45 protein-coding genes and 1 riboswitch (2 of these 46 only partly in view) are annotated in these 57,671 nt (G+C 33.4%); of the genes, 27 read left to right on the top strand and 18 right to left on the bottom strand.

The features are described 5' to 3' along the window. On the top strand, positions 1–787 hold the 3' portion of the coding sequence (gene meaB, locus QYS48_RS01960; protein ID WP_308357310.1) for a methylmalonyl Co-A mutase-associated GTPase MeaB. 203 nt of this gene lie to the left of the window's left edge; only the last 787 of its 990 coding nucleotides appear in the window; the start codon falls outside the window, past its left edge; the stop codon is at positions 785–787. A 6-nt stretch (positions 788–793) separates the two neighbouring features. Then, positions 794–2,767, top strand: a complete 1,974-nt coding sequence (locus QYS48_RS01955; protein WP_308357309.1) for a choice-of-anchor B family protein — start codon at positions 794–796, stop codon at positions 2,765–2,767. An 8-nt stretch (positions 2,768–2,775) separates the two neighbouring features. Here the strand turns inward: QYS48_RS01955 and QYS48_RS01950 are convergent, their stop codons facing one another. The 7 genes from QYS48_RS01950 to QYS48_RS01920 form a co-directional block, all read right to left on the bottom strand. Continuing rightward, complete coding sequence (locus QYS48_RS01950) at positions 2,776–3,786, bottom strand: DUF3667 domain-containing protein (RefSeq protein WP_308357308.1); 1,011 nt, start codon at positions 3,784–3,786, stop codon at positions 2,776–2,778. A 54-nt stretch (positions 3,787–3,840) separates the two neighbouring features. Next, positions 3,841–3,999, bottom strand: coding sequence for a DUF5522 domain-containing protein (locus QYS48_RS01945; protein ID WP_302127196.1), 159 nt, complete (start codon positions 3,997–3,999; stop codon positions 3,841–3,843). After that, positions 3,996–4,361, bottom strand: coding sequence for an acyl-CoA thioesterase (locus QYS48_RS01940; RefSeq protein ID WP_308357307.1), 366 nt, complete (start codon positions 4,359–4,361; stop codon positions 3,996–3,998). Before QYS48_RS01940 ends, QYS48_RS01945 begins: the two co-directional genes overlap by 4 nt. 23 nt (positions 4,362–4,384) lie before the next feature. After that, positions 4,385–5,431, bottom strand: a complete 1,047-nt coding sequence (locus tag QYS48_RS01935; RefSeq protein ID WP_308357306.1) for a hypothetical protein — start codon at positions 5,429–5,431, stop codon at positions 4,385–4,387. Position 5,432: 1 nt separating this feature from the next. Further along, a complete protein-coding gene (locus QYS48_RS01930) occupies positions 5,433–7,316 on the bottom strand; it encodes a TonB-dependent receptor (RefSeq protein ID WP_308357305.1) in 1,884 nt (627 codons plus the stop codon). Between the two features lie 91 nt (positions 7,317–7,407). Then, positions 7,408–7,630: riboswitch (cobalamin riboswitch) on the bottom strand. 49 nt (positions 7,631–7,679) lie between these two features. After that, entirely contained in the window at positions 7,680–8,903 is a 1,224-nt protein-coding gene (locus QYS48_RS01925) for an MFS transporter (protein ID WP_308357304.1), read from the bottom strand. Positions 8,904–9,133: 230 nt separating this feature from the next. Next, entirely contained in the window at positions 9,134–9,454 is a 321-nt protein-coding gene (locus QYS48_RS01920; protein ID WP_302127192.1) for a tetratricopeptide repeat protein, read from the bottom strand. Positions 9,455–9,585: 131 nt separating this feature from the next. Between QYS48_RS01920 and QYS48_RS01915 the strand changes: the two genes are divergently transcribed. The 7 genes from QYS48_RS01915 to QYS48_RS01885 all read left to right on the top strand — a co-directional run bounded on the left by QYS48_RS01915 (position 9,586) and on the right by QYS48_RS01885 (position 15,808). Further along, on the top strand, positions 9,586–10,323 hold the full coding sequence (locus QYS48_RS01915; RefSeq protein WP_308357303.1) for an electron transfer flavoprotein subunit beta/FixA family protein: 738 nt from the start codon (positions 9,586–9,588) through the stop codon (positions 10,321–10,323). A 52-nt stretch (positions 10,324–10,375) separates the two neighbouring features. Further along, positions 10,376–11,332: an electron transfer flavoprotein subunit alpha/FixB family protein gene (locus QYS48_RS01910; protein ID WP_302103998.1), complete on the top strand. Its 957-nt coding sequence runs from the start codon at positions 10,376–10,378 to the stop codon at positions 11,330–11,332. A gap of 9 nt (positions 11,333–11,341) precedes the next feature. Next, positions 11,342–11,962, top strand: coding sequence for a bifunctional nuclease domain-containing protein (locus QYS48_RS01905; protein ID WP_308357302.1), 621 nt, complete (start codon positions 11,342–11,344; stop codon positions 11,960–11,962). A 234-nt stretch (positions 11,963–12,196) separates the two neighbouring features. After that, a complete protein-coding gene (locus QYS48_RS01900; protein WP_308357301.1) occupies positions 12,197–13,612 on the top strand; it encodes an HD domain-containing protein in 1,416 nt (471 codons plus the stop codon). Positions 13,613–13,667: 55 nt separating this feature from the next. After that, positions 13,668–14,363, top strand: coding sequence for a hypothetical protein (locus tag QYS48_RS01895; protein ID WP_308357300.1), 696 nt, complete (start codon positions 13,668–13,670; stop codon positions 14,361–14,363). Positions 14,364–14,415: 52 nt separating this feature from the next. Next, entirely contained in the window at positions 14,416–15,279 is an 864-nt protein-coding gene (locus QYS48_RS01890) for an ABC transporter substrate-binding protein (RefSeq protein WP_302104001.1), read from the top strand. Positions 15,280–15,298: 19 nt separating this feature from the next. Continuing rightward, positions 15,299–15,808, top strand: coding sequence for a hypothetical protein (locus QYS48_RS01885; protein WP_302127188.1), 510 nt, complete (start codon positions 15,299–15,301; stop codon positions 15,806–15,808). Between the two features lie 35 nt (positions 15,809–15,843). On the opposite strand, the gene QYS48_RS01880 is transcribed toward QYS48_RS01885, so the two are convergent. Further along, a complete protein-coding gene (locus QYS48_RS01880) occupies positions 15,844–16,248 on the bottom strand; it encodes an OsmC family protein (RefSeq protein WP_302104003.1) in 405 nt (134 codons plus the stop codon). A 193-nt stretch (positions 16,249–16,441) separates the two neighbouring features. On the opposite strand from QYS48_RS01880, the gene QYS48_RS01875 reads away from it, so the two are divergent. Next, positions 16,442–18,430, top strand: a complete 1,989-nt coding sequence (locus QYS48_RS01875) for an alpha-amylase family glycosyl hydrolase (protein ID WP_308357299.1) — start codon at positions 16,442–16,444, stop codon at positions 18,428–18,430. A gap of 74 nt (positions 18,431–18,504) precedes the next feature. Beyond that, positions 18,505–19,134 carry a FecR family protein gene (locus QYS48_RS01870; protein WP_308357298.1) on the top strand — a complete coding sequence of 210 codons (630 nt, stop codon included), beginning with the start codon at positions 18,505–18,507 and terminating at the stop codon, positions 19,132–19,134. 43 nt (positions 19,135–19,177) lie between these two features. Here QYS48_RS01870 and QYS48_RS01865 read toward each other — a convergent pair whose 3' ends face one another. Beyond that, positions 19,178–20,224, bottom strand: coding sequence for a proline iminopeptidase-family hydrolase (locus QYS48_RS01865; protein ID WP_308357297.1), 1,047 nt, complete (start codon positions 20,222–20,224; stop codon positions 19,178–19,180). A 23-nt stretch (positions 20,225–20,247) separates the two neighbouring features. Beyond that, positions 20,248–22,146: an alpha/beta fold hydrolase gene (locus tag QYS48_RS01860; RefSeq protein WP_308357296.1), complete on the bottom strand. Its 1,899-nt coding sequence runs from the start codon at positions 22,144–22,146 to the stop codon at positions 20,248–20,250. A gap of 361 nt (positions 22,147–22,507) precedes the next feature. Here QYS48_RS01860 and QYS48_RS01855 point away from each other — a divergent pair, with 361 nt between their 5' ends. From QYS48_RS01855 to QYS48_RS01825, 7 genes are all read left to right on the top strand, one after another. Further along, entirely contained in the window at positions 22,508–24,970 is a 2,463-nt protein-coding gene (locus tag QYS48_RS01855) for a DUF5916 domain-containing protein (protein ID WP_308357295.1), read from the top strand. 75 nt (positions 24,971–25,045) lie between these two features. Beyond that, positions 25,046–27,442 carry a TonB-dependent receptor plug domain-containing protein gene (locus tag QYS48_RS01850; RefSeq protein WP_308357294.1) on the top strand — a complete coding sequence of 799 codons (2,397 nt, stop codon included), beginning with the start codon at positions 25,046–25,048 and terminating at the stop codon, positions 27,440–27,442. A gap of 842 nt (positions 27,443–28,284) precedes the next feature. Then, a complete protein-coding gene (locus QYS48_RS01845) occupies positions 28,285–28,719 on the top strand; it encodes a MarR family transcriptional regulator (protein ID WP_308357293.1) in 435 nt (144 codons plus the stop codon). A 97-nt stretch (positions 28,720–28,816) separates the two neighbouring features. Then, a complete protein-coding gene (locus QYS48_RS01840; protein WP_308357292.1) occupies positions 28,817–29,614 on the top strand; it encodes a hypothetical protein in 798 nt (265 codons plus the stop codon). 197 nt (positions 29,615–29,811) lie between these two features. Beyond that, on the top strand, positions 29,812–32,175 hold the full coding sequence (locus tag QYS48_RS01835) for an Ig-like domain-containing protein (RefSeq protein ID WP_308357291.1): 2,364 nt from the start codon (positions 29,812–29,814) through the stop codon (positions 32,173–32,175). Positions 32,176–32,356: 181 nt separating this feature from the next. Further along, positions 32,357–36,310: an ATP-binding protein gene (locus QYS48_RS01830; RefSeq protein WP_308357290.1), complete on the top strand. Its 3,954-nt coding sequence runs from the start codon at positions 32,357–32,359 to the stop codon at positions 36,308–36,310. 187 nt (positions 36,311–36,497) lie between these two features. After that, complete coding sequence (locus QYS48_RS01825; RefSeq protein WP_308357289.1) at positions 36,498–36,794, top strand: hypothetical protein; 297 nt, start codon at positions 36,498–36,500, stop codon at positions 36,792–36,794. Between the two features lie 114 nt (positions 36,795–36,908). Here the strand turns inward: QYS48_RS01825 and QYS48_RS01820 are convergent, their stop codons facing one another. Further along, positions 36,909–37,352, bottom strand: a complete 444-nt coding sequence (locus QYS48_RS01820; protein WP_308357288.1) for a hypothetical protein — start codon at positions 37,350–37,352, stop codon at positions 36,909–36,911. Positions 37,353–37,551: 199 nt separating this feature from the next. Between QYS48_RS01820 and QYS48_RS01815 the strand changes: the two genes are divergently transcribed. From QYS48_RS01815 to QYS48_RS01805, 3 genes are all read left to right on the top strand, one after another. Beyond that, positions 37,552–38,610 carry an NAD-dependent epimerase/dehydratase family protein gene (locus tag QYS48_RS01815; RefSeq protein ID WP_308357287.1) on the top strand — a complete coding sequence of 353 codons (1,059 nt, stop codon included), beginning with the start codon at positions 37,552–37,554 and terminating at the stop codon, positions 38,608–38,610. Positions 38,611–38,698: 88 nt separating this feature from the next. After that, complete coding sequence (locus QYS48_RS01810) at positions 38,699–39,700, top strand: NAD(P)/FAD-dependent oxidoreductase (RefSeq protein ID WP_308357286.1); 1,002 nt, start codon at positions 38,699–38,701, stop codon at positions 39,698–39,700. A 65-nt stretch (positions 39,701–39,765) separates the two neighbouring features. Continuing rightward, on the top strand, positions 39,766–40,098 hold the full coding sequence (locus QYS48_RS01805; protein WP_308357285.1) for a 2Fe-2S iron-sulfur cluster-binding protein: 333 nt from the start codon (positions 39,766–39,768) through the stop codon (positions 40,096–40,098). A 331-nt stretch (positions 40,099–40,429) separates the two neighbouring features. Here QYS48_RS01805 and QYS48_RS01800 read toward each other — a convergent pair whose 3' ends face one another. After that, positions 40,430–42,517 carry a thiamine pyrophosphate-dependent enzyme gene (locus QYS48_RS01800; RefSeq protein WP_308357284.1) on the bottom strand — a complete coding sequence of 696 codons (2,088 nt, stop codon included), beginning with the start codon at positions 42,515–42,517 and terminating at the stop codon, positions 40,430–40,432. 311 nt (positions 42,518–42,828) lie between these two features. On the opposite strand from QYS48_RS01800, the gene QYS48_RS01795 reads away from it, so the two are divergent. Continuing rightward, positions 42,829–44,166: a PhoH family protein gene (locus QYS48_RS01795; protein ID WP_308357283.1), complete on the top strand. Its 1,338-nt coding sequence runs from the start codon at positions 42,829–42,831 to the stop codon at positions 44,164–44,166. Positions 44,167–44,393: 227 nt separating this feature from the next. Here QYS48_RS01795 and QYS48_RS01790 read toward each other — a convergent pair whose 3' ends face one another. The 6 genes from QYS48_RS01790 to QYS48_RS01765 form a co-directional block, all read right to left on the bottom strand. Then, positions 44,394–45,281 (bottom strand): transglutaminase-like domain-containing protein, encoded by an 888-nt coding sequence (locus QYS48_RS01790; protein WP_308357282.1) that lies wholly within the window; start codon positions 45,279–45,281, stop codon positions 44,394–44,396. A 67-nt stretch (positions 45,282–45,348) separates the two neighbouring features. Further along, positions 45,349–46,155, bottom strand: coding sequence for a metallophosphoesterase family protein (locus tag QYS48_RS01785; RefSeq protein ID WP_308357281.1), 807 nt, complete (start codon positions 46,153–46,155; stop codon positions 45,349–45,351). Beyond that, positions 46,152–47,537, bottom strand: a complete 1,386-nt coding sequence (locus tag QYS48_RS01780) for a sodium:solute symporter (RefSeq protein ID WP_308357280.1) — start codon at positions 47,535–47,537, stop codon at positions 46,152–46,154. Before QYS48_RS01780 ends, QYS48_RS01785 begins: the two co-directional genes overlap by 4 nt. Before the next feature lie 44 nt (positions 47,538–47,581). Further along, entirely contained in the window at positions 47,582–49,021 is a 1,440-nt protein-coding gene (locus tag QYS48_RS01775) for a SusD/RagB family nutrient-binding outer membrane lipoprotein (RefSeq protein WP_308357279.1), read from the bottom strand. Positions 49,022–49,032: 11 nt separating this feature from the next. Beyond that, positions 49,033–52,239, bottom strand: coding sequence for a SusC/RagA family TonB-linked outer membrane protein (locus QYS48_RS01770; RefSeq protein WP_308357278.1), 3,207 nt, complete (start codon positions 52,237–52,239; stop codon positions 49,033–49,035). A 65-nt stretch (positions 52,240–52,304) separates the two neighbouring features. Then, a complete protein-coding gene (locus tag QYS48_RS01765; protein ID WP_308357277.1) occupies positions 52,305–52,997 on the bottom strand; it encodes a DUF2064 domain-containing protein in 693 nt (230 codons plus the stop codon). A 297-nt stretch (positions 52,998–53,294) separates the two neighbouring features. On the opposite strand from QYS48_RS01765, the gene QYS48_RS01760 reads away from it, so the two are divergent. From QYS48_RS01760 to QYS48_RS01740, 5 genes are all read left to right on the top strand, one after another. Continuing rightward, positions 53,295–53,633, top strand: a complete 339-nt coding sequence (locus QYS48_RS01760) for an arsenosugar biosynthesis-associated peroxidase-like protein (protein WP_308357276.1) — start codon at positions 53,295–53,297, stop codon at positions 53,631–53,633. A 4-nt stretch (positions 53,634–53,637) separates the two neighbouring features. Then, a complete protein-coding gene (gene arsS / locus QYS48_RS01755) occupies positions 53,638–54,693 on the top strand; it encodes an arsenosugar biosynthesis radical SAM (seleno)protein ArsS (protein WP_308357275.1) in 1,056 nt (351 codons plus the stop codon). Positions 54,694–54,975: 282 nt separating this feature from the next. Then, entirely contained in the window at positions 54,976–56,052 is a 1,077-nt protein-coding gene (locus tag QYS48_RS01750; RefSeq protein WP_308357274.1) for an acyl-CoA desaturase, read from the top strand. Between the two features lie 78 nt (positions 56,053–56,130). Next, positions 56,131–57,051 (top strand): hypothetical protein, encoded by a 921-nt coding sequence (locus QYS48_RS01745; protein ID WP_308357273.1) that lies wholly within the window; start codon positions 56,131–56,133, stop codon positions 57,049–57,051. Then, positions 57,044–57,671: the 5' portion of an ABC transporter ATP-binding protein gene (locus QYS48_RS01740; RefSeq protein WP_308357272.1), read on the top strand. The gene runs 47 nt beyond the window's last position; 628 of the gene's 675 nt are visible here — the first part of the coding sequence; its start codon is at positions 57,044–57,046; its stop codon lies beyond the right edge, outside the window. The genes QYS48_RS01745 and QYS48_RS01740 overlap by 8 nt, the downstream gene beginning before the upstream one ends.

Genomic DNA, 57,671 nt, shown 5'->3' with positions numbered 1-57,671 from the left:
GAAAAGCACCTTTATTGAATCTTTTGGAAAACATGTAATTGATTCAGGAAAGAAATTAGCAGTGTTAACTATTGATCCTTCCAGCCAGAAAACAGGAGGAAGTATCTTAGGTGATAAAACGAGAATGGAAACCTTAAGCAGGTCATCAAATGCTTTTATCCGACCTTCGCCATCTGGTGATGCACTCGGGGGAGTAGCTCATAAAACTCGAGAAACAATGTTGCTTTGTGAAGCAGCAGGTTATGATTTTATTATTATTGAGACGGTAGGAGTGGGGCAATCAGAAACTGCAGTGAAAAACATGGTAGATTTCTTCCTACTTTTGATGCTTGCTGGTGCTGGCGATGAATTACAGGGTATTAAAAAAGGAATAATGGAAATGGCCGATGCTATTGCTATTAATAAAGCTGATGGCGAAAATGTAGAACCTGCTAAAAAAGCAAAAAAAGAATATCAGAATGCACTTCATTTATTTCCCGCTAACGAAAATGGATGGAATCCTAAGGTAAAGACTTGTTCTGCCATAAAAGATGACGGCTTAAGTGAGATTTTAGAGCTGCTTGAGCAGTTTCATAAAGAACAAAATGAGACTGGCTTTTTTGATGAAAACAGAAAAGATCAGGCCATACATTGGATGCATCAGACGATTCATCATTTTCTGAAAAGAAACTTCTACAAAAGTCCCGAAATACTGGAAAAATTAAGCAAATTTGAAGCTGAAGTTAGAAATGGAACCAAACATTCCGTTCAAGCTGCAAGAACCTTATTGAACCAATATTATAATTGAACTATCATGATTAAATGTTTATTATCCGCAATAGCATTTTTAATTATTACAATTAATTCATTCGGTCAAACCCCATGTGAAAATGGGAGTGCTGGTGGTTATGCATGTAATCAGATTGACTTATTAGCTAATATTTCAAATGAAGAATTATCGGCTTCATCAGGTATTGAAAGTAATGATATCTGGGGATGGACTGATCCTGAAACGGCTAAAGAATATGTTTTAATGGGGCAAGTGAATGGGGTAGTATTCGTTGATATTTCTGATCCTATTGAACCCATAATTGTAGGAAGGTTGGCAAGTCATACGGGTAATTCAAGTTCATGGAGAGATATTAAAGTATATAAAGATCATGCCTTTGTAGTAGCAGATAATAATGCAGGGCACGGCATGCAAGTTTTTGATTTAACTAGATTAAGAGATACTAAAAATTTACCAAAGGTCTTTGACGAAGATGCACATTATGATGGAGTTTCCAGTGCCCATAATGTTGTAATCAATGAGTTAACGGGTTTTGCTTATATAGTAGGAGCAAGAAATGCCTCAAATAATTGCGGACAGGGTGGTTTGCATATTGTAGACATACGTGATCCTAAAGATCCAAAGTTCGCAGGTTGTTTTGATGCTGATGGCTATACTCACGATGCTCAGTGCGTAATTTATCAAGGCCCTGACGTTGATTACCAAGGTAAAGAGATTTGTTTCAATGCTAATGAGAACACTATCACTATTGCTGATGTGGATGACAAAACTAATACCTCATTAATCGCTAAGCAGGGCTATCCACAATCTGCTTATTCGCATCAAGGTTGGCTTACTGAAGATCATAAGTACTTCATCTCTAATGATGAATTGGATGAAAATAATAGCGGTATAAATACTCGAACATTAATTTGGGATGTTACAGATTTAGATAATCCTGTTCTTATTAAACAATATTATTCCGAACGAAGTGCAATAGACCATAATTTGTATTTGAAAGATGATATGATTTTTCAATCAAATTATACCAATGGATTAGTGATTTTAGATGCCTCTAAGGTAGCTGCAGCCAATTTGAGAGAGCTAGCTTTCTTCGATACTTTTCCGCAAAGCGAAAATACAAGTTTTAATGGGAGTTGGAGTAATTATCCTTTTTTCGAGAGTGGTGTAATTGCTGTTAGCGACATTAATAATGGTTTGTTTTTGCTAAAAGCTGATATTAAGAGTATAGTTGAAGAGCATCCGCAATTTACTGGATGTGGAGAGGGTGAACAAATTATTAATACACTTGTAAACCCTTTATATGAAGTAGAAAGCTATCAATGGCAGGCTGTTGAGAATGGTGCGCCACAAGATTTGAGTAATAATGCTCTTTATTCTGGAGTAAATAGTGCTGAATTAACCATTAGTGAGCTATCTGAGGATGTGTTAAATTTAAAATTCCGATGTAAAATTAGTTTAAATACAGGTGAAGTGGCTTATACTTTTTTTTCAAATACTCCTTCAGGTGTACCCTTTGTATCGTTCTCCTTTGAGGCGGGAAGGGAGAGAGAAATTCGCTTTATTAATCAATCGGATAATGCAGATAGTGTAGTTTGGGATTTTGGGGATGGATCTGCTGTTTCCACAGAAGAAAATCCAACCCATACTTATGCAGAGAAGGGGAATTATACTGTAACTTTAACAGCTTTCAATGACTGTGGAACTAAATCTACCACTATGATAATTGATGCTTCCATATTGAGTAATCAGAATGAATTGAATGAAAAACTTAATATTTTTCCTAATCCGGTAATTGATGTTTTGAATGTCGAATTCAATTCTAAAAGTACTATTCAAGAGTATCGAATAATCTCTTCAACAGGGAAAACGATGTATAAAAAAAACCAATTAGAAACTTCATCTATTCCTGTTTCTAATTGGCCAACTGGAATTTACTTTTTTGTCATCACTACAAAATCAGGCGAGTACTCAGTTAAAAAGATTGTGAAGCAATGATTCAATCATTATAGGCTAATAAGAGATATATAGAGTTCTAGTAAAAAACCAAAGACTAATAATGAGCCATAGAATACTCCTAGAATGATAAACTTTAAAAAGGACTTAAACCATCCGTTATTATAGAGTTTTTTAATGGAAAATAATGCGTATGTACTAACCCATATAAAGCTTACAAAAATAACCGTGCCATCGATTGTGGGGTAAAGACTAATGATTAATATTCCCAATCCGTATATGAAATAGGCGAAAGCATGCAAATGTAAACCGTGAATTAGGTGCTCGATATAATAATACCGCTTTTTGAAAAAAAGTAACTTTAATATGAGTGCGAAAATCGGTAAAAAGATAAACATCATCAAAGGAAGGTTCCGAACTGCTTGATAAGTAAAAATTGAGGAATTATTGATGAATGATCTGATTATTTTAGTTTCAAACAGATCTTGATCAAACCCAATAGAGTCTAAATTTGCTTCAAATTCTTGATCATTTAAAGTGTTGTCATCTGCCCAATATTTTAATGTTGCCCATCGGTCAGTTGAATCTTTAACTTTTTTACTGGCTTTTTCTATTTCTTTAACTAGGCTATCTGGAGTTTTAGTTTTCTGAATAATAGCTTGAATTCCAGCACTGTCTAAATTACCGATTCTGGCGGAGTCTAGTATTTCTTTTTGATTTAAACCTGATCGAATATTAGAATCAATAAAGTCCTTAGGTACCGTTAAACTGATCATGAAAAAGTAAAAAAGGGAAAAGATTAGGTACAATCTTATAGGATTAATATATCTTCTTCTTTTCCCTTCATTAAAAGCTCTTGTTAGCTTGCCCGGTCTAAATAAGAAGGGATTTATCGTTTTAAATAAAATAGTATCAAAACTTAAGGTATTCGAGAAAAAGTCTTTTAAAAACTCACCTATAGGTAATTTTTTATCTGAATTTTCCTGCCCACAATTTGGGCAAAAGTTTTGCGATGAATCTAGTTCTTCACCACAGTTTAAACACTTATGGTTCTCTTTCAATTTTACTTTCAATTAGGTTAATACGAAAGTAAAAAAATAATTATAAAGTGTTCTTTATTTTTTTGATTTCACATTCTTGTGATCGTAAGGACAATGCCTACACTTATTACCACAACAATATCCACGTTTTAGATGATATTTTTCGGTAAAAACGAAAAATCCATTTTCCATGTAGAAATCACCATCTTCTAATTTAACTTTTTTACTATTCATTTAATTGTTATTGGATCCTTATTCTCATCAATTGCAACCATAGTAAAGTTACCAGAAATTGATTTTTCTCTGTTTTCAGAATACATCTCTTCAGTAAAGACATCAACTCTGACTTCTAAGCTCGTTTTTCCAATTCTTACTATTTCTCCTACAAGTTCTACAATAGTTCCAGCAGGAATTGCTTTATTAAAATCAATTTTATCACTACTAACAGTAACCATTTTTTGTCTGGAATATCGGGTGGCAGTAATAAATGCTGCTTCATCCATCCATTGTAAAGCCGTACCTCCAAATAGTGTATCATAATGATTTGTTGTATTTGGAAATATAGCTTTTGTTACTTTTGTAATTGAATTACTCATTCTTTGATTTTGCGAGTTAAGCATTATTTTCTTCCCACATTAAATGAAAATTGAGTAGGGATGATTCCAGATTGGAAAGTATCTTCTAATTCGCCATTAAAACTATATCTTAACACAAGTCCTTCACTGGCATAATCTAAAGCATCTCCTAAATAGAAATCTCCTGAAGCGGGATCAACTGCAAAAGCATAAGGGGTTTCCATTTCTACATTGATTCCTGTTGAAGAAACATTATTGTCAGAAGTGTTTAAAGAAAAAATTTCATCATTAGAAAAGAAGTATATACTCCCTTCAAAATAATCAATATCACCTAAAATTCCATTTTCATGATCGATTTGATTTGCTATTCCTGATAGGGAAGTACTCAGCTTTACAATGCTCCCACTAGTACAAACTATCCATACATTATTATTTTGATCCTCTATAATTTCCATTGGCCCAGCAGGCATTTCAATTGTATTTTCTATTTCTAAATTATCAATATTGATAATGGAGATTTCACTGATACTGCCATCAAAATTAGAATGGCCAACAATAAGCCTATTATTTTGAATATATAGATGCTCTGGATATTCTTGCACTGGTATACTTTCAATCAGTTCGTTTGTATTTAGATCCACAACAAAAATCTCGCTATTCGTTAATGTGAAATTTTCATTGTATGGCCCCCAGTTTGATATAAAAGCTAGATTTCCATTAACTGCTATATCTCTTGGTTTGTCTAATTGAGCAAAACGTATTTTATCCTCTGATTTTAAATTCAAAGTCATGAGATCAATAGCATTACTACCATTCAGTACGCTATAAATTCTGTCATTATTGCCATCCACCAAAATGTTTTGCTGTACATCTCCAATAAATCCACCATTTTGGCCTCTGTATAGGTCAGGATTGTACTCATAATTTTCAGGATTATAAGTTCCTATTGTAGCATTATTACTTCCGAATCCCCCTTCATGATAAATGTAAACGCCTTCTGTTTTTAATTGAACTTCCTCTGGATCTCCACAGGCTGTCAGAAATAATGAAAGAGAAATAATAGCTAAAGTGTAAATGTATTTTTGATTCATTCTAATAAATATTAAAAGTTTTAGTGATGCTTAATTGGTAATTCCTTCCTGGCATGGCAAAGCCTGAATACAGGAAATATTCCTGTTCCAATACATTTTTAATCTTTGTGGATATTTCCCAATTTTTTGGAGTCCATGTCAGACCAATATCTGTTAGATAAAAAGGGGATAAAGAAAATATTTCAGAGTTATTACTAGTGGTATAAACTCTACCGGTTAGTTGATGAAAAGTATTAAAAGAAAAGTTATGTTTCCTAATAGAAAAAAAGGCTGTCGCTTTATTTATAGGTGTATATATTAATTGTTTTCCAATTTCAGTGGGATTCACCTCTGAATCCATTACGGTGGACGAAGTATAACTATATTGAAGGTTTGATTTTACTTCAAAATCAGAAGGAAATACCCATTTAAAATCAGTACTAATTTCTATTCCTTCGGTAAGTACTTGCTTTATATTTCTAGGACTCCAAATATTGTTTACTGTCGGCACCCATTGAATCCAATTATCAACTAAATTATGAAAAGCTGTAATTGTAGATTTTACTTTTAGGTCAGTGAATTTATGATTAGAATTCAATGAAACTTCTTTATTCCATGCTGTTTCTGATTTTAGATTAGAGTTATCTGACTCATTCCAAAATCGATCATTTAATGTGGGTACTCTGTAGTTGTAAGATGAATTCAGTTTTAATTCTAATTGATGCTTACTTTGATCAATAATTTTTGATGAAATTCCTGCATAGGGTGAAATTGGAATATTTTGTTTTGGAATATATTGTTGCCTTAAATGAACTGCATAATTAATTTTCGGATTAATTTGCCCTGAAAGCAATGCTTTTAAACTATAACGTTGCTCAAGCGCCTGACCGTTTTCATAATTCTGATTAAAAGCTTCAATATGATTATATCGAGCTGATATTTTTAGCTCATGAGAATTCAAAAAATGAATTTTATAATCTGAAAAGCTCTCCCATCTATTTACTTTATAATAAGAAATCGCATCATTCAGTCGATAATCTAATTCATCAATAAAATAGCCTGTTCCGACATTTAGGAAACCATTTTTAAAATTCTTTTCATAATTAAGGTGCGTCCGTAGGTTATGATCACTTTGTTCATTTACGTCCCTACTTGATCCAATAGGAGCTTGAATTTCTCTGAAGTTGTCATTATACCAAATTGATAACTTTATGCTCTCTGTATTTCTTATTTTGTAACCAATGCTCTGATTTATCCCCCATTTACTATAGGCAGCGTTCTCTTGAAGTTCACCAGTTTGAAGTATTTCAAAATCATTTTTTGCATTGGTAAAATAAGTTCGGGTTGAATAGGCCCATTTTCCATTACTTCCTGAAGCATTGATATAACTATTTGAAAATCCAAAGCTTCCAACTTCCTGATTAATTTTAATCTGGTTGGCAGCTTTATAGCTTAAATTGTTTTCTAATAATACTGCACCTCCAAATGCCCCACTACCTCCCATACTGCTTCCACTTCCCGGAATAATGGAAATCTCTTCAATTGCTTGAGTAGGAATTAAGGAGAAATCAGTTTGTCCTAAAGTATAGTTATTGATGTTGAAGTTATTCCATAGAACAGATGTTTGGCTAGCACTGGTACCACGGAAAGCAATGGTTGAAAGCATTCCATTGCCATATTCTTTAAAATAAATGCTACTATTTTGTTTTAATACTTCACTAATATTATTTCCATTGTAAAATGAAGTAGCTTCTATTTTAGGCAATATAATTGCATTCCCACTTAAAAATTGTTTTTCAAAATTACCATTAACGGAAATTTCATTCAAAAGTGGAATACTATCATTCTCCTGTGCCTGCAATACGTTCGTAATGCAGGCTAAAATTAATAAAACACCTAATCGCATATAATTTTTTTTAATGCGACCACGGTCAAAATCAGATGTAAAAAAGTGTTCTATAAGCTTTAGTACATTCCTGACCTTTCACCCGAAAGTCGAAATCAATTTGAGCTATGGCAGGTCTCCTGACTCGTCCTTAAAGTAGCGGCCTTCCCATACCGAAAATCGGCACAGTGGCAAGGGGATTGTACTTTAATAAAAATTGGACTTACAGTTGCGGGGACAGTTTCGGACTTTCAATTTTTAAAGATTGATCACCGAATTCCCTTTTAATTCTACAGCATATTGATGATGTAGAAACCATAATTCTAATGCAAATGTAGATAAAAGGCTTTGAACTAACAAATGATTATCTTGAACCTGTCTGTCTTAGTTATTTTCGATTTGTTTGATTGCAGAGGGCATTCTGAATTGAATGATAAGTGAGGATATAATGGTTAAGATAGCTATTAAAATGATAGCATATTCTACCCCTAATAAATCTGCGGTGATTCCAGAAATAATAGCACCAAATGCATAACCTAAGTCTCTCCATAGTCTAAAAGTCCCAACACTTTCGGCTCTTTGTTTAGGACTTGTGGCTTCAGCTATTGTAGATAAAAAGGTAGGGTAAACCAAGGCTGTTCCTAATCCTAATATGGCTGATAAACCAGCAAGTATCGAAAATGAACTACTATAAGGAATAAAAAAAATAGCAATGCCTTGCATTAACATTCCCCAGAATAGCATTCCCTTTTTTGAATAATGGTCGGACATTTTTCCTGTAAATAGTTGACCAATTCCCCATACAGTAGGATAAATAGCGGTTATAACCCCAATATTTTCATTATTAAAACTTAGATTCAAAAGGATTATAGGTAGCAGTCCCCATATCATACCATCATTTAAATTATTTATTAAACCTGCCTGTGTTACTGAACTCAGAGTTTTGTTTTTAAAAGTTGTTTCTACGAAAATATTTTTAAGTTCTGTGGTTTTGTCTGTCCCACTTTCTTTGTGAACAAAGTCACGGGTGTCCTTCACCCAAATAAGTGTTAATATAAAACCTACAATGGACAAGAATATTCCTATGTAAAAAGGATAGGGAGTAACTCCATAACTATTCGCAATATAGCCAGTGAAAAATGCTACTATACCTACCGCAAAATAGCCTGCAAACTCATTTAACCCCATAGCGAAGCCCCGGTCTTTTTCGCCAACTAGGTCAATTTTCATGACCACAGTGCTGCTCCAGGTTAATCCTTGGCTTATTCCTAATAGGATATTAGCGAAAATAACAATTGCCCAGTTTGGAGCATAAATAAGTATAAAAGGGACTGGTATAGCTATGAGCCAGCCAATGAGTAATAAATTTCTTCTTCCAATTTTATTTGCTAGTCTGCCCGTATAATAATTGGCAATGGCTTTACTAATTCCAAAAGCTGTGATGAATGAAAGAATCGCAGTTTTTGAGGCTACACCAAATTCCAATTCTGCAAACTGAGGAAAAATGCTTCTCTCCATTCCAACCATGCCTCCTACAAAAGCATTCACAATAACTAATAATGTGAATTGTTTCCAATTTTGTTTTAGACCTAGCTGTATATCATTCATGGAGAAAGAGGCTTTTTCAGGCAAAGATTAAATTTCTTCTTATAATTATCTGTAATCAATGTGACATTATTAATCTGCTAAGAGAGGATTAAAAAAAAAATTGATTGTCTAGAGTATAATGAAAGATTCATATTGTATGTAGGAAGAGAATTTCATAAAGTAATCCTTTAGAAAAATAAAAATAGGTTAATGTTCTCATTTATTAATATTTCTGTTATCCTTTAAATTCTTTATTCCTCAAACTGAAAATTTGTGTAAGCATTTTGTAATTCTCTTAAAGCATGGTGTTCACCATTTTTCTGTGCTACTGAAATTCCTTTTTGATAAATTTCATCTGCTGTATCTCTATCAAAAAATTCTGCATATAAAGCTGCAGCATGATAATAGGTGCCGATGTAATCTTCATGTTTTTTTAATAATTCATCAAAAAGTTCTTTTGCTTTTTCAGGAGCTTCTTCTTTGTATTCTGTGGCTAAAGCATAAATAATAAAAGGATCATTAGGTGATTCTTTACGAAATTTACAGAGCTGAGCTATTCTATCCTCATTCATTCAATAAAATCAATTTTTATTTTTTTCAATTATACTTAACTTCGAGCCTTAATATCAGTTATACATAATAAATCTTCAAATTATCTTAAATAAAATTGTTTAAGATTCAGAACTAAAAACTTACATATTTTATGAAAATATTAGTTTGCATAACGCATGTGCCGGATACTACGGCTAAAATTTCATTTACTGATGATAATACAAAATTTAATTCAGATGGTGTACAGTATATCATAGGCCCTTATGATGACTATGCTTTAGCAAGAGCTGTTGAATTAAAAGAGGCAACAGGAGGTACTGTTACAGTATTAAATGTAGGAACTTCAGAAACTGAACCAACTATCAGAAAAGCTCTAGCTATTGGTGCTGATGATGCTATTAGAATCGATGCTGAACCAACTGATTCATTCTTCGTGGCCGAACAAATTGCTAATCATGCAAAAGATGCTGGTTATGATTTAATTATGATGGGTAGAGAGTCTATCGATTTTAATGGTGGTATGGTTCATGGCATGGTAGGCGAATTGTTAGGATTACCTGCAATTTCTCCAGTTATGAAATTAGATATAGAAGGACAAACTGCTAAGCTTGCTAGAGAAATCGAAGGAGGTAAAGAATATTTAGAATTAGATTTGCCTTTTATCGCAGGTTGTCAAGAGCCAATTGCAGAATGGAAAATTCCTAACATGAGAGGAATTATGTCTGCAAGAAGTAAAAAATTAGAGGTTATAGCTCCTTCTGATGCTTCCGAAGCTGTTAAATTACAGAAATACGAGATGCCACCAGAAAAAGGTGAAGTTAAAATGATTGATGCCGACAATGTGGAAGAGTTGGTGAAATTGTTGAAGAATGAAGCTAAAGTAATTTAAGCAATCTTTCATTTTTCATTTAATCATTGTTGAACGAAATTATATTAAAGAAATGTCAATATTAGTATTTATAGAACACGCTGAAGGCGAAATTAAAAAATCATCATTAGAGGCTGTATCCTATGCGGCAGCAATGGGAGAAGATGTAACAGCAATAGCAATTGGCCCGATAGACGAGTCAGTTTTAAAATCAGCTGGATCGGCTGGTGCTTCAAAAGTATTGCACGTAGCAGACGACAAACTAGAAAAAGGATTAATTCAGCCTTATGCTAAGGTTATTGCTCAGGCCATGGAAAAAGAAGGAGCTAAAACTTTAGTATTAGCAAAATCATCTTTAGGCGATCCTGTAGCAGCTAGAATTGCAGCAAAATTGAAAGCTGGTTTTGTATCAAATGTTGCAGATTTACCTGATACTTCTGGCGGATTTACGGTTAAAAGAAGTATTTACACAGGTAAAGCTTTCGCAAATGTAGAAATGACTACAGAGTATAAAATTATTGGTATCAAAAAGAATGCTGTTGAATTGAAGCAGGATGGTGGAGATGCTACTGTAGAGGCATTTGAGCCTACTTTAGAGGATTCAGATTTCGGTGTGAAAATTACCTCGCAAGAAAAGCAAACTGGTGAAATTTTATTGCCGGAAGCTGAATTAGTTGTTTCTGGTGGTAGAGGATTAAAAGGTCCTGAAAACTGGGGTATGATTGAAGATTTAGCAAAAACATTAGGTGCCGCAACAGGATGTTCTAAGCCTGTTTCTGATATCGGATGGAGACCTCACCATGAGCACGTAGGGCAAACGGGTGTAAAAGTTTCTCCTCAATTGTATATTGCGGTAGGTATTTCAGGTGCAATTCAGCACTTAGCGGGTGTTAATTCTTCTAAATATATATTAGTAATCAACAAAGACGAAGAAGCACCATTCTTCTCAGCAGCTGATTACGGTATAGTAGGAGATGCATTTGAGGTAGTGCCAAAATTAACTGAAGCAATTAAAGCAGCACAAAACTAAAATTCACTTGTGGATAAAATCAAATTAGAAATATTAGGTTTATCATCTAGCCAGTCACAATCTGGTTCATTTGCATTGGTTTTAGGGGAATCTGAAGGTAGCAGAAGATTACCAATAATCATTGGTATGTTTGAAGCTCAGGCTATTGCTATCGAAATAGAAAAGATTGTACCTAACCGACCTATGACACATGATCTTTTTAAATCATTTGCTCACAGCTTTAACTACTCGGTTAAAGAAATAGTGATATCGGATTTAAAAGAGGGAGTGTTTTTTGCGAAAATCGTTTGTGATAATGGTATGGAAACAGTTGAGATTGATAGTAGACCTTCTGATGCCATTGCAATTGGAATTCGATTCGATGCTCCAATCTATACGTATGAGAAAATAATGTCAGAAGCAGGAATTGTTTTATCAGATGATAAAGATGAAGATGATATTTCTGAGTTGAAAAAACCCGTAGAAAAATCTTCCTCACCTTCAACTTCAACACCACAATCAAAATCTGATTTTGACAAATTGAAAAATATGTCAATGGATAAGCTGAATGAATTGTTGGAAAAAATGATTCAGAGTGAGGATTATGAAAAAGCTGCTAAAATTAGAGATGAAATAAATAGAAGGAATTAATAATTCATCTTCTATGCAATAATGAAAAGAGGTCTCGATTTCTAAAAATCAGACCTCTTTTTTTATATTTTTCATTTAAATCTTCATTCTGATAAAGTATAAATTAAAAGTAAAATACTTTCTTATTTCATACGCTTATCATCAAATTATACTAAATTTACGGTCGCTTAAAAAGATGCATCTTTGAGTTATTTGATGATCTTTTCAGCTATCATAAAAGTCTAAGTAGTAACAATGAATTTCTCTGCATTTCTTGCACAACATCCCGTTTTTGAGCTAGTTAAAAAAAGCGCCCAATCTTTAGGTGTGGAGGTCTACATTGTTGGAGGTTATGTTCGAGACCTTATTTTGAAAAGAGCATCAAAGGATATTGATTTTGTTTGCGTAGGTAGCGGAATTGAATTAGCTAAAGAAATAGCTTCGAATATAGGACCGAATAAAAAAATTCAAATTTTCAAAAACTTTGGTACTGCTAGCATACTTTACAAAGATTTAGAATTAGAATTTGTTGGAGCTAGAAAGGAATCCTATCAAAGGGATAGTAGGAAGCCAATTGTAGAAGAAGGTACCCTAGAAGATGATCAAAATAGAAGAGATTTTACCATAAATGCATTAGCAATTAGCCTTAATGAGGAGAATTACGGTGCATTAATTGATCCATTTGATGGGGTTAAAGATTTAAAGAAAAAGCTTATCAAAACACCATTAGAGCCGGATGTTACTTTTTCTGATGATCCATTAAGAATGATGAGAGCAGTTCGTTTTGCAGCTCGGCTTAATTTTGATATCGCTCCAAAAACCTTTGATAGCATTACAAAAAATGCAGAACGATTAAAAATCATTTCTTCAGAAAGGATAATTGATGAATTGAATAAAATCATCATGGCAGAAAAGCCTTCATATGGCTTTAAATTACTTTATCATTCAAAATTATTAGAGCAATTCTTTCCTGAGATGGTAGAATTGCATGGTGTTGAGGAAAAAAATGGCTTTAAACACAAAGATAATTTTTATCATACTTTACAAGTGCTGGATAATACTGCTGAATATGGTGGAGACCTATGGTTAAGATGGGCAGCTATTCTGCATGATATCGCTAAACCAGCGACAAAACGATTCAATCCTAAGCAAGGATGGACCTTCCACGGACATGAAGATAGGGGAGCTAGAATGGTGCCTAAAATTTTTAAGCGGTTAAAACTGCCCTTAAATGAAAAAATGAAGTACGTACAAAAGTTAGTACTACTTCATTTAAGACCTATTCCTTTAGTAAGAGATAATATTACTGATAATGCAGTAAGAAGGTTGCTGTTTGAAGCGGGTGATGATATTGAGGACTTGATGACCCTATGCAGAGCTGATGTTACCTCTAAAAACATGAATAAGGTGAAGCAGTTTAGAGCTAATTTTGATAAGGTTGAACAGAAGATGAAAGAGGTTGAGGAAAAAGATCAGGTTCGTAATTTTCAGCCGCCTGTTTCAGGTGAAGATATCATGAAGGCCTTTGGATTATCTCCTTGCAAAGAAATTGGAATTATCAAAAGTGAGATCAAAGAAGCCATTTTAGATGGCAAGATTCAAAATAATAGGGAAGAGGCTTATCAGTTTATGCTAGATGTTGGTCGAAAATTAAACCTAATTAAACTATAAATATTTAATATTTAAAGAGTTGGCACAGAATTGGCCGCTTCAAATTTAACTAGATATGAAAATGAAAAGATTTACTCAAGTATTCTTATTGTTGTTAACCTTGTCAATGTTTGCTTTTAGCTTTGAAACAAAAGCTCAAGATGAGGAGGATATAAAAAGAGCAAAATTTAAATACAACAGATCAGTTCGTTATAACGATTTTCAATCCGCTAAAAATGCTATGTATGATTTGATGGCTTTACAACCGGATAATGCTTCTTATCTAGATTCATTAGCATTAATATATTTTAAATTTAATCAGTATGCTTCTGCGGCTTTGGCTTCAAGAGATGCATTATCTGTAAATCCTAATAATCAAATGATGTTGCAAATCAGTGCTCAAAGTTTAAACCAACTGGGAGCTCTTGATCAATCTCTAAAAGCCTATCAAAGATTATACAATATTACAGATGATGCATTTGTATTATATGAAGTGATTCAAAAACAATATGCTTTAAAAAAATATGATGATGCAATGCTAAATATTGAATTGCTTTTAGGAAAACCTATAGTAGATGGAAGCGAGGTATACGTTAATAATTCAGATGGAAAAGAAATACAAGTTCCCTTCAAAGCCGTGATCTTTAACATGCAAGGATCTATAGCAAAAGCTAAAGGAGATGAGGAATCTGCAAAAAAATATTTTAATAATGCATTAAAGCTAGCCCCTAACTATGCTTTAGCTAAAGAAAATTTGAATACTGGTAACTAATTTATTTATTTACAGATTGATTTAAATAAAGAATCACCCAAATTAATTTATTATGAAGCTATTAAAAATTACCCTTTTATTTATTTTCTTACTTTCTAATATTAGCGTTTTTTCTCAAAGATTAAGTGGTGATAATTATGCTACTGCAAAAGCAGCTGGAAATGGCACCGTTACTTTTACTTATGTAGAAACACCTGGCTTTGTCTATAAAGATCAAAGTGGTAAACTAACAGGAGTATGTGTTGATATCATGAATGATTTCATTCAATATGTAAAGCAAAATCACGGCATCAATTTAAATGCACGTTTCCTTGGGAATGGAAGTAGCTTCAGTGCTATGTATAATGGTGTTAAAAATGCTAAAAATGGTGTTTTTGGTTTAGGAAATATCACGGTTACTGAGGCAAGAAAGAGTGAAATTCTTTTCAGCCCTTCATTTATTACCAACTTTGCGATTTTAGTTACCCATAGTAGTGTGCCTACTCTAGGCTCTATGAGTGAGATTTCTCAAAAGTTCAATGGGTTTACAGCTTATACTGCTAAAGGAACCTTAAATGAGAAAAGAATTAATAATTTAAAATCTGATTACTATCCTGACTTAAAGATTAGCTATGTGAATTCAAGTCCTGCGGTTTTGGATAAAATTTTATCTGATAAAAAGTCATTATCATACTTGGATTTAGCTTTTTATTTAGCTGCAGTAAAAGAAAGAAAACCTTTAAAAAGACATCAGGTAGGAGATGAAGGTTCTGAAGAGTTTGCATTTGTAATGCCTAAATCAAGTGATTGGCAGCCTATCATAGAAGAGTTCTTCAATGCAAATGGAGGTTATAAAAACACAACAGAATACAAGAAAATTTTAGTAGATCATTTAGGTTTATCAGCAGTAAAATTGTTAGACTCTGCTAGCGAATAATTTAGGAGATATAAATTTCATGAGTACTAAAGAAGATTTTAAATATTGGGAGAAGTTTTTCCAATCATTGCAGATGACTTATTATAGTTTGTTGGCTGTACCATTATTTATGTTTGCAATTGTATTTCTTAGAGCCGAAAATGGTAGTTCTAAAATATTAAGTATTTCTCCCAGTATTGAAGATACAGTGGTATTAATAGTAACTGTTTTAGCTTTAGTAGAAATTTTAGCGCTTCATTATATAACAGCTAGAAATTATAAGGAAGCTGCAAAAGGAGAAAATCTTTTGTTCAAAATGAAGAAATATAGAAGTGCTACTATGGTTAAATATGTTGGTTTAGCGATATATCAGATCATAACAGTGATTGTTTTCGGTATGACCTATCATAATGGATTAATGGGATTATTTACTGGGCTATTATTATACAGTTCATTTTTCAGACCTGAACTCCCAAATGCGAGAAAAGCATTGAAGCTTACTAAAGAAGAATATCAAAAAATTGATTATAAAACAGGATTATTGACTTGATAAAGAGGCTTTCATTTGAAAGCCTCTTTATCAAGTCATAGGGTTTTGATAATTACCTCGTAAGTAGCTTTTATATTCAAAGTTCCTGAAACGGAACAATACTTTCCTGTTGCCAACTCTACCAACTTAAGTAATTCGTTTTCTTTCAAATTATTTGAAGTAGCTGTAAAAATCATATGAATGCTTTCGTATGCTTTTGGATGTTCTTCTCTTCTTTTTCCTATGGTTTCAACTTGAAGATCGATTAATTCCTTTCTTCTTTTCTTAATCATTTCTACCAAATCAACGCATGCACAAGATGCTAAAGCAGCTAAAAGACTCTCCATAGGGGCAAAGTAGTCTTTATCCTTAGAATCATACATATCAATATTTAAGATATTACCCGATTCATTCTTGCTTTCATACTCCTTCGGAGCTAGCATATTTGTTATTACTCGCATTCCTTCTTTTTTAATTGATTTTAAGTTTAAAAATATCAGCTATATACTAATTGATTGCCCAAATTGTTATGGTTTTTAATGGCTGCAAATCTACAATCTTATCTATAAATTAATAAGTCAATAACTTAATAATTCATTTACTGTAAGATTCGATAAACTTTTTCTACTTTAGAGAAAGCCTAAAGCCTTCAGAATGTTACAATTAATAAAAGATGACCCTTGGTTAGAGCCTTATGAATCAGATATTCAAACAAGGTTTAATTATTATAAAGATGAGATTGACAGAATTAAAAAGGAATACGGTGGCTTAAAAAAGTATGCCAGCCTTGATGATCAACTTGGATTTCATAAAATTAGAAATGGATTTATTTATAGAGAATGGGCACCTGGTGCAGAGGCTTTATCATTGGTGGGTGACTTCAATAATTGGGATAGCGATTCTCATAAGATGATTAGAAAAGAGGATGGTATTTGGGAAGTTGAAATTTCAAAAGATTCTGGACTTAAGCACTTGTCTGCAGTTAAGGTAAGAATAACCTCTGCTAATGGTATTCATGACAGAATTCCTGCCTTTATTAAATATGCTACTCAAGATCAGGAGAGTTATGATTTTACTGGCAGAATCTGGCAACCTTCCAGTGAGTATAAATGGTCTGATCAAGATTTTGATTTAGATGCCGTTCAGAATCCAGTTATATATGAATGCCACCCAGGAATGGCTCAAGAAAAAGAGGGGGTGGGGACTTTTGAAGAGTTTCAAGAAAATATCTTACCAAGAATTAAAGACTTGGGATATAATTGCATTCAGTTAATGGCTGTGGCCGAGCATCCTTACTATGGTTCCTTTGGCTATCATGTAGCCAATTTTTATGCGCCCTCATCTCGGTTTGGTACGCCTGATGATTTAAAGTCATTAGTTAATACTGCGCATAAAATGGGTATTGCAGTTATTATGGATGTTGTACATTCGCATTCAGTAAAGAACTTTGCAGAAGGCTTAAATGATTTTGATGGCACTAAAAATCAATATTTCCATGAAGGAGGTAAGGGATATCACACAGGTTGGGATTCTAAATTGTTTAATTATGGGAAGGAGGAAGTATCAAGGTTCTTATTATCCAATTTGAGATACTGGTTAGAAGAGTTTCATTTTGATGGATTTCGTTTTGATGGAGTGACTTCCATGCTATACCATCATCATGGTGATCATGTGAGTTTTGATCATTATGATAAATATTTTAAGGATGGTGTAGATTGGGATGCAGTTCGCTATTTGCAATTAGCCAATACATTAGTGCATACTATAAAACCCAAAGCCATTACAATAGCTGAAGACATGAGCGGTATGCCTGGAATGTGCCAACCTATCGGAAATGGAGGGCTAGGCTTTGATTATCGTTTAGGTATGGGAATTCCTGATAATTGGATTAAATGGTTAAAGCATAAAAAAGATGAAGAGTGGAATGTGCAGGAAATTTGGAATGTATTAAGTAATCGAAGATATAAAGAAAAAACGGTTGCATATGCTGAGTCGCACGATCAGGCTATGGTGGGTGATAAAACCTTGGCCTTTTGGTTAATGGATAAGGAAATGTACTGGCATATGGGCAAAGGAGATGATAATTTAATCATTGATCGTGGCATAGCTTTACATAAAATGATTCGTATGGTTACAGCTGCAGCTGGTGGAGAGGCATATCTAAACTTTATTGGTAATGAATTTGGGCATCCTGAATGGATGGATTTTCCGAGACAAGGAAATGACTGGAGTTATAAATATGCTAGGAGGCAATGGTCACTTGTCGACAATAAAGAATTAAAGTATCACTACCTAAATGATTTTGAGAGTGATATGCTCCATTTATTAAAAAGTGAAAATGTACTAAATGCTCCACCTGCTAAGCTTTTAAATATAGATGAGACTAATAAGGTTTTAATATTTGAAAGAGCGAATTTAATTTTTGTATTTAATTTTCATCCTAATAATTCTGTTCCTGATTATGAATTTTGGGTGCCTAAGGCAGGGAATTATTCGTACTTGTTGAATAGTGATGATGAAAAATTTGGTGGACATAATCGTTTAGATTCAAATACAGTGCATCATAGTTTTAAAAAAGAGGGAGGGGATTTTATTAAAATTTACTGCGTGAATAGAACTGCTATTGTATTAAAAGCGAAGTAACGTCTAGTGGATAATTAATTTGAACTGATTATTGGCTATTTGTTAAATTTGCATTTCAATTAAATTAATATCTAATGAATATAAAGTACTTATTTCCATTTTTAATTCTTACCATTCTAGTTTCAGCTTGTTCAAAGCAAACGATTACAACTGAAGATGAATATAAAGCGGTAGATCTACCAGATGGTAGTATTGTTTTTTTAAATCAGTATTCTGAATTAGAATATGTTGAATCATTCAATGAAAGAAAAGTAGCTATAAAAGGGGAGTGTTATTTTTCTATAGTAGAATCTGATAAGCCGTTTACAGTTCAAGGTGAATTAGGAATAGTTGAAGTGTTAGGTACTGAATTCAATCTAAAGTCGGATAGTGAAAATATGGAGGTTGAAGTTGAAGAAGGAGAAGTTAGCCTTTCTGTTGAAAGTAAATCTGAAAAGGTGGCTAGAGGTCAGATGGCATCTTATGACAAAGGGAATAAAAGTATAAAAACTGGGAAAGCTCCAATGAGTTTCAAGAAATGGATGTCAAAAATGACTATTGAATTAAAAAAGTTCGATCAGGAATTTAATAAAGAAATTAAGGAACTCGAAAAAATCGTAAAAGATAAAAGTAAGGAAGCTGATAAAGAAGCGAAGAAAGTAGGGAAAGAACTGGAGGATGTTGGAAAGCAAATTGGTAAAAGCCTTAAAAAAATTACAAATTAAAAAATGAAAATCTCCTCAATTCATCATTGAGGAGATTTTTTATTTACATATTTCCAGAGTCCACGTCTTTTATAAACTTAATCAGTCCATTAAAATAGGTTTCCTGATCATCATACATCGCAAAGTGAGAACCTTCAGGACAGTGTAAATACCTTCCATTTTGAACTTCATTTGCCATCCATTCTTTATGTTTTGGATCCATGGTATCATAAGCACCACCAATTGTTAGAGTGGGAACAGTAATTTTTGATAAGTCCTCGCTTCTATCCCAGTTCTTCAATTTAGCATCACCTACTACTCCAAATTCACTAGGGCCTTGCATAGTGATATACATATCACCATTTATATTAGCAAAAGCTCTATTGACTGGGTCAGGCCATTCCTCAAGCGGCATTCTTAAAACATGTTCTGGATAGAAATGAGTAAAAGTTAATTCAGCATATCGCTCACTGGTAAACTCATTGCCGGCTTCTAATTGTTTAATCTCAGCCAATACTTCAGGATCTAACTGTGGGCCTAGTACTTCATCAGCATATTTAATATAATCGGGAATGGAAGACATCATATTTGAAATAATAAGACCTTTCAAATTATTCTGATATTTTAAAGCATATTCGATTCCTAATATTCCACCCCAAGAATGGCCTAATAAATAAAAGTTATCTTTATTTAAGCCTAAAGCTTTTCTTACTTGCTCTACTTCATCCACAAATCTATCAACTGACCACAAACTGCTATCAGAGGGTTTGTCGCTGTAAAAAGATTCTAGTTGATCATAGTAATAATATTCAATTTCAGCATTTGGAAGATAGGAATCTGCACATTCAAAATATTCATGAGTAGCGCCAGGTCCGCCATGCAAAAGCAATACTTTCATTTTAGGGTTATTACCAACACGCTTAGTCCATACATTGAATTCACCTACTGGTGTTTGAACTGGAATCATTTTCACACCTCCAGAAAGTTTATCATCCTTTTCAGAGTAGTCTAAATAATCATTAGATTTTACTTTTTGAGCATTTTCAGAAGGTTTTTGATTGCAGCTTATCAATAAACCAATAATGAAAAGGCTTAAGATTAAATTTTTCATTTTGATATGATTTGAGTTAAACTTTATTTCAAATATTGATCAAGGAAATCCTTAATTTTTCCATAGCCTTTAATTTCATTTTCTTTCTTTCTAAATCCATGCCCCTCATCTGGAAATAGTACATATTCTACAGGTACTCCATTAGCTTTTACATTTTCAACCATTTCATCAGACTCAACCTGCAAAACTCTAGGGTCATTACTTCCTTGTAATACCATTACAGGCTTAGTAATATTACCCGCATGAAATAAAGGTGAAATTCTTCTAAGCCGTACTGAATCTTCACTAAACGGATCACCTAATTCTTCATACAAAGCTGTTCTTTGAGCTTCCCACCAACTTGGGATTGATTTTAAAGTTCGTAACCAGTTCGTCACACCAAAAATATTAACACCAACATCAAAAGCTTCTGGTTGAAATGCTAATGCAGCCATAACCATATATCCCCCATATGAACCACCAATTATTCCTACTCGGCTCGTATCTGCCCAGTCTAGGGTTGCTAAAAAATCTTTAGCATATACACAGTCCATCAAATCATCTTCACCATGTTTCTGATCATCCATTCGATTAAATGATTTTCCATAGCCACTACTTCCTCTGTTATTTACTCCAATTACACCATATCCATGATTCACTAAGTATTGAACTAAAGGACTATAATTTAATCTTGTTTGCCCACCAGGCCCCCCATGAACTAGTACTAAAACAGGCGTTTTATTCTCTGCTGTAGCTTGATGAGGTTTATATAAAATAGCAGGTATTTGAAGATCATCAAATGAAGGATAGCGGACCACATCTCCAGCTACTAAATCTTCTGAATTCATGTTAGGATTTAAAGATTCAGTTAATTTTTGAAGCGATTGTGTCTTAAAATCATATACATATATGTTAGTAGGCATTTTTGAACTGCCAACGGATAATCTCATTTTATTTTCACTTCTGGAAATATCTACTCCATTTATATCCCCACCTTTAATTTCAGGTAGGCTTACCTTTTCACCATTTTTTGTGATTCTAACCTTTGTTTGCGCATCCGCATTAATTCCCATTACTTGGTAGGTTTCATTCCATGAAAAATTAGCATACCAAATATCCCAATCAGCTTCATATACCTTTTCATAAGATTTATCGGTCATGTTAAATTTGCTTAAATAGGTAAACTCACTTTCATCATTTGTTGTGAAATATAAATATTGATTATCCTTGCTAAATTCTTGTGCTCCATAACTTGCTGTTGGATTTACCGGAGACACCATAACCTTATTTCCACTGCTAACTTCAACAACCATTAATTCATTTATTGAGGTAGTGATAGGCTTTTCAATTGCCACAAAATTATTATCATCAGAAATTACAGATGGATATCCACCAGCATTATTTTCAAATATCATTTTGCTGTCGAAATTTTCAATATCCATTTCATAGATATCAAAAAAGTTAGGATCTCTTTTATTAGAAGTATATTTGAAGCGTTTTAAGTCTTTACTCCAACCCATAAATGAAGCCTTTTCGTTTTCTGTTGGAGTTAAGTCGGTTACTTCACCATTCGTGTCTAATAAATAGATATGATTGATCTCATTTCCACCTCTATCGGCTGAGAAAAGAATTCTATCGTCATTTGGAAAGTATGAATTGGCATACCATGATTCTTCAATGTTTTGGGATAAAGTATCCATCCCTGATCCATCCGTATGCAGCGCATAGAGATTGTAAATACCGGTTGCATTACTTGAAATCAATAATTTTGATTCATCATGAGAAAAGTATCCACCTCTATAACTGATGTTGTTATAAAATTCTTCAATTGAGTATTTTTCAATTTCAGATGATGCGTTTTCATCTTCAGCTTGTTGCTTTTTTTCGCAGCTTACTAAGCATAAAGCTATAAGCAACGTACTTAAAAAATGTAGTCCTTTCATATTCAGTTGGTTTAGTGTATTTCAATTTAACATTATTTGATTTATTTATTAAGTAGAACCTTCTTATTCTACTAAAATGTCTTATAAATTAAGAAATATTTAAATTCAATAGTGAACACCAACTGTTCCATTTTGAACAATCGAATGATTGAATACACTGTAAATTTTATTTAAATGGGGATTTTCCCACTGGCTTAATAATTGAACATCAGAAAAAGATTGCAATAAATGCAACTATTTGTGGTTGTAAAACATCACTAAACCAAACTACTAATTCAACCTATTTAGAAGCACTTCTATATAAGCTGGCTCAGTAGCATAATTTCTAGCAGCAATCAACGGGACTAAAATATCCAGTACTATGAAGTATTTTCTAATACTAAGCGTGATTCTATTAAGTTTTAGTAGCTATTCTCAAGAGGTAGATTCTATATTCAGAAAGAATATCAATATCCCTAGAGTTACTGATGCTCCAAAAATTGATGGATTATTAGACGATGAAGCTTGGGAAGAGGCACCAATTGCTGCTGATTTTGTAGAACGAAACCCCAATAATGGAAGATCAATCCCCGATAGCCTTTCCACTGAAGTAAAGATTATATATGATGATTTGGGCATCTATTTTGGTGCAAAAATGAAGGATCCAGAGCCTCATAAAATTGCAACTGAATTAACGGAAAGAGATGATATAGGTGCAGATGACTTCTTTTTTATCCTTCTTAACGGATACAATGACCGACAGCAAAGTATGCAATTTATAGTAACTGCTGCGGGCGTTCAGTATGATGCAAAAATGACCAATGGACAAGAAGATAACTCTTGGGATGCAGTTTGGTATAGTGAGGTGAGTATAACTGAAGAGGGATGGGTGGCAGAAGTATTTATACCGTATTTTATTTTGAGATTTCCTAAGAAACAAATTCAAGAATGGGGCTTAAATATGGAAAGGGAAGTATTTAGAACTCGAACGCGATACAGTTGGAACCATGTCGATAATAAAAAAGGAGCATTTTCATTATATGATGGAGAAATTCACGGCATTAAAAATATTGATACGCCAACACGCTTATCTTTCCAGCCCTATGTTTCTGCTTATGCCAATAATTATGATGGCAAGACCAATTATAATTTCAATGGGGGCTTAGATTTAAAATATGGAATTTCAGATGCATTTACTCTTGATATGATTCTTATCCCTGACTTTGGTCAAGCACGATTTGACAATAATGTATTAAACTTATCCGCATTTGAAGTACAATTTGCTGAACAAAGGCCATTTTTCACGGAAGGTACCGAGCTATTCTCCAAAGGAGATTTATTCTATTCTAGGCGTATTGGAGGTAGACCTTCTTCTGAAGTTGAGGCAGGTGACAATGAAGAGTTAGAATTTCAGCCTGATAAGGTTGATTTAATCAATGCTAGTAAAGTTTCAGGCAGAACAGAAAGTGGATTGGGAATTGGCGTTTTCAATGCCGTTACCAACGAAGCTTTTGCAAGTGTCAGAAATATAGAAACGAATGAGCTGAGATCGGAGAAAGTTGAGCCCTACACTAATTATAATATAACCGTTTTGGATCAAAGATACGGAGATAATAGTTCTGTATCTGTAGTGAATACCAATGTCACCAGGTTGGGAGATTTTAGAGATGCGAATGCTACAGGATTGTATATTAATCATACAAATAAAGCCAATACATGGAATTATAGCGCCAGCACTGAAGGGAGTTGGGTATTTGAAAATAATGAAACTGTTTTTGGAACCGAAATTCAGGCCAGGGCGAATAAAATAAGTGGCGAGCACCGAATGTCTGGCCAAATAGATTTAAGAACCTTAGATTATAATATTAATGATTTGGGATTTTCTACCAATACTAATTACGTAAGATATATTGGGTATTATGGCTATCGTTATTTACAGCCAAAAGGAAATCTGAATAATATGTTTCTAAACTTTAACCTTTTCCATTTTAGAAGACTAGAACCAGATTTATTTAGTCATGTGACCTTTAATTTTAATTCTAGTTTCACCACGAAAGACTTCTTTAATTTTGGAGGAGGTTTTGAACTTAGGCCTTTTGAAAACAATGATTTTTACGAGCCAAGAGTTAATGGTCGTTATGTAGAGTTCCCGGGTTATCATGATCAATGGGTGTGGATGAATACAGATTTTAGGAAAGCTTTTGCTTTTGATGGTTTTGTAGATTGGTACAATTTCTTTGAGGAAGGAAGAAGTACATTGGTGAGTAGTTTAAATCCAAGATATCGTTTTTCGAATAAATTCAGTTTACGTTATGGCCTATTCGTAAATGAATCATTTAAAGAGCAAGGTTTTGTGGATATGGATGAGGAAGAGATCATATTTGGACAAAGGGATAGAGTGACATTAGAAAATTCGATTGGAGGTAATTACATTTTTAATAATAAAATCTCACTTAATCTCATATTCAGACATTATTATTCATCTGCTTTATACTCTAAATTATATAGTTTGGAAAATGATGGGGCACTATCGGAAGAAACAGAAAGAGAAAATATTTATGATGTTACCTTTAATACCTGGAATCTGGATTTAAACTTTTCATGGTGGTTTGCACCAGGTAGTCAAATTACTATCCTTTATAGAAATGCTTTAGACAGCTATCTTGAAGAAAGTGGTCAGAGTTTTAATGAAAATTTTGATTACCTATTCAGTCATCCCCAAATGAATAGCCTTTCAATTCGGTTAAGTTACTTTCTTGATTATAATAGAATCAGGAATGCGTTCTCTAGTAGTGATAATAGGCTGAGTAATAGGCCTAAGAAGATGACTGTGGGAGCTTTATAAAAATGCAACTTTTAAAATATTAGTTAGGAAAGTACACTAATAGAGTATATATTAGTTTATCCAAGATTGAACTCAATGAAAAAAGTTGCTTTTCTTTATTTATTTTTTAGCTTTTCTTTTGTTAATGCACAAACCGTATATAAGCAGGCATTAGACAAATTTATTTCCCAAAGTCAGCAAGAGAAAGTATATCTTCATTTTGACAAACCACAATATGGTGCCAGTGAAAGTGTATGGTTTAAGGCTTATGTAACCAATGCTGTATCACATCTTCCAACAAATGTGAGTAGCACCTTGTATGTTGAACTGATCTCTGAGGAAAAAATAATAGTAGATTCATTAGCACTTTTGATTGAAGGTGGTACTGCACACGGTAGTTTCGACTTAAAACCTAACTTAAAATCAGGGAATTACAAAATAAGAGCTTACACGCAATGGATGCGAAACCTTGACCAAGAATTTTTTTATGAGCATTACTTTCCTGTAATCAATCCACTTATCACATCAGATATTTCAAATACCGAGAGTCAAAAAAAACAAAAAAATAAAATCATCGCAGACTTTTTTCCTGAAGGCGGAGATTTTATCGATCAAATACCCTCGAAGGTTGCTATTAAAATTTCTCGCGAAAATCTTCTTGATTTGCAAGTAGAGGGGGTAATTATAGATGATTTGGGGGAAGAAATCACAGAATTCGAATCGGATGTCTTAGGCTACGGTTTAAGCTTTATTGTACCAAAATATGGCAAATCCTATTTCGCATTAATTGAAGGTGATACTTTCAAGCTCCCTAGTGTAAAGAAAGCTGGAGCTGCAATTAAAATAATTCATTACCCTAATTCTGCTGGGCTACATGTTGGTGTTCAAGCTAATCGATTAGATTTAAAAGAGGGTACACTTGTAGTGCATAAAAGAGGGCAACTTCTAATAAGTAAGAAGTGTATGGATAGCTCATCTATGGTTGTAAAGATTGATAAATCAGAATTGGGAACTGGTATAGTTCACTTTACTTTTTTCGATCGGAATCAAGTGCCGCTTTCAGAGCGTTTGCTTTTTGCCAATCCTAATTTATTTGATCCTCAAATAGAAATAAGCACTGATCAAAAGACTTATAAAAAAAGATCCGAAGTGAACATAGAAATAGTTGCAAACAACGATTCGGTAAGAACTGCCTCACTTACCATTAATCCCTTGGAAGAATCTTCCTACGATAAAAACGGTGAGAATATTAAGAACTATTTCCTATTGAATTCAGACTTAAAAGGAAAAATTGAATCTCCTGAATACTATTTTACCGGTACTAAAAAAGCATATGCATCACTTGACCTCTTGATGCTATCTCATGGCTGGTCAAGATTCAACTGGGATATTTTATTGGATTCAATTGATTACTCTCCTCAGTTTATGCCAGAAAAAGGACTGAAAATAGGGGGGCAAGTAAGTGATTCCAAAAAAGGTAAAATAAGTACAGACCTTTCAATCACTGTAACTATTCCTGCAATAGGATTGATGACTGATACTCTTCTATTGACCAGTGATGATGGCAGCTTTCAGGTTAGCGATCTTGTATTAATGGATAGCACAATGGTGTTTGTGCAGGTGTATAAAGAAAAAAATGGTAGAATTATGAAATATAAGGATGCCAAAGTAGAACAGCAATACTGCAAAAGACCCGAAATAAATGCTTTTTCAGTACATAATAACGGTGCTAATAGAAAATATATTGATAAGGTGAAAAAGCTGAATCAAATTTCAGAGGCTTATTTTTTGCAAGACCAGACAATAATGCTTGAAGAAGTTGTTGCTAGAGGAAATAGACTTGAAGAAAGCAGCCTGGGAATAAATACTATATATGAAAAGCCGAGCAGTAGAATAATGTTGGATTCGGTAGGAGTAGTGCAAGGTTTTACAGTATTTGATTACTTAAGACGAGTGCCTGGAGTATTTGTTGTTGGTAGACCTCGTGGTGAATTGGTTATTATTAGAGGGTTAAATTCATTTAGGTCGGAAAAGGGAGCTGCTTTTTTTCTCGATAATATACCTGTAGATGTTGATGTAATCAACTCAATACAAATAGAAGATGTCTTGCTAATAGACGTTTTGAAGGGAGCGGATGCGGCAATTTATGGTACAAGAGGTGCTACTGGTGTTGTTGCAATTTTTACGAGGAGGGGGAAGCAAGTTTACCCTAATAGAGAAACCAAATCAGACGGATTATCAGTATTTTTAAATCCAGGCTATCACAAATCCAAAGAATTTTACCAGCCAAACTATAGTATAGTTGAGGAACAGCATGGCGTTCCTGATTACCGAACAACTTTGCACTGGAATCCAGATTTAACATTTGAAGATAGTATTGCTTCAGAAACCTTTTTTTCTTCCGATCAGAGTGGCTACTATGTAGTGAGAGTTGAGGGAATGTTAACAAACGGAACCCCTTTCTTCAAAGAACATTTGATTGCTATCGAATGAATTGACGGAAATTTGAATGCAATCTACTTTTTAGCACCAGCCAGACATGTAGCGCATTGGTGGAGGAACAATAAGGAATAAGTAACTTCATAATTCTTGTCGGAAGTATTGTATTTTAGTTACTTATATTTTCCATTTATGTAACGGGGTATTGAGTATTATGGTATATATAATTTTTGTTTTGAAAGGATTTAACTGATTTTTTTGCTATGCCCTTACCTTTTCAAATTATTGACTACACCTGAGGCATAATTTTCGAAAAAGAAATTAAATGTAAATTTTTAGACTTATGGGTTTGTTTTTTGATTATTGGTTCAAACCTTAGCTTTTTCTTTTCCATTGGTGTTTCATATTATAGTTTTTAACCATTTTCCGATTATAGATTTGAACTCGAAGTTCGAATTAGATTAAAGATTAGAAATACCTATTTTCAATATTGTAGTGTGTAATTTGAATGAAGTTTGTCCTGCTATTTCGAATAAAGGTCTTTCATGTATCATCTTAATTAATAGGAAGCTGGAACTAAATATTCCTTTTTTAACAATTCAATTCCTAGAAATTCAAAATACGCAGGATTTGAATTTCTAGGTAAATAAACTATTGTGGTGGCTGTGGTAGGGGAGGAAGTCCTGCACTAATATAGTTCTTAGGTAAATCATTTTAAGATTATCTGTGTTAGCTTATTTTTCTTTACAGCTAACGCATATATTGTTTCCTATTACAAAAGTTTTTATTTCTGCAGAGGATGTTTAGTTCAAAACTATAACCTATGTTACCACAACAAACCAGTAGTTTTAATTTTTCATTCTTTATCTTTGTAGTTGTTATACTAACTATTGAGAATGCAAGAAGCTGAAAAATATAGTCGTTATTCTTTTTTACTTGATAAAACTGCAAAAAGGGTAAAGCAATACGCCAAGCAACGCTTTCGAGAATTAGGCTGGACTATTACCATTGATCAATGGGCAGTTTTAAAACAATTGCACGATAAAGGTGAAGTAAACCAAAGGGAATTGGCAACTAATACTTTTAAAGATCATCCTACCATGACTCGAATTATAGATCTTTTGAAAGATAAAGGTTTGATAGAGAGGAAACCACATCCAGCTGATAGAAGAAGCTTTATGATTGCTTTAACAAATGATGGGGATAAATTGGTAAACGAATGTTTACCAGAAGTACAGAACATAAGGATGAAGGCTTGGGAGAATCTTTCAGAAAAAGACTTTAAAGAATTCAAGCGTATATTGGAAAGTATATATGAAAACCTTTCTTAAAATGAAGGTTTCTAACAATCGTATCTAATTTATTACATCAGTTCCAACCAAATTGATCTTTTGGGTATCTTTGTATAACACAATAGACAATACAATTATGAAGAAATTATTGAGTTTAATGCTTAGTATAAGCATATTGTTCACAGCTTGTAATTCAGATAATGAAGCTGAACAAGATCCTAAGCCCGTATTACCACCAGAATATTCAATGGCTCCTAACTTCGATGATTTCAAAGCAGATAATAATCAAAGAAATCAAACTATAGAGAACTGGTTTTATTCTGCTTTAAATGTAGGGGTTTATTCAGCAATATTAACAGGTGGATTAGCAATTCCAGTAACCGCTTTTAAAGCTACCATAAGTCAAAATCCAATATATGATACTGATAGTGGAGTATGGGTATGGGAAACTTCATTTACTAATAATGCAAATGATTTTTCAATCCGTTTAACAGCTGATGTAGTGGATGCTAATGTGAATTGGGTAGGTTCAATTTCATCAACGTCACTAAATGTAGAAAACTTTGTTTGGTTTGATGGTCAGTCTAATATAGATGGAAATAGCGGTACCTGGACACTCTATGAAAGCCCACAAAAGCCAACTGCATGGATAACTGCTGATTGGTCAAGAAATGAGGCTCAAACTGTAGCAAATGCTAATTTTACTATTGAAAAGGAAGGTGACTTATTAGGGAGTTACATCAACTATGCCATAGATGATGAAAATAATTTAGATCGTTCTGTTGAGATTTCAAATACTGAATCAGGGGATTTGATTGAAATATATTGGAATCAAGAATTAAAATTCGGTAGAGTAAAAAGTGAGAAATATTTTGGGGATACAGATTTCCATTGCTGGGATGAAGATCTTCAAGATGTAGAATGTGCGAACTAACCTATTTTGTTTTAAATTGTTGCAAGCCTAGCTCTATTGAGTTAGGCTTTTTTCGTTTTTAAGAGTTCATTTGTTTTTTATACAAAGGTCACTTTAATTCATGCTTAACCAGTTTTGAATCAAAATTCATAGGATTTGAACCAATATTGATAATTTATTATGTCGTACTAATCTAGTTTAGCAAAAAAACTAACAGTATGAAAATAATTAAATTAAATTTGAATTTCAGCCTAATCATCATTTTGTCAACTATTATTATTAATGGTTGCAACAATACGGAGACAGACCCCACTCCAGATATTGAAGTCTCAACCCTAAATGCTTCAGAAATTACACCCAACTCGGCTACGCTTGAAGGGGAAGTTCAGGGTGATGATGTCACGCTAAAGGGAATTGTTTACAATACCTCCGGTGACCCTACTACAGATGATGAAATAAGTTCTGAAGGATCTGGAGAAGGTTCTTTCACAAGTACGATTTCAGATCTTCAGCCTTCAACTAATTATTTCTACCGAGCTTTTGCGACAGGTTCATCCGGTACAATTTATGGTGAAGAAAAACAATTTGAGACTTTAGCAGATTTACCTACCATAAGCTCAGAATCAATAACACTTAATTCACCCGTTGAGGTTGTATTTTCAGCAACTGTTGAAGGCGAGTCTGCAGAATTGAAAGGTGTTTTAATAGGAGAAAATGCGGATTTAACATTAGATAATGCAGAACCAAAAGGAGAATCCTCTGGTGATGGACAAATATCGGTTACTATTACTGGACTGGAGCCAGAAACGACCTATTTTGCTGTTGGTTATGTTACATCAGGTGAAGAAAGAGTGTATGCAGATGCGGTTGAATTTACAACTAATGCATTAGCAATAGATATCACTACAAATGAAATTACGAGTATTGGTGAAGTGGCTGCAATATCAGGAGGAGAAATTACTGGAGAGAATATCTTACAAAAAGGTATAGTATGGTCAAAGTCTTCTAAACCAACCTTAAGTGATAGCTTTACAGAAGAAGGAGAAGGAGCTGGTAGTTTTACATCTGAGTTATCCGAATTGGAAGCTAATACTGAATATTTTGTGCGTGCTTACGCTACAAATGACATTGGAACTACATATGGAAATGAAATAAGCTTTACGACTAAAGATTATTTAAGAGTAATTAGTATTTCGCCTGAATCTGGTGCTACAGGTGTAGCAGAGGATGCGGAGATAGTCATTCAATTTGATGAAGAATTAGACGCTAATTCAATAGGACAAACAACTTTTAAAATAATTGTTTCAAATTCTTCACAAACTTTGGGATTTAGTGGTACTATTCCTGAATCAGACCGTTCTCGAATAGTTCTGACAAGAGATTCAGGCTGGGAGGCAGGTATTATGCATACATTGACCATTGAATCTTCATTAGCCAGCGTAAATGGTAATACTTTAGAACAAGAATTTACTTCTACTTTTACAATCGATGGTGACGCAACAGCCCCAACGATTCAGTCCATTGATCCAGAATCAGGTGCAACAAATGTTAGCCAATCCTTCTTGGGTGCAGATATTGTATTCTCCGAAGCTATAGACCCTAACACACGAAATGATACAAATTTTAAAGTCTTCAGAGGAGAGTCAGAAGTGGCAATTACTGTGGAGGAAGGTGATAATGCAAGTACTGTCAAGATAAGAGTTAGTGAAAAAGTATATGGTAATACTGAATATGAAGTTAGAGTAAGTACTGGTGTTAAAGATTTAGCAGGTAATAGTTTGGCTTCTGCTTTTACCTCAAAATTCACCACCGCAAATTTCGATTTTAGTTTGTCAAACGTGGTGTCATCCTCTGAAAATGACAATAGAGAGCTAAGGGATAATTTTATCATATCAGGAACCAATGATTTAGCTCAATCAAATTTAGATGCTGGACTTATAACGATGAAACAAGGAGCTAATACAGTGCCTATAACGTTATCTATAGTGGATGGTGATATAGTAATAAATCCCAATGCAGATTTTACTGAATTCGAGACAGAATACAGGATTGAAGTTGCAGCAGGATTAAAAGATATATACAATAATGTAACTAGTAGAACGAGAGATGTGACTTTTACAACCATTCAATTTAGTAGTTTATATTGGTATACAATACAACCAGATGCACTAGGGTCTAGCGGTTTCATAAAAGTTAGAAGTTCATCAAATAAAGAAATAGAACTTGGTTCTATTTCTGGAAACAGAACTGGGCATTTTGGCTTTAATAGAAATGAATCAAATGGAAGGTATACTTTGAACCACCGTCTATTTACGAACGATTATTTAAGAGATACTAATTTTGATGATGGTGACATCAGTAGTTTGCAATTAACAACATTAGATTCGCCAAATAGCAATTGGCTAATTGTAAGGCGCTCCGAAACTAATAATAGAAGATTCAGTATGCAAAATCAATTGAATTCTACAGGAGCATTTCTGAATTATACTTTTAATAGTCAGGATATTTTAGATGCTAAAGATAATGGAGATCCGAGTAATTCATCTTTTTGGTTTAAAATTAATCGAGGTCCTGCAAGGTAAATTAGTTTTTTAGGTTAATAGTAAAAGACTGCTCCTAATCAGGGGTAGTCTTTTTTTTTGTAATATTTCATCTAAAAATATCCGCATAAGTATTAAAATTAATTGTATTTAAAATATAATTAATAGATTTATTTTATTTTGATAAATTCTATTAAATTGAAAACTATCCTTTTTGGTTTTCATGAAAAAAACTGTTCTCTTACTATTAGTTACACTTGGTAATTTTCTCAATGGATTTAGTCAATCAATTGAGGTTAAGCATAATCAGTACATACATTATACTACGGATCAGGGATTGCCTCAAGCTTTTATTTCAAGAATCATTCAGGATAAGGATGGCTTTATATGGGTTGCAACTATGAATGGTTTAGCGCGCTTTGACGGAAAGAATTTCAAAATATTCAATACTGTATCTCCTCAAGGCCAACGGCTTTCTAGCAATCAATTAAATGACATATATTTAGGAGATAATCATCTGTTATGGCTTCTTTTCCCACAAGGTGTGGTAAATGTAATAAATACACGAACTTTTGAGGTAGATAACAATCCGAAACCTTTTTTAAAAGCTAGTATTGATAAATTTCCTTTAAAATTTGATTTTGGCAAAACATTAAATTTTTTAAATGGGGGGAATGGGTATTGGTTTACCGCAAATGATGATTATTTCCTACTTTTCGATTCAACTAAAAAAGAGCTCGTAAGAGCCTTTAAAAACAAGCAAAAAAAACAGTTTAAAAGAATTTACAGCTATACCCCTCATCCAGATGGTGGATTTTATGTTTTAACAGATAGTGCGTTTTACCTTTTAGATAAAAATTTTGACTCTTATAAAAAGCTAAATACTGAGGTTAATTTGTATCATACCTTAAAACCTAAGCAGAATATTATTTTAGCCGATGGAAGCATGTTTTACGATTCAGAATATTTTTTTGGTAGATACTTTCCCGAGTCAGATAAAGGTGAAAAGTTAGACTTTAGTCAGCTTAACATACCAAATGCAAGGTTTAACCATATTTGTACTAGTGATAAACAAGGGGGTGTGATATCAAGTGTGGGTGATTACATAGTCCGTTACACTATTGAAAATGAATATGAGATTCTTTGGCATTACCCAGGCAGATCTGACCTGAAAGTAAATGCGCTATTGGTAGATAATACGAATGTACTTTGGGTGGGGACTGACGCCAATGGATTATTTAAGATTGATTTAAATAAAGGGGCTGTGCATTCCTCAGCTCTTGAGTACAATTTTGTTGTAGATCTACTTAGGAATGAATTTGAAATTCCTCTAGAAAATATTCCTGAAAATTGGTTGAAAAATCGTGCTACATATGGCTTAAGATACTCCTATACTCCAAAGGGAAAGCTACTTATTACACAGGAAGGATATGGCTTTGGTGACCAAAGAATAGTATATATCGTTGGAAATAATCGATTGAAGAAGTTAAATCTAGCAGATATCTATCAAAAAGAAATTTGTGGATTATCCTCATCAAATGAGGGGCTTTGGGCAATTGATAAATATCTGACCCTATTTTTTTGGAAGGATTATGATCTTAATGCAATTCCTGATTCAATTAAATTAATGGAGAGTTATAGTAGAGATGGTCCCTTTGTTCAAGACTTTTTATCTGATCAAGGCTCCCAATGGATTCTATTAGAGAATAATGATTTTATTAGGGTCGAGAAAGGAAGTATTAAAAAAACTTTTAATTTAAATACTATATCAACAGGTTTTATTGATTTACATCAAGATAAGGATTCGTCTAATATTATATGGATTGGGGGGCTTACTGGAGGGCTGGTAAAGTGGGATAAGCAGAAGGAAGAAGTAGTTAAACGTTACACGCTTAAAAATGGACTATCAAACGATAATGTTACAGGGATTTTAGAAGATTCAATAGGGAATTTATGGATACCCACTTTTAATGGGCTAAATAGATTTAACAAATTGACTGAAAGGTTTACAAATTACAGTTTAAAAGATGGGTTACTCGAAAGCGAATTCAATAGAAATCATAATTTAGAACTAAAAGATGGAAGAATGGCATTTGGTGGAATGAATAGCCTAATCATTCTAAATCCCTATGGTTTTAAAGTTGATCAATTTAATCCTTCTACAGAAATAGTCGGTTTGAAAATAAACGAGAAGAGTGTTGCCTATAATCCAGATTCATCCTTAATGTCTCAAAGCTTTGCCGAATTAACCGAATTGGAATTAGAATACTTTCAAAATAATTTAACATTCGAAATTGCTTCAACTCATTATAATGATTTAGAAAAATCAAGATTAAGATATCAATTAAAAGAATATAATTCGTCTTGGATTACTTTAGAAAACCAAAGTGCTTTTCGATTAGATAATGTACGACCAGGAAATTATGAATTACTTTTAAATGCTAGTAATTCTGATGGCATTTGGAGTGATAAGATCAAAACAATTATTATAAAAATCAGTCCTCCGCCTTGGTTTAGCTGGTGGGCATTTTTGTTGTATGCGCTATTAACTTTTTCAGTTTTTTTTATCATATGGAGAAATTACAAAAACCGGTTAATCAGAAATCAGAATCTTATTTTTAACCAGAAGGAAGCTGCTAGGCTTCGCGAAATGGATGAAATGAAGACACGCTTCTTTTCTAATGTAACTCATGAATTCAGAACTCCACTTACTCTGATTTTAACACCTTTGGAAAGATATCTGAATAAGGAGAATCCTTCCCAAGAAGTAAGCAGAATTTTAAATTCAACTTATAAAAATGCTAATCAATTATTAAAGCTTGTAAATCAATTATTAGACATTAATAAAATTGAATCAGGCAATATGAAAAATAATGTTGCAGTAGGAGATATAACTGAATTTTGTCAGACAATTGTGAACGACTTTAAAGTTACGGCTAATAGTAAAAACATTATTCTACAATTTGAAGGTGCTTCAAACAGTCATTATTTCTTTAATCAACCACATCTTGAAAGAATTTTATATAACTTATTAAGTAATGCTATTAAGTTTACTGATTCAGGAGGTAAAGTTTTACTGTCTTTAAGTATTAAAGATAATGCTGAGCCTCAAAATAGTAATGTTATAATTAAAGTAAAGGATACAGGTCGAGGGATTCCTGAATCCGCTAAAGAAAAGCTTTTCGATAGATTTTATCAGGTAGATGATTCTACAACTAGAGATTTTGGTGGGACAGGAATAGGATTAGCCTTGGTAAAGGAGCTTACAAAACTCATTGGTGGAGAGATCAGTGTTGAAAGTACACTTGGAAAAGGTAGTCTTTTTAAACTTAAATTTTCAGTTGTTAAAGCAAATGAAAGTCCCGAATCAAGACAAGTTATAGGTGGAAAGGATGCTTTGAAGAATTTTGTTCATGATGATCAAGAACTTATTTTAATAGTTGATGATAATGAAGAATTACTTTCTTTTATATCCGAAATATTAGAAGAAAACCATAATGTAATCACCGCAAATAATGGCAGAATGGCATGGGAAGTAATACAAAAACAAATGCCTGATATTGTTATAACCGATGTAATGATGCCAGAAATTAATGGATATGAATTAATTAAGCTTGCAAAAAATAGTGAATCTACTGCTCATATTCAATTTATTATTTTAAGTGCTCGTAGTGCTCAAAATTCAAAGGAAGAAGGTTTATCGTCAGGCGCAGATGCTTATCTCACAAAGCCATTTCATTTTCAGGAGCTAGAATTAATTATTGGGAATTTAAAAAGTAAAAAATTAAAACTACGTCAGTACTTATTCAATCAAATATTTTCTAAGAATACTAATCAAGATTCGATTAAGAGGACAAATCCTTTCTTAGGTAAGTTAAATAAGTTTTTAGATCAAAATCTAGATGATACTGAATTAGGAATAAATAATTTAACAGTACATTTTGGTATGAGTAAAAGTACCTTAAACAGAAAATTAAAGTCACTCATTAATATTTCTCCAAATGAATATATACGTCAATACAGACTTAAAAAATCATTTAAATATTTAAAAGGGGAAACTACAATTGCTGAGGTAGCTTATAAGGTTGGTTTTGATAATCCTTCTTATTTTTCTCAATGTTTCAAGGAATATTATAATATCAGTCCTTCAGAGGCTATAAAGAAATCCTCAGAATAATTCTTCGTGTAGCAATATTCACTTTTTCTATATAAATAATCAATGATATAAATATACGGGTCTGTAGACGGAGTCATTTTTATAAAGCTAAGTTTAAAGTTATCATTGCATTTTTTCGACCAACCTCTGTTCTTTTATGTCAAAGAATTAAGTTGAATTATTATATTTGAAGATGTAAGTTAAAACTATGACAAACCATCAACCCATCCAGTTAACTCCAACTTTATCTCTTCATATTGACAATGCAGAGTTGAGAGGAGTATGGGTTACTTTTGAAAATAAAGAAGGAGTGAAAATTGCTGCATTTGTTGATCATATTTCCAGAACAATTTCCTCATTCACTTGTAAAGAACCATTAGATGTAATGATTTCCTTGGGTCATTTAATCAAAAATAATGAGGAAGACATTTACTCATATTTTGAAAGTAATTCTTCAGAGTTAACGAGACTGGCAAGAGTTTCTAAATTGAATAATATCTCTTAATCCTCTATAAAATACATAATCATATCTTTCTTCATGATAAGAACATTAGATATAGAAATCTCCATAAAGATTCTATTCTTGAGTTTGTAAGTTTTCTTTAAAGCTACCAAGAATCTAAAACTCTATGAGCTGCTGTAAACTATCAGATAATTGATTAATTGATTTCTGCGTTTCACAGTCATTTGTTTTTATGCTATTTAAGGCATTAATAATTGAATCATATGATACTGCAGATGTTCTATTGAATTGAAACTGTGGTGGTGATGAGTAATCATAAATTACTCCAATTTTACCTTTTTTATTCATGTAATCATAAAAATGATGATGTTTAGCTATATAATCCTTTAACCCAATTAGTACAAAATCAATATGGTTACCAGTTATTAGTAGGTATCGATCTTCTTCATAATATTTTGCTGATTCGAAATTTGTTCCATTTATTTTGAACTGGGTGATTTTTCCCAGGAACTTATCTTTTTCCTCTGCTGATAATAACGAACTTGGTAATGTTATCAATTTACTTATTGTTTGAACAAATAATATTTCTGACTTGCCCATTTAAAATTGATTAACTGATTGTATCATATCAAAAGAAACTGGATAAGTTTAATTTTATCTATTGTCAAATCTGTTAATATCGAATTAATAATTCACTTCATTGAAACTATTGCCATTCGAAGCTTTTTATAATTCAAAATTCTCTTATTCTAAACTATATATTTCTAGCATCGTAATTACAGCCATATAAAACTTTGCTATGACTGAAATTGATAAAACAAAACCTGTATTAGTGACAGGCGCTACAGGCTATGTTGCCGGATGGTTAGTTAAAAAATTACTGGATGAAGGTATAACCGTTCATGCTGCAGTTAGAAACCCTGATAATAAGGAGAAAATCAGACATCTAGACGAAATCGCCAAGGATTCAAAAGGATCGATAAATTATTTTAAAGCCGATTTATTAGAAGATGGCTCTTATGCTGAAGCTATGAAGGGTTGTGAATTAGTTTATCATACGGCTTCTCCATTTACATCAAAATTTAAAAACCCACAAAAAGATTTGATTGATCCAGCAGTAAAAGGAACAGAAAATGTGCTGGAACAAGCTAATAAAACAGAAAGTGTAAAAAGAGTGGTGGTAACCAGCAGTTGTGCCGCTATTTATACAGATGCAATAGATTGTAAAAAAGCACCAAATGGAGTTTTAACCGAAGATGTATGGAATACCACTGCATCGATCCATCATCAACCTTATTCTTATTCAAAAGTCCTAGCCGAAAAGAAAGCCTGGGAAATTAATGAGCAACAAGATCAATGGGATCTAGTAACGATTAATCCTTCCTTGGTTTTAGGGCCAGCATTAAATGCACAATCTATTACTTCGGAAAGTTATAACATATTAAAACAAATAGGAGACGGGACCTTGAAACAGGGAGTTCCTAATGTTGGGATTGGTCTAGTGGATGTTAGAGATGTTGCAGATGCCCATTATCAAGCAGGCTTTAAACCAAAGGCCTCAGGTAGATATATAACTTCTGCACACAACACTAATTTTCTTGAATTAGCGAATAATTTACAACCAAAATTTGGAGATGATTATCCCATTCCGAATAAGGCTTTACCAAAATGGTTATTAATGCTTATCGGACCTTTAATGTCAAAAACGACTACTCGTAAATTCTTGAAAAATAATCTTAATATTCCATTTAAAGCTGATAATTCTAAAATTAAAAATGAATTAGGAATCCAATTTAGACCCATGCAAGAAACAATGGAAGATTCATTTGAGGTACTTATTAAAGCAGGAATGGTATAATTTTTTAAGATAGTTAGTAAAACAACTATTTTTATACGAACTTTGTAGCCGAAATTAAGTTATACCCTTTAATAACTTACAAAAAACAATGGTACAAACAGATATTTGCATAATTGGAGCAGGACCTGTAGGTCTATTTGCTGTATTTGAAGCTGGATTATTAAAGTTACGTTGTCATTTAGTGGATGCACTACCACAAGTAGGAGGACAGCTTTCTGAAATATATCCTCAGAAACCTATCTATGATATTCCAGGCTATCCTGAAGTGAAAGCACAAGAATTAGTAGATAATTTGATGGATCAAATCGAACCCTTTAATCCTACTTTTACATTGGGTGAAAGATTAGATCAGGTTGAAAAAACAGCAACAGGTTTTTATTTGAAAACCTCAGACGGGACTGAAATCGATTGTAAAGCAGTAGTGATTGCGGGAGGACTAGGTTGTTTTGAACCACGTAAACCACCTTTGAAAGAAATAGCTGACTTTGAAGGAAAAGGTGTTTCGTACATGGTGAAAGATCCTGAGCAATTTAGAGACAAAAACGTAATCTTAGCGGGTGGAGGTGACTCTGCCTTAGATTGGACTATTGAGCTTTCTAAAATTGCTAAAAAAATCACTTTGGTTCATAGAAATGAGACTTTTAGAGGTGCACCTGATTCTGCTGAAAAAGTATTTGAATTAGCCAAAGAAGGTAAAATTAATCTACTATTAAAAAGTAATTTAGCTTCTTTATCAGGAAATGGTCATCTAGAATCAGTTAAGATTAAAGGTGCAGATAAATCTGAAATGGAATTAGAAGCGGATTACTTAGTGCCATTATTTGGATTAAGTCCGAAATTAGGTCCTATAGCGGATTGGGGCTTAGCTATTCATAAAAACCAAATAGAGGTAAATACTGAGGATTATTCAACTAATGTTCCAGGTATTTATGCAATTGGAGATATCAATACGTATAAAGGTAAATTAAAACTAATCCTTTGTGGCTTCCATGAAGCAGCTCTAATGGCTCAGTCAGCATTTAAACATATCTACCCAGATAAGCACTTAAGTTTTAAATACACTACCGTAAACGGTATCGAATCATTTTAAATATAACATTAGAATAAAAGACCTGTCAGGTTTTCAAAACCTGACAGGTCTAGTTAATTTTAAGTATGAGTGATATAAAAATTAAAGTTCAGGATTATTCAGGTGAAGTAAAAGAACTTGAAGCACCTACTGATATGGGCTTAAGTTTAATGGAATTCCTGAAAGCGAATGAATATCCAATTTTAGCTACTTGTGGAGGCATGGCATTATGTGCTACCTGTCATGTAAAAGTAGAGGAGGGAATGGATGCTTTAAATGAGCCCGGAGATCAAGAAATGGATCAGTTGGATATATTGCCTAATGCTGAATTTAACAGTCGTTTAGCTTGTCAATTGCGATTACATCCTGATATGGATGGTTTATCTATACGCCTAGCTGCCGATGAAGATCAAGAATAAATTGAGTATAAATTTCTTTTATTGAAGCACTTGCAGAAATGTAAGTGCTTTTTTGTTTGGTACAGAAAGGATTGCTAATTGTGATGAGATGGTAATAGAAAAATATTGTCAGACGACAGTCAGACAAAAAAATGTTAGCGTCTGACTGTCGTCTGACACTAACATTCATCATGCGATAATATTAAATTAGAATATCTTGGATTAAGCTTATTTAAGTAAGATTCCTGACTCCGCAGGAATGACGCTCCTAGTGAGCTAGTCATAATAAGCAATCCGATGTAGAATACACCCAATACCTCAAATCCAACTTCAAACACCCTTCAGTCCTCATCTAATACCCCAATATCTCCTCAATCTGAGCAGCCACTTTCTCAGCATTTGGAAGCATAGCTTTTTCCCATTCTACATTCAAACCAATAGCTGGTAAATTCAATGCGCCATAAGCTCTAACTGGAGCATCTAATTTTTCAAAACAATGTTGGTTTAATCTTCCGGCTAAAGATTCAGCAAAAGAATTCAGTAAGGGTTCTTCTGTTAGTACTAGAGCTCTTCCATGTCTTTCTACGCTTTCCTTCACAGTTTCCCAATCTAACGGGTTTAAGGTTCTTAAGTCCACAATTTCGACTTGTCCCTCAAAATTTTCAGCTGCTGCCTTAGCCCAATAGATTCCCATTCCATAGGTGATAATAGTCATACTCTCCCCATTATCAATCATGTCTTGATCAGCCTCCTGTTCAATTCTAGCTTTTCCTAATGGAACAATATAATCCTCATCAGGCTCATGGTTTTTAGCACCATCTGTTCCAGGTACCTTCGACCAGTATAAACCTTTATGCTCCAGCATTACCACGGGATTTGGATCATGAAAGGCAGCTTTCATCAAGCCTTTCATATCTGCAGCATTAGAAGGATACACAATTTTGATTCCTCTTATCGTAAGTAGTGTTGATTCAACAGAACCACTGTGGTAAGGGCCACCGCCACCATACGCTCCAATAGGTACTCTGATTAAGGATTGAATAGGGAATTTACCATTCGATAGATAGCATGATTTAGATAGCTCTTCTACCAGCTGGTTAATACCTGGCCAGATGTAATCTGCAAATTGGATTTCAACAATTGGTTTAGCTCCAACGGCTGACATACCCGCAGTACTTCCTATGATGTAGGCTTCTTGAATAGGAGTATTAAATACTCTACCATCACCATACTTTTTAGCTAGGTTAGCGGCCTCACGGAATACACCACCTAGTGTTCCACCCACATCTTGTCCGTAAAATAAAGCTTCAGGATTGTTTTTCAAGATATCATCCATGGCATGCAAGGCGGCATCCACCATAACTGATTTTTCAGCACCTTTAGGTTTACGTTCACCTTTTTCCTCGGTGATTGGACTTTCAGCAAACTCATGTAATTCAACATCAGCAGGATCAACATCTTCAGCATCAATCGCTTTTTGGAAGGCATCATTAGCAGTTTGTATCGCTTCTTCTTCGAGTTCTTTTAGAAACTTCTCATCATATCCATTATCCATCAAGTAGCTATGGAATTTTGGAATAGGGTCACCCATTGCATGGATTTCTAAATCTTCCTCGCCTCTGTACCATTCTTTTCTTACACCAGAAGTATGATGACCTAATAAAGGACAGTTTGCATGAAGTAAAACAGGTCCTTTTCTATTTCTTACATATTTGATAGCATCGGCCATTTTAGCGTAAGAATCAGCAAAATCTGATCCGTTAGCCTGCATTCTCTTCAAGCCTTTAAATCCAGCAGCATATTCATAAGCATCCATGGCTCTCATTTCTTTTCCTGTTGCGGAAATCCCCCAATCGTTATCTTGTACTAGATAAATGATAGGGAGGTTTTTCAGAACGGCCATTTGAAAAGCTTCTGCTACTTCACCCTCTGTAACAGAACCATCACCCAATGAACAAACTACTACTGGTTTTTCTCCTTCAGCTCCTAATCCGTGTTCTTCTTTAAATTTTAAACCATGCGCCATACCTGTAGCTGGGATAACTTGCATCCCAGTGGCTGAACTTTGATGTGGGATGGTTGGCATTCCTTCTCTTTTTAAAGAAGGGTGGTTGTAATAGGTTCTTCCACCAGAAAATGGGTCATCCTTTTTAGCCATCAGCTGAAGCATTAATTCATAAGGCTCCATACCAATTCCTAATAAAATACTTTCATCTCTATAATAAGGAGCCAAAAAATCTATTGGCTTTAACTGCATAGAGGCTGCTAATTGAATAGCCTCATGTCCTCGAGAAGTACTATGAACATATTTTGATGCAATTGCTTTGTTTTCATCATAAAGCTCAGCCATCCTTTTGGCTGTATGCATTAATCGATATGCTCTCTCTAAAATGTCTTTGGATATACTGGATTTAGTCTTCTTGGCAGTCTTAACACTCATGCTCTAATCTTTTTTCGTTTCCTAGTTCAAAATTAATGAATTCTTTGTTTTTCCTTACGATTGTTAGGTAGATATTTTGATATACGGTTCTCTTCTATTTTTGGGTACAATTTCTACCATTTTATAGGTTTTATCATATCACCAAGAAGATATGCAAATCACCTTACTATAATTTAAGTAAAGTTAAAATGTTTTATTATAGATTGATATTCTGTTAGTTATAAATATTTTCTGAAGAAATGCTATTATTTATAGTTGTCGATTCTGAATATTTTATAAATTGATTGTGTATTTATTCAACTTTAAAATATATGGCGAAGGCTAAGAAAGAAAAGAAAGTATTTGTTCTAGATACTTCAGTTATAATTTACTCGCATGACTCAATAATGAATTTTGCTGAGCATGATGTAGCAATACCAATTACTGTTTTGGAGGAGCTCGATCAATTTAAAAAAGGCAACGATACCAAAAATTTTGAAGCTCGCGAGTTTATAAGAATGATTGATAAATTGGCCGATGGTCGTTCATTAAGTGATTGGATTCCGCTAAATGGAAAAAGTAAAGGGGTATTTAAAGTATTAATGCCTAGAAAAGAATCTAAAAATGATAATCCAATATTTTTAGAAGATATACCTGACCATAAAATTTTAGGTAGTGCAGTTCAATTGCAGGAAGAACTAAAAGATAAAACCATTATTTTAGTCACAAAGGACATTAATTTAAGATTAAAAGCTAAAAGTTGCGGTTTAAGATCTGAAGATTATCAAACTGGAAAAGTAAAGGATGTGAGTGATTTACATTCCGGTAAACAGCAAGTAGAAACAGTTTCTTCAGATACTATCAATCAACTATACGATACTTTTCATTGCGATCCCAAAGATGTTTTGGGAAAGAAAAAACCAATGAATAACACCTTTTACATTTTGAAGAGTAATAAGAGTTCTGCCTTAGGCTTTTATAATTCTGTTACAGATCAGATTGATAAAGTAGATAAAATCTCAGCTTACGGGATTAAACCTAAAAATGCGGAGCAAGCTTTTGCTATTCATGCTTTACTGAACCCTGAAATTAAATTGATGACTTTACAAGGAGTAGCAGGAACAGGTAAAACTTTAATTGCCTTAGCTTCTGCTTTAGAGCAAAGGAAAAATTTCAAACAGATTTACCTAGCAAGACCCATTGTTCCTTTGTCAAATAAGGATATTGGATATTTACCTGGTGATGTGAAATCAAAGCTGAATCCGTATATGGAACCACTATGGGATAATTTGAAGTATATTCAAAACCAGTACCAAGAGCATGAGCGAGAGTTTATCAATATAACCGATATGGTAAATAAAGAGAAATTGATGATTCAACCTTTAGCCTATATCAGAGGTAGAAGTTTATCAAACATCTACTTTATTGTGGATGAAGCACAAAATTTAACTCCTCATGAGGTGAAAACGATTATCACTAGGGCAGGGGAGAACACCAAGATCGTTTTTACGGGTGATGTAAATCAAATTGATACGCCTTATTTAGATTCACAGTCCAACGGATTGAGTTATTTAATTGATAAAGTGAAAGGCCACGAATTATATGCCCATGTTACACTAGAAAAAGGGGAACGGTCTGAATTGGCTAATTTAGCGAACGATGTTTTGTAATAAGGAAACCTGTCAGGTTTACATTTAATTATATGGATGAGGAAATAATAATTTTGCAATTCTAAATTGTAGAAACCTGACAGGTTTTAGCACGAGCATAAATGAGTGAAAAATTTAAAAATACCTACAGAATTGCATTTGTAAGAAGGTAATGACAGATATCAAAACCCTTGCAAAAATTAGGTTTGATTTATTATCGGTGTATTGACTTTGTACTCAAAGGGTCTTTACAATTCAGGATAGAAATCTTTTAATGAATGTGTATAATAGGATGTGTTAAGTCTAAATATTTTTTGAAAATAGGCAGGTTGTATCGCATCTTTTGAATAAAGTGTGAGACTTTTCTTATTTCCCACTACGCGGTCCCAAATACCAATCCCCCCTTGGTTTAAATTTACGGTGAAATAATAAAGGTAAGGGCCTATCCATTTAATATAGTCTTCTTTTGTAGTGGTTTTGTTTGGATTAATCAGATCAAAATCCAGCTTATTTTTAATTCTATATTGCAATTCAATAGCGTTTAACGGCTCTCCATTTACAGTGGGTATTACACCAAATTGAGGATCGAAATACATCCATTTTTTTAGGTCAGCTATATATACTTCATTTACAACGTGACCGCCACCTGATTGAATTTCACTTATGTCTTTGGTCATTAAACCGAGTCCTCTGACTTTAAAGCCAAGCGAAGCCAAACACTGTCTTGCAACAGTGCTATATTCAACACACCTAAATCTTTCTCCTTTTTCAGCTTGTTCCAATATATAAAGCGCATTATTATGCTCTGGAGTATTACAACAATCGTGTTCCCACCTGCCCTGAACCCAGCTTTGAACCGCTAATATTTTATCAAAATCAGTTTCAGCATCCTTTGTTAATGTGTCTAATTGATATTTATTTCTTAAAACTGTATAGAAAGAATCAGCGCTATGGTCAACATACTTAATGTCGAACTGATTCGTACTAAGCGTATCAAATGCTAAATGATACATAGTTTGATCTCTTGTTTCTTTACCCAGTGGAATCAAAACACCTAAACGTGGAGATAAATAGAAGGAAAAAGAAACAAGTGCAATGAATAAAACTAATAAGATTCTAAGGCTGATTTTAAGCATGATAGTTTGAAATGTATATTATACAATTGTAAAGTATAAGAATACCTTTGCTTTTCCAACATCTTAACTAGAAATGGATCATTTTGCCTTGCAAATTGGTTTCTGCCTCAGGTAAAATTTCACAATTATCCCATATGCCACTAAGCAAGGTTTTGGCATAGGCTTCTGGTAGCGAGTTTTCTACCATTAATTTATTGGTTTTTATATGATCATATTCCATTTGATGCGGTATTACATCATGTTTTTCATTTAATTCAATAAACCAAACGGAAGTTTGACCATCATTTGCAGGCATTCCTATTACTCCAGCATTCACCCATTTCATACTGTCTTTCTGATCGGTAAAAGGTAATCCACAATGCCCAGCTAAAATAATATCAGCATTTGTTGCTTTAAAGTGCCTTTCTTTTTCCTCCCATGGAGTTGATTTGAAAATAAAATCAGAAGTGCCAGTGTAGGAGCCATGCACCATCACTACTTTCTTACCGCCATAATGGAATGAAATATGTTCGGGTAATTCTTTCATCCAATTAATAGAATTTTCTGAAAGCTTTGATTGGGCATAGGGATACCATTGTCTTGAAAATACATCGCATCTACTCCCTTCATCAAAATCACATCCACAATCATCTTCTCCAGATGCTAATTGCAATTCTACATTACCCGCTATACAGTTTATTCCCCATTCTTTAACCAGCTGAACACATTCCTCGGGTTGAGCACAATAACCAGCCACATCACCAGTGCAAAAAATATTTTGTGATGAAATGTCTCTTGCATCTGCATATTCTTTTAAGCTTTCCAGTGCTTGTAGATTGCTGTAAACCCCACCAAAAACAATAATTTCACCCTTTATTTCACCTATATTTTTCATGATATTGTTTTAATACTTTCTACTTGATTTGATTTATTATTTGAAACGAGTATGGGAATTATATATCCTACAAAACATAAAATACTCCCCCAAATATTTGCTGACAGTAAATTAGCGTAAGGACCTTCAGTTAAGATCATTATTTTAGGAAATACATCGAATGCATGGATTAAACCTACTAATATCCCACTAAATATGGCTAAGTAAAATGATAATTTAGGGGCTTTCAAATACCATAATAAGAATATCGGAGCTAGACCTAAAACCATGGTACCGGAAATAGTTGTAGCTGAAAGAATTGTTGGCTTTAAAAAAATGGGAATTGTACCCAAAACTGCTAAAATCACCATGACTATCCTTCCCATTTTAACCGTTGGTACCTTTTGAAGTTTTAAATCAATAATGCTAAGTTTTGAAAATGATGAAAAAGCAGAATCTAGAGTTGATGCAGCTGAAGTAACCATGATAAAATTGAGCATAAACATACTTCCTACACCTAAATATTTACCAACTTCTACTGCTGCTTGCCCTTTCAAACCTTTAAATTGAGCAAAAATACCTATTAACGAAAATAGAGTAATACATACAAAACCTATGATTGCAGCTGCAATAAAGCTTCTTAAAGTTTGCTTGGGAGGGCTAATAAATCCTCGGTCTGTCATAACAGAATCGTGGAAAGGGTAGCTGAAAATTTGTAAAAAGGCAACTAATAAAAGACCAAGGCCACCAGCAAAATTCCATTCTCCAGTTCTTACATAGTTGCTTATGTTTTGGGATTCATCTGTCATAATTAACTTAAGTAAAACAAACAGTAAAATTCCAAAGAACACCATCTGAATAGCATCAGTTAAAAGTGAACTTCTTAATCCCCCTTTTAAAGTATAGGCTAATGTTAACGCAGTAAAAACTATTATAGCAAGGTAATAAGGTTGGCTTCCCATTTCTCCAAAATAGCTACCAATTACCATGGTGTTTGACCATACCTCATTGAATAAACGGATGGCAATTAATACGGAAAAAATCAAAACTGCATTAGAACCAAATTTCGACCTTAAGAAATGATGAATGCTATTAAAATTACCTTTCGTTCTGAGTTTATATATTATTATTCCAGCAACTATAAAGGATAAATAATAAGTAGCATACGCAATACCGCCCACCATTCCATATTCGAGTCCTAGATTAGCGGCATTAGTTATTGACTTAGCAAATATCCAAGAGATCACCAAGCTGCTAGTGAGCATAATGATATTGGGCTGCTTTCCTTTTACAGACAATGCACTAAAAAATTCAGATGGTTTTTTTGAAAAGGGAGCTAGAAAGAAAAACAGGAGGCTGCTTACGATTATCAGCCCCCATTGATAGATTTCAATATCTTGCATAAACACAAAACTAATAGTATTAATGAATGAATATGAATTTTGTACTAATCAATGTCCCACCATGTTCTTTGATTAATGTCATTAGATGGATTACCACTTGTTTTTTCTAACTGTTCTTGATTTAATGTGACTTCATTGCTAGGGTAAGGCATTCTAACTGGGATTATATTGTTATTAAAACTGGCTGTAACCGTTTTTAGCTCTGGATAGCCCGTTCTTTTCCATTCTATCCAACCTTCATAACCATTAATAATATTGGCTAACCATTTTTGTTCAATTATTTGTTGTAATGGATCATTTCCATTTTCACCAAAAGCGGTATTTCCAGTAGTAAAAATATCATCTGGTAAATTGGTGTGCCAGTATTCATAAGCTTGTGAAACTGCGGTTTCATATAATGCTTTAGCATCTGCACTGATATAACCTTTATAAGCTGCCTCAGCTAATAAAAAATGGGTTTCCCAGCTGGTCATGAAATTAGCATCTAACTGACTTGTATTCGTTCTGAATATACTGCCACTTAAAGAATAGTCAGCTACTGAAATCGAAATTTGAGATGCATCTGGACCGTTTCTTAAACCATTGAATTCTCCTGAATTTACTGCGGGCCTGAATAATATTTCAGCTCTAGGATCATCATATTTCTCCAATATCTCTTGCATGGTTTCAGACATGATAAATAGATTATAATCACCCTCTCGTAAAGTAGCCATTCTAAAATTATTAGGTCTTCCATCAGTGAAATCGAAAGTTGCATTCATAGTGTTATCACTAATAAAATCTCCTTCTGTAAAAATCCTTTGTAGGTCCTCACTGATATTTACCTGATCTGAAATTCTCATTAATGCTTTTATTCGAAGTGAATTAGCAAATTGAATCCATGCATTTAAATCACCCTCAAATAAAATATCTCCTCCTAAAGTAAGATTACCATCATAGTTTTTGATGGACTGAATTCCCCTCTCCAGATTATCAAGAATTCCATTTTCTCCTAAATAGATTTCTTGTTGGTCATCGAACTTTGGTGTTACATTTCCTTCTTGACCATTTAAGGCTTCAGTATAAGGAACATTTCCAAATATATCAGTTAATGCAGCAGTCATATAAGCTTTCATGATCAAAGCAGGACCTTCATAAACTTTAAATGTCTCTGAACTTTCTGCTATTCGAATTATTTGTTCATTGTCTAACAGATTTTTGTAAATGATTGGCCATGGGTTTCCACCTAGTTGTGGGTTTTTAAGACCATGTCTATCAAATAAATTGAAATCAATCGCAGTCATATACTGCCCCAATAAATTCCCTGCAACAAAACCTTCATATGACATTTGTTCTCCGTAATCATATATTACTTGACGCAATAATAATTCTGGTTGAATGTTAACAGGAGCGTTTGGATTAGTGTTGATTTCCTGAAAATCATCAGTACAAGCACCCATTAAAAGAAAAACTGGGAAAAGGATATATAGTCTAATATTTTTCATCTTGCCTTTGATTAAAAGTTAAGGGATATTTTAATGCCATAGCTTCTGCTGCTCGCATACGACATGTCTTCCACGCCACTTACAAAATTATTGCCCTGAATGGCTAATTGTTCTGGATCGAAGTGTGGGATTTCACTCCAAGCCCATAAATTTCTTCCTACTAAGGAAAGGCTTAATTGAGCTTCAGAGGATTTAAATTGAGGGAAATCGTAGCCTATTGAGAGTTGTCTTAGCTTTAAATAACTAGCATTATAAGTATTATTCTCCTCATGATTTCTATCATAATATTGTCGGTAATAACTTTCTGGACTAATGGCTGTAGTATTAGGTTCGTACACAGGATTCTCTTCAGTTCCAACATTTACAACCCCTTCAGCAACAATGTTTTGATCTCGATTTATGGTCTCAATCAACTGACCTCCAACTCCACCTAAAGCTAAAGTCCTAGAAACTAAAGTTCCGCCTTGACGCCAATCCAATAAAAAGCTACCATTGAAATTTTTATATTGAAAATCATTTGAGATTCCCAGTATGAAATCAGGATTATAATTCCCTAACTTTTGAAGTGTATTGTCAGCAATGAAATTTCCATTTTCATCTAAAATAAATTGACCGTCTTCTGTTTTTAAATAGCCTGTTCCATACATATCACCTAATCTGCCACCCTCTTCAACCTGATACCAAACGGTTTGATTATCACTGTCATATATTCTAGAATAGGCGAGTGTTAAGCGATCTACTTGATCGGGTAATTCTTCAACAATTGAAACATTTCTACTGAAGTTAAATATTGTATTCCAATTAAAATCAGAGCTTCTATAGGCTTGTAATCCTGCTATGATTTCTATTCCTTGGCTTCTGACTTTACTTCCGTTTACAATTTGCTGATTATAACCAGAGCTTACAGGTACTGGTAAGGCTATGATTTGATTTTCGGTTAAGGTATTGTAATATGTGAAATCAAACCTCAATTTATCTTGCCAGAAGCGGATATCAGTTCCGAATTCTAAAGAAGTATTTCTTTCCGGTAACAGATTTGAATTCGGGATTGTACTCTGGCTACTAAATGCAGGTTGTCCCATGTAGGGAGTTGTTGAATTATAAATGCCCGCTGTTTGGTATGGATTTGTATCATTACCTACTTGAGCCCAGCTTCCTCTCAGCTGTAAAAATGAAATTAAATTTGGCAAATCATACAAATAAGAAGGTATAAAGCTTGTGGATATAGAGGGATAGAAAAATGAAGTGTTTTCAACTGATTCTGGTGTTGCTAATGCGCTTGACCAATCATTCCTAGCTGTAATTTCGGTAAACAAATAATTTGACCAGCTTAATTTTGCTACTCCAAAAATACTATTGATTCTTTTTTGAGCTTCAAAATCATCAATTTCTACCGGTATTGCAGAATTAGATAATTTAAAAATACCCGCCTGTGCTAATGATAAAGCTTGAGCTTGCTGTGTAATGGCTAATTGATCAAGGCGATTAGTTCCTATTGAAAAATCAAGTCCTAATAATCCGAAATTGTCATTGTAATTTATAATTGCATCAGTATTTATTTCTCTGTAAAAAACATCATGCTCGGCATAGGCTCCATTTTTAAAACGATTGGTACTAAATGCTCTTTTAAATTTTCTTAATTCATCGGAATAATCCATGCCACTTCTTATCATTAAGCTAAGCTTAGAGTTGAATTGATATTGAGCTGAAATATTTCCAAATATTCTATCTCTATTAAAGGAGTTAGTGTTTTCATACAAGGTGAAAAAAGGATTGTCAAAATATGTGTAATTAAAGGAATACTGCTGAATGTCTTCTAGTCCAGGTTGCCAATAATCTCTTAAAGCATTTACATCCAAAGATCGAGGTCCCCATGCAACAATTGAGTAGTTTACATTTTCTGAACCATATCCATTTGAGGGTCTATTATCGCTAGATGAGTTACTGTATTGAAAATGGCTATTGACTTTCAGTTTATCTGTAGGATTAAAACCTACATTCGCCCTTAAGGTTTTACGATCTAAGTTTACTCCAGGGATTATAGATTGATCTCTTAAGTCTGTAAAGGAGAGTCTGTAATTTCCATTTTCTATGCTGTTGCTGATCGCAATATTTTGAATGGAAGTGTAACCCGTCTGATAGAAATCTTTCAGATTGTCAGGATAAGCAATCATTTCAGTAGGAGTAATAGGCGTTCCACCGTGTACGGCCACATCTCCACCTCTAACCACTTGCCCATTTGGTAGAGTCACGGGGCTATCAAATTGAGGAGTTATATATCCATTATTTAATTTTGGTCCCCAACTATATGAGATTACATCATTTACTCCACCACCTAGGCCATCTCCGAATGCGAATTCACCAGAATTGCCTTGACCATATTCATTTTGAAATTGAGGGAGCTGAAAAGCTTCTTTCAAAAAAAAGCTACTATTAATACTTAAACCAAGCCCTGAAGTGTTCTTTCCAGATTTTGTAGTAATTATGATCACACCATTCGAAGCTCTTGTTCCATATAAGGCTGCAGCAGCTGGTCCTTTCAATACATTAACACTTTCAATATCATCAGGGTTAATATCCATCGCCCCATTACCGAAATCAATTTCTTGAAATCCTTCTGCTAAGTCAGTAGTGTTATTAACAATGGTATTATTGTTAATAGGAGTGCCATCTACAATGAAAAGTGGATTGTTATTCGTGAAGGATGCTTCTCCTCTTATGTTAATTTTTGAAGTGGATCCTACCCCAGTTACTCCGCTACTTACGGTTACACCAGCAATTCTTCCTGCTAGATTATCCGTGAAATTTGGAGTGTTTACATTTGATACTTGCTTGTTATCTAGTTTCTGGACTGGATACCCGAGATTTTTAGTCTGCCGTTCAAATCCTAGTGCAGTTACTACCACCTCAGATAGTTCTAAAGCATTTTCTTTTAAATAAATGGTTAGGTCCTTATTGTAATCATTGATATTGATTTCCTTTTGCTCATAGCCTATGAAACTGAATACAATCGTTTTGATGTCATTCTTTATTGCTAGTGAGAATGAGCCATCCAGACTTGAGGTAGTCCCTTGATTACTGTTTTTTAAATAAATATTTACTCCTGGAATGGGTTCTTTTGTATTTTGATCAAAAACGCTACCGCTTACTATTTTTTCTTGAGCAAACAAGGAGGTGTACAGGCAGCATAATATCGCTACCAATAAAATTCTTTTCATTTTAGTTTTGGTTTAAAATGAGAAAATGATTCTCATATTGATTAATAAGTTTTTTATAGCTGAAATTAAGCTAATTGAGGAGGAGCTCTAAAACCAAATGAGAGGATAGAAATTGATCTTAAGAGATCTATTTTTAAGGGGAGGTAAATTTGTTTAAATACCTTTAGAATTATAGAAATTAGTTGATGGAAATGACTTAATGTAATGTCAAATTTAGGTAGAAATTCAAATAAGTCCTCTAATTGGTCTATATCAATTAAAGGATTTAGCCATTCTATATCTGAATCTACTTTTTTCCAGCTTTGTTGTAAGTCTTCTGTTTGCCATGCTAAGTTTAAGAACTCTGCTTCACAAAAATTACTTTTATTGATGCCAATTAAATAAACGCCTCCATCATGAGCTGGGCCTAAAATTGTTTTTTCAGTAGTCTCAAGTATTGACTTTGCTTTATGAATATGTCTGTAATTTAGGCCCGGACTATCAATTCCGATAATGATTAGATTATCATATCCTTTTTCAAAAGAGGTTTTAATCGCATGAGTAATTCTAGCTCCAAAATTTTCGCCTTTCTGCTTTTTACTATCAAAATTTAAAACAGGGAGATTTATTCTATGAGCAGTTTGATGAGTCTGATCTTTTAAATACTGAATCAATTTTACTGCCTTAGTTGCACTCTTCTCAGAAAGATAGCCTTTTGCCTTGGCCTCTTCATGCGCACTTCTGTTGAATAATAGTATGGCAGTTTTTTTCGTCATCATGTAAATTTGTCCTCTATGAACGATATAGAATCCAAACTGGATTTTAGAAATTATATTTATTCAGCATTCAAACTAATTTAGTTGAAACAGATTAATTGATTTGTCATCTAACAGTCATAATTGGAATTAGTTAGCCTTCAATGCCAGATAGTGATTAATAATTATGATATTAGTCATTAAAATTGAATTATGATATTGATTTAAATGTAAATAATAGGCATCTGCTAAATAAGAAATGCCGTAAGTAAGCATTCAATCAGTTTAAACAAATTAGTACTAAAAAATATTATTAAGATTATGAGCAATAAGAATTATTACAATTCAGATGATTTAAGAAAATTTGGAAATATAAGTGAGTTTTCACCCGAATTAGGAAAGAAGTTCTTCGATTATTATGGAGAAGTATTTAAAGAAGGTGAACTTACGGAAAGAGAGAAAGCGTTAATTGCATTAGCAGTTTCTCATGCAGTGCAGTGTCCTTATTGTATTGATGCCTACACATCAGGTTCACTAGAAAAAGGGGCTACGGAAGCCCAAATGATGGAAGCAGTTCATGTGGCTTCTGCAATCCGTGGTGGAGCATCCCTCGTACATGGAGTACAAATGATGAATAAAACCAAAGAACTTTTAATGTAATTTTATGACTTTAGCTACCCTTAAGAGAAGACAACACTTATTATCCTATGCTAAGAAACAACTTGATTTCTTAAATCAACCGAAAGAAAATGGTGAATACTTCACTTCTTTTGAAAGCAAGTTGAATGAAACAGGCCTTGACCCTTTAAAGCCTACTAAGATTGACATCTTTCAGGTAAATGTGGGTTATATGTGTAATCTTACCTGTGGGCATTGTCATGTTGATGCTGGACCTGATCGAAAAGAAATCATGACAAGAGAAACTATGCAGCAATGCATAGATGCTATTAAAGATACTGACATATCTACAGTAGATTTAACCGGAGGTGCTCCAGAAATGAATCCTGATTTTAGATGGTTTGTGGAAGAATTATCTAAAATTAATAAGAAGGTGATTGTAAGATCTAATCTTACCATTTTTCTGGCTAACCCAAAATATAATGATTTACCAGAGTTTTTTGCAAAGCATAAGGTAGAAGTAGTTTGTTCGATGCCTCATTTCACTCGCTTAAGAACGGATTCTCAAAGAGGAGATGGAGTTTTCGATAAATCTATTAAAGCATTGCAAATGTTAAATGAAGTAGGTTATGGTAAAGAGGGGACAGGATTGATGTTGCATTTGGTCCATAATCCTAGTGGAGCCTTCATGCCGGGAAGTCAAGAATCATTACAAAAGGAATTTAAGAAAAAGCTGTTTGATGCTTTTGGTATCATTTTTAACGAATTGTATGCCATTACCAATCTCCCTATTAGTAGATATTTAGATTATTTGATCAATAGTGGAAATTACGAGCAATACATGCAGAAACTAATTGATAGCTATAATCCGATGGCTGCCGCTAATGTGATGTGTAGAAATACAATATCGATAAGTTGGGATGGATATTTGTATGATTGCGATTTTAATCAAATGCTTGAAATGAAATTAAAGGATGAAAACCTTCAACATATCAGTGAATTCGATCTTAATAAATTAGAATCTCGAGAGATATTAGTAAATCAACATTGTTTTGGTTGTACTGCTGGAAGTGGTTCTAGCTGTGGAGGCGCTACATCCTAAAAAATTACTATAATAGATTGATTATAACCGATTTATCTCATAAATCGGTTATTTTTTGCTAGTGAGACAATGAAATGTCTCTTATACCAGCCTTATTCGATTGAAAATTCCGCAGATGTTTAACTTTTGTGTAATATTCAGAATAAATTACTGAACAAAACGATTTATTTTTCCACAATACCATAAATAGTTCTTGAAATTTATGGGTCCTTATTAATTAGTTTTAAATTTATGAATGATTCATAACACCTGCTCGTTATGCAGGTTCTTTACAATTATATTATGCAAGAAGTATCAGCAACAAAAATCACAGACAACAACTTTTTTCCAACATTGAAAAAGAAAGTTGACGCCTATTTTAAACAAAACGATTTAAAAACCTGGGGAAATAGAAAGCTATATACAAAAGCGACTATTTTATTAGCATCATTTGGGTTACTTTATGGGTTAATCGTTTTTGTCAGCATGCCTGTATGGTTATCACTTGTCCTATGCGGCTTATTTGGTTTAAATTTAGCGGCTATCGGATTTAACGTGATGCATGATGGAGCTCACGGCAGCTTCTCAAATAATAAGCATGTTAACTACATGATGGGCTTAACCCTAAATCTTATGGGCGGGGTAGTTTTCATCTGGAAAAACAAACACAATAAGAATCACCATTCATTTACCAATATAGAAGGGATGGATGATGATATTAATATAGGTCCTTTTATTAGAGTATCTACTCACCAAAAGAAAAGATGGTATCATAAGTTTCAGCATGTATATGCATATCCGTTGTATGCAACATCTTATGCATTCTGGGTTTTCTTTCAGGATTTCAAAAAGTATTTTACAAGAAAAGTAGCCAATACGGAATTAGCTAAAATGAGCGTTAAAGAGCATATCATTTTCTGGGCTACAAAGTTAGCATATATCACTACTTTCTTTGTATTACCTATTTTAATGAAAGGTGTTTTAGCTACTGTTTTAGGATATTTAACAGTTTCAGTGGTGACTGGTTGGACAATTGGAGTAGTTTTTCAATTAGCTCACGTTGTAGAATCTACTGATTTTCATGATGCACCAGTAGAAGGTGAAAGAGTCATCCCTACAGAATGGGCGATTCATCAGATTAGAACTACCGCTAACTTTGGTACTAAAAGTAAAATATTAAATTGGTATACAGGAGGATTGAATTTCCAGGTGGAACACCACTTATTTCCAAGAATTAGCCATGTTCACTATCCTGCTATCAATAAGTTGGTTAAAGAAACCTGCGAACAATTTAACATTGCTTATAATGAATTTCCAAGTATGTTAGCTGCAATGGGGTCACATACAAGACACTTGAAATTGATTGGGCAAACAGCATAATTTTTTGTATAATCTCGAAAAAAGCAATAAATAGATATTTATTGCTTTTTTTATGTCATTTAATAAGTGGAATTGATTTTGAAGGTTTATTTTAAGATTCAGCTTAAAATCCTTAGCAGGTATATAACTGATGCAGGGATTAATAAGTATTTAGGTTGGGCTTTGATTTTTATTGCATTTGTATTCTTTTCAAATTATACACTCTCAGAGAATAATAACCTACACTTTATTTACATCTTAGTACCTATATTTTTGATAGCAAAAATAGCTTCAAAAAGAAGGTTGAGGTTTCTAGAATTTTGCTTTCCACCTAAAAAATTCTATAAAATCAGACTTATTGAGAGTTTAATTCTTTCACTTCCATTTGCAGTTTTTTTACTTTATTATTCATACCCCCAATTGGCTCTAATTCTTTTCATTTTAAGTTTTTTACTTGCTTTTTATAAAAGAGGATTTTCATTTAACTTTGTAGTTCCAACTCCATTCGGGAAGTACCCTCATGAGTTTATCATAGGCTTTAGAAAAACTTTCCCACTAATATTAGCTTCGTATTTCTTAGTTGCTATATCAATTATATATGCTAATTTTCATCTAGCATTATTCGTCATTTTTATACAGTTTATACTTTCAGCTGGATATTTTATGCATCAAGATCTGCTCGGGTATGTATGGGTATACAAGCATAGATCACATTTATTTCTATTGAAAAAAATTAAATTGGCATTTTTTCAGCATTTCGTGCTTTATGGTGCTGAATTAGTATTATTCTTTTACTTTTTTAGCGATAAAATTTTATTAATACTGATTTTTTATTTTTTGGGAGTACTTTTTCTATCAGGAGCAATTTTATTAAAATATTCTGCATTTCCAGAAAGAATTGGAGTTAAAGAAAGTATGTTAGTTGCATTGGCTGTATATTTTCCTCCACTCTTAATTGCTTTAATTCCGTATTTTTATGTTCAATCTGTAAAGAGTTTAGCTAAATATTTAGATGATTAAAATAGAGAATCTATCGAAATCGTATGGTAATAAGTCTATATTGAAAAACATCAATCTTAGTATTGATGGAGGACAAATTTATGGTATTGTTGGAGCTAACGGTGCTGGTAAAACCACATTTTTTAAATGTTTAACAGGTATTGAGGATTATTATGGTTCCATTACTTCAAGTTTCTCTAGTTTGAAGAATAATACAGGACTCTTGCTTACCGAGCCTGATTTTTTATCAAAATTGACTGGTCGCGAATATATTGTATTAATGTGTAATGCTAGAAATCAAGATTATAGTGATCTCGATAAAAAGAACATCTTTGATCTTCCTTTAGATGAATATGCTTCTCATTATTCTACGGGTATGAAGAAGAAACTAGCTTTATTGGCCATTTTAATGCAGAAAAATGAAGTATTCTTATTAGATGAGCCATTTAATGGTGTGGATATGCAGAGTAATTTAATATTATCAGATATTTTTTTAAAGCTAAAAGAATTAGGAAAGATATTACTAGTCTCCTCACATATTTATTCAAGCTTAACCAATATTTGTGATCAGATATTTCTTTTTGAGGAAGGCGAATTAAGTTCAGGTTTTACAAAGAGCCATTTTAGTAAATTAGAATCAG

Origin of the sequence: Marivirga arenosa, from assembly GCF_030503895.2 — a bacterium.
Taxonomy (GTDB): Bacteria; Bacteroidota; Bacteroidia; order Cytophagales; family Cyclobacteriaceae; genus Marivirga; species Marivirga arenosa.
The sequence above is the reverse complement of the archived record's forward strand: the minus strand, read 5'-3'. Positions and strand labels throughout refer to the sequence as shown.

Coding starts and splice junctions, on each gene's coding strand:
- QYS48_RS01920 (WP_302127192.1), bottom strand. CDS start 9,454: ATGAATGAGGATAGAATAGCTCAGCTCTGTAAATTTCGTAAAGAATCA.
- QYS48_RS01945 (WP_302127196.1), bottom strand. CDS start 3,999: ATGAATAGTAAAAAAGTTAAATTAGAAGATGGTGATTTCTACATGGAA.
- QYS48_RS01855 (WP_308357295.1), top strand. CDS start 22,508: ATGAAGTATTTTCTAATACTAAGCGTGATTCTATTAAGTTTTAGTAGC.
- QYS48_RS01850 (WP_308357294.1), top strand. CDS start 25,046: ATGAAAAAAGTTGCTTTTCTTTATTTATTTTTTAGCTTTTCTTTTGTT.
- QYS48_RS01800 (WP_308357284.1), bottom strand. CDS start 42,517: ATGAGTGTTAAGACTGCCAAGAAGACTAAATCCAGTATATCCAAAGAC.
- QYS48_RS01765 (WP_308357277.1), bottom strand. CDS start 52,997: ATGATGACGAAAAAAACTGCCATACTATTATTCAACAGAAGTGCGCAT.
- arsS (WP_308357275.1), top strand. CDS start 53,638: ATGACTTTAGCTACCCTTAAGAGAAGACAACACTTATTATCCTATGCT.
- QYS48_RS01815 (WP_308357287.1), top strand. CDS start 37,552: ATGACTGAAATTGATAAAACAAAACCTGTATTAGTGACAGGCGCTACA.
- QYS48_RS01865 (WP_308357297.1), bottom strand. CDS start 20,224: ATGAAAAATTTAATCTTAAGCCTTTTCATTATTGGTTTATTGATAAGC.
- QYS48_RS01930 (WP_308357305.1), bottom strand. CDS start 7,316: ATGCGATTAGGTGTTTTATTAATTTTAGCCTGCATTACGAACGTATTG.
- QYS48_RS01790 (WP_308357282.1), bottom strand. CDS start 45,281: ATGCTTAAAATCAGCCTTAGAATCTTATTAGTTTTATTCATTGCACTT.
- QYS48_RS01750 (WP_308357274.1), top strand. CDS start 54,976: ATGCAAGAAGTATCAGCAACAAAAATCACAGACAACAACTTTTTTCCA.
- QYS48_RS01770 (WP_308357278.1), bottom strand. CDS start 52,239: ATGAAAAGAATTTTATTGGTAGCGATATTATGCTGCCTGTACACCTCC.
- QYS48_RS01840 (WP_308357292.1), top strand. CDS start 28,817: ATGAAGAAATTATTGAGTTTAATGCTTAGTATAAGCATATTGTTCACA.
- QYS48_RS01875 (WP_308357299.1), top strand. CDS start 16,442: ATGTTACAATTAATAAAAGATGACCCTTGGTTAGAGCCTTATGAATCA.
- QYS48_RS01890 (WP_302104001.1), top strand. CDS start 14,416: ATGAAGCTATTAAAAATTACCCTTTTATTTATTTTCTTACTTTCTAAT.
- QYS48_RS01820 (WP_308357288.1), bottom strand. CDS start 37,352: ATGGGCAAGTCAGAAATATTATTTGTTCAAACAATAAGTAAATTGATA.
- QYS48_RS01760 (WP_308357276.1), top strand. CDS start 53,295: ATGAGCAATAAGAATTATTACAATTCAGATGATTTAAGAAAATTTGGA.
- QYS48_RS01940 (WP_308357307.1), bottom strand. CDS start 4,361: ATGAGTAATTCAATTACAAAAGTAACAAAAGCTATATTTCCAAATACA.
- QYS48_RS01880 (WP_302104003.1), bottom strand. CDS start 16,248: ATGCGAGTAATAACAAATATGCTAGCTCCGAAGGAGTATGAAAGCAAG.
- QYS48_RS01915 (WP_308357303.1), top strand. CDS start 9,586: ATGAAAATATTAGTTTGCATAACGCATGTGCCGGATACTACGGCTAAA.
- QYS48_RS01805 (WP_308357285.1), top strand. CDS start 39,766: ATGAGTGATATAAAAATTAAAGTTCAGGATTATTCAGGTGAAGTAAAA.
- QYS48_RS01830 (WP_308357290.1), top strand. CDS start 32,357: ATGAAAAAAACTGTTCTCTTACTATTAGTTACACTTGGTAATTTTCTC.
- QYS48_RS01835 (WP_308357291.1), top strand. CDS start 29,812: ATGAAAATAATTAAATTAAATTTGAATTTCAGCCTAATCATCATTTTG.
- QYS48_RS01910 (WP_302103998.1), top strand. CDS start 10,376: ATGTCAATATTAGTATTTATAGAACACGCTGAAGGCGAAATTAAAAAA.
- QYS48_RS01845 (WP_308357293.1), top strand. CDS start 28,285: ATGCAAGAAGCTGAAAAATATAGTCGTTATTCTTTTTTACTTGATAAA.
- QYS48_RS01925 (WP_308357304.1), bottom strand. CDS start 8,903: ATGAATGATATACAGCTAGGTCTAAAACAAAATTGGAAACAATTCACA.
- QYS48_RS01795 (WP_308357283.1), top strand. CDS start 42,829: ATGGCGAAGGCTAAGAAAGAAAAGAAAGTATTTGTTCTAGATACTTCA.
- QYS48_RS01955 (WP_308357309.1), top strand. CDS start 794: ATGATTAAATGTTTATTATCCGCAATAGCATTTTTAATTATTACAATT.
- QYS48_RS01825 (WP_308357289.1), top strand. CDS start 36,498: ATGACAAACCATCAACCCATCCAGTTAACTCCAACTTTATCTCTTCAT.
- QYS48_RS01775 (WP_308357279.1), bottom strand. CDS start 49,021: ATGAAAAATATTAGACTATATATCCTTTTCCCAGTTTTTCTTTTAATG.
- QYS48_RS01860 (WP_308357296.1), bottom strand. CDS start 22,146: ATGAAAGGACTACATTTTTTAAGTACGTTGCTTATAGCTTTATGCTTA.
- QYS48_RS01900 (WP_308357301.1), top strand. CDS start 12,197: ATGAATTTCTCTGCATTTCTTGCACAACATCCCGTTTTTGAGCTAGTT.
- QYS48_RS01785 (WP_308357281.1), bottom strand. CDS start 46,155: ATGAAAAATATAGGTGAAATAAAGGGTGAAATTATTGTTTTTGGTGGG.
- QYS48_RS01870 (WP_308357298.1), top strand. CDS start 18,505: ATGAATATAAAGTACTTATTTCCATTTTTAATTCTTACCATTCTAGTT.
- QYS48_RS01935 (WP_308357306.1), bottom strand. CDS start 5,431: ATGAATCAAAAATACATTTACACTTTAGCTATTATTTCTCTTTCATTA.
- QYS48_RS01780 (WP_308357280.1), bottom strand. CDS start 47,537: ATGCAAGATATTGAAATCTATCAATGGGGGCTGATAATCGTAAGCAGC.
- QYS48_RS01895 (WP_308357300.1), top strand. CDS start 13,668: ATGAAAATGAAAAGATTTACTCAAGTATTCTTATTGTTGTTAACCTTG.
- QYS48_RS01885 (WP_302127188.1), top strand. CDS start 15,299: ATGAGTACTAAAGAAGATTTTAAATATTGGGAGAAGTTTTTCCAATCA.
- QYS48_RS01810 (WP_308357286.1), top strand. CDS start 38,699: ATGGTACAAACAGATATTTGCATAATTGGAGCAGGACCTGTAGGTCTA.